The sequence below is a fragment of the Candidatus Zixiibacteriota bacterium genome, assembly GCA_019038695.1.
Lineage (GTDB): Bacteria > Zixibacteria > MSB-5A5 > GN15 > FEB-12 > B120-G9.
Genome location: JAHOYZ010000015.1, coordinates 1 through 57,671 on the forward strand (window position 1 = coordinate 1; position 57,671 = coordinate 57,671).

A 57,671-nucleotide genomic window follows, 5' to 3' on the forward strand; every position below is an offset into this window, starting at 1 on the left:
GCCTGCCCCATACAGCCCGAAGGTGGTAGTAACCGGCTTCAGGATCAGTCAGACATTCAACCACATCTGGAGAGACCAGCATGGGGTCATCGAACTCTTCGTCCGCTTCTGTTTCCGCGATCAAATCCGACTCATCGAACCCAGGATTTTCTGCATTGGCCGTGTATCCACCAAACTCGGAATCAAGATTCAGTTCTCCGTCCGTGACAGGATCTGTGGTGTTATCCGAACATCCTGCAGCCCAGATCAGCAACGTCAGCACCAGGAGAGGAAAGGCTAGTTTGCGAATCATCAGTGTTCTCCTTTCAGTAAATTGTTTCTCAGTTGTGTTTGCTGTCTGGAATAGTATCAACCGCTGTGCCATGATTGCTGTAATCACCATAAGTAACTGTAGTGGCATGTGTTAAGGTGTCGTCGCTGTTTGTGATCGAGCTACTGAAGTGTACCGACAGGTACGAACCACACTTTTACGTTCCGGTCGGTACACACCTCAGATTACGCGAGACACAAAACCATCCCCATCATCAAGTCGCCGCAAAGCCTCTTCGCGAGAACAGCTTAGTTTGTGCATCACAATAGCCGTCTTAACTACCCCGTCGGCTGAAATGAGAAGTTGGTCCGCCTGCTCATAGTCAAGCTCCAGCAAATCCATGAGTATCTTACGCGAGCGAGCGGCCAATTTCTCCGAGCGACACTGAAGATCAACCATCAGGTTACCGAATGTCTTGCCCAGCAACACCATTGCGGTAGTGGAAATCATATTGAGTGTCATTTTCTGAGCTGTCCCGGATTTCATTCGGGTTGAGCCGGTAATCACCTCCGGACCTACCGGTAATGAAATGACAATATCAAGTCCAGCGGGAAGATTGACCGGTTCGTTACAGATTATGAAAGCCGTTCCGGCACCGACTTCTATCGCATACTCAAGGGCAGCCCTGGTATAGGGCGTGCGAACCGAGGCAGCCAGACCGATGACAAAATCAGCCTGAGATAATCCTCGCGCCCTCAATTCAATCACTGGCTCATCGATTCTGTCTTCGGCTCCCTCCAGCGATAACACCAGAGTTTCGTGACCGCCCGATATGAGCCCTACAATCTGCTTGGGGTCAGTGCCAAAAGTAGGCGGACACTCGGCGGCATCGAGTACGCCCAAACGGCCGGATGTGCCAGCCCCGACATAGAACACTCGTCCGCCCTTCTTCAGAGTTGCGGCAAATATCTCAGCCGCTTCGGAAATCCGGGGAATCGCCTGCTTCACAATTGCAGCAACTTTGCTGTCTTCCCGATTGATTTTGTGAGCGATATCCTGTGCGCTCAGGCGGTCGATATCGGTTGTGTCCGGATTGGTCTGCTCAGTTGAGAGCCGAGCCAGTTCTCTGACCAGTTTCTCTCGATCTTTCATAATGGGAGTGTAGACCGGACACCCGAGGCGGACAACAAAAAAGGGAGCATTGCTCCCTTCTTAAGGTCTAATAGGCGAAGACCTGCTTAGTTGGCCAGGACCTCTATTGTCGCGAAGCCAGTGGTCACAATGCTGCACTTGGTGCCGGACATGTTCTGCTCTGCGATGTTATCATCGAGCTGATCGGGTACCGGCGTCGGTAGCAGGGTAGCAAGCAAGGTGCTATCTGGTACTCCGTGATATGCATACACATAGATGTAGTATATACCCGGATCTGGTTCTCCGCCCTGAAGTGACGTTTTCGTGAAAGCACTGTCGTTGATTCCGATATAAGTTGCCTGTGATGTCACCCACTGGCTGTAGCCGATCCCCATATAGGCCGAGTCCTTCTTGACCGCCGCGATGATATATCCTTCCGCATCAGCAGCACCAGTCCAGCTTACCGATACCAGATCGGCTGGTCCCTTTTCCGTCGGTGCAATCGACGTGATTGACAGTTGGCCGGGCATCGTAAACCCCAACGTATCATTCAATCGAGAGGCGTCTTTCACGACCATATCCACCGGACCGGCCGGCAGACTGTCGGCCGGACCGACCGCAAAAGTGTATCTGTCGGCTGAAGCAACAAGTGTGTCGCCGCCCACGACGAAAACAGCCCCGGTTACAAGGGTATCATTGCGTTCCAACCGAGCCGCAGCATAGGCCACGTTACGGTTGTAGTCCTTTACCAGGACACCTCCAAAGCAATATTCGTAGTCATCATTGAAGGGGTCGGTCGGTCCCGAGGAGCCGTCACAACCAACTATTAGTGCCGTCGCCACAGCGACCAAAAGGCCGAGGGCCAGCAGACAGACATAAGTATTACGTAGTCTCATATATCATTATATCGACGCCGAGGCTGTTTGGATTTACGAAAAAATGCGCTTCCGAATCCTTCTTTATGGTAGTCAAATAGTCCAACGGGAGGGGCCAACATACAAAATAGATCATTTTTATCTATTTCGGGAACTATTCTTTTCCAGCCTGTGTTCTTTGGGTGGGTAAGAGAATTACTGGTCAGACTTTTTGACCGACCTCTGCGATTCCAGTTGCGCTCCGTGTTGTTCCCTCCCCCTCGCACGGAGCGCACTTCTCTTATCCAATTTATTCTGACAGTCTGGTAGGGCAGAAGTCCTGTGCTCCTGCCAGAGAATAGGCGATGCCGGAAGACAGGCAATGCCTGCTACCCCTGGGCCAACTTGACAAACTCATCAACATCGGCCAGGGAACGAGCAACAGCATCTTCCCAGAAACTTCTTGTCGACAGGTCAACCCCCAGATGTTTCTGTGCCAGATCCTCAGTCATCATACTACCCGTATCAACCAGCAACGAGCGGTACTTGTCAGTAAAGACCGACCCTTCCTTGCAAGCCCGATCATACACCCCACCCGAGAAAAGATAGCCGAACACATACGGGAAATGATAGAATGGTTGGCCGGTCAGATAGAAATGCAACTTAGAACACCAGAACAACGGATGGTGCCCGGATTCGTCAAGCAGTTCGCCGTACGCCTTTTTCTGTGCCTCAACCATCATTTCGCAGAGCCGGTCTTTCTGAACAATTCCTTTTCCCCGTTCGGCGTAGAAGGAGCGGTCAAATATATACCGGCAGTGCAGGTCGGTAAACATCCCATAAGCTGCTTGCAACCTTTGATCGAGCAGCATAAGTTTTTCCTGCGGGTCCGTAGCCTGTTTCAGGGCGGCATCGACTACAAGCGTTTCGGCAAAAATCGAAGCTGTCTCGGCCAGAGGCATCGGGTACTGTTGCGAGAGGTAGGGCCGTTCCTTCAGGACCCACTGATGAAACGCGTGACCGAGTTCATGGGCCAGGGTCAGCAGGTTCTCAAAGGTCCCGGCATAGGTCATGAATATTCGCGACTGCTTGATTGGTCCAAATCCGGTGCAGAATCCACCACCGCGCTTGCCGCCACGATCTTCAGCCTCCACCCAGTGTTTCTCCAGCGCCATCTCCGCGAAATCGGCCAGATTGGTCGAGAACGTACGGAAATTATCGACAATGAACTTTCCGGCTTCGTCAAACGGAATAGCCGCGTCGGATTTGCCGCAGGGAGCAAACTGATCGTACCAACTGAACTTGTCGATACCGAGCAGTTTTTTCTTCGCTTCAACATAAGGTTTGAGTTTGTGGGCTTCATCGGCGACAACACTCCACATGGCGTCAAGGGTCGACTCCTTCAAGCGGGCCATTGTCAACGGCTCGTGCAGCACCGAATCCCATTTGCGATTGCTGTATAACGACAGGCGGAATCCTCCCTGCGCGTTGAGAGCCATTGCGGCCAGATCGGCGCGTGTTCCCCATGCTGAATACATCGCCTCAAAAGCGCGCTTGCGCACATCACGGTCAGGGCTGGACATCTTGGTAGCCAGCTGCCCCATCGAAAGTGATTTTGTTTCCCCGTCCTCTTCAAAATCAGCGCGAAGATCACCGGCCATCTTGTCATACAAACGGTTCCAGGCGTGGTAGCCGTTGACGGCCAGTTCGAGGGCGAGCGATTCCTGCTCAAGCGGCATTTTGCTCTTGGCAATCTCGCGCATCTCATTCAGCGGAAAAGCTAACTTGTCGAGAGCGGGAGCTTGGATCAGCAAGTCCCACTGATCATCGGATATCTTGAGCGTACGCGCTTCGAGACCGGCATTGAGTTTTTCCCACTCGGACAGGTACTCGTCACCTTTGCCTTCAATGGCGGCGGCCACGTCGTCCTTGACATCCTGCGACGTCAGACATCCGCTAAGCGCCAGCACAAGTTCGATGTCTGCCAGGATCGCTTGATACTGGAGAACAAAATCAACCCACTGGCTCAGCGAGGCATCGTCAATCTTTTCGGGCAGCGCTTCGAGATTGGCGGCGGCTGACTTGAGGGATGCTTCGACTTTATCGCGATGTTTTTTGAACTGGGGCGATTTGCTTCCGCCGGGTATTATCGTTTCGAGGTCCCATTTTGGTGCGGGGGGGATTTTTGTGTCAGGCATGTCATTTACTCCTGAGGTCGGGGTCTTGTTCTATCTTTGCGGGACATTATAGGGGAAAATGTGGGAGAGGGCAAGCCATGTAGGTCAAGCCGCTTGTCGGCTTGACAATGATAACTCACAACCTGTCACCCTCGCACGGGTGCCCGGCTTAAACTTATTTGGGCCGGATTTCCGTGCGCGGCAGACGTCCCCGTCTGCCCGGGATCACACGTCTATTGGCTGGTGTGGATTTGATTGAGTGGGTTGAAACTGTCTTCAGTTTCGACATCAGAAGGCACTCCCCAGAAAGAAAGTTGTTGACTGGTCGAACCATTTGACGCACTTTGTAGGTGAAATGCGCTCATAGTGTAAACTTGAGCGAAGTCACTGTAGGGTAACCTTGGTGGCGTAAGAGAATAAAATTCTTATAATGAGGAGGTTTGCCATGAAAGCGAACCAGCCAATGACCTTCCGATTCCCCGTTCAAGATTTCAAACGCCTTGAGACGCCGCTGGATGATCGCGGATTTCGCGATTTCTTGTGCACTGTCGATGTGCAGGCTCTACCCGACTTAAGCGAGTGGGGTAAATCGAACCTGCGTGATCCGAAAGATCGCGGCAAGGTTCCTCAGATGATTAGGGCCGCCTTGCATGAGGAAGAGTTGTTTGTCTATTTGAACAGAGGCATTGTAATAATCGCGGATAACGTCAAGTTCGACAACAAATCGATGGAAGTTTCAGTAACGTTCACCGAGCGTGATATACACGGCCTGATTGATGGCGGGCACACGCATCTTATTATTCAGAAAGAGCGGGGGAGTCTTAAGAAAACCGAGGAGGACACGGGCCATCAGCGGCAGAGATCTGTCAAGCTAGAAATCCTCAAGGGATTCGACCTGGGTCAGATCAAGGATATCGCCGGAGCTAGGAATACTTCGAATCAGGTAAAGGATGAAAGCCTGCTGCAGCTTGAGGGCCGATTCGATGCGCTTAAAAAGCTATTGCAGTATGAACCATACGCCGACGAGATTGCCTTCAAGGAATACGAAACTCACGCCAATGGAACTCAGAAGTCCATCGACATTCGGGATATAATCTCAATCCTGTATATGTTCGATGTAGAACTGTTTACCGGCTCGCGTCATCCGGTGAATGGATACCGGTCCAAGATGGTCTGTCTCAAGGAGTTCGATCAGAAGACGTCTCCAAGCACTGGGTCAACCCAATCGATATATGAAAGGCTTTACCCTCTGGTGCCCGATTTTCTTCGACTTCACGATGAGATCCATCTGAACTTACCACGCTTATACAATACTGCTCGACAGGAATTTGGAGAGGATGTAACTAGGGGTGCCTTTGGTAAGCTCACCGGGGTAGCGATGCGCAACGTGCAATTGCCATTTTCAGGCCGAGCTTCCAAGTTTAGGGTTCCGGCCGGATTCGTTTATCCAATACTTGGTGCCTTTAGGGCACTGCTGGAGGAAAAAGGAGGACGTTTCTGCTGGGCGAAAGGGTGCAATCCCGCCAAACTGCTTTCGGGCGATATGGGGCTTCAGATGGCGGATGCCGTTGGCGCTACCGCACGCCGCGACCAGAACCCAAGTAAGACAGGTAAGGATCTGTCTCTTTGGCAAAGTTGCTATCAGGCTGCAGTAATAGCAAGGCAGAGCATTGAGATAGCTCGATTACGGAAGCAAAAGTAGTTTCTGAACCGATGCTTGACCGGCTCAAACATGTTTGGGCCGGTCGATGTTTTTCCTTCCCCCTACACTTTTCCCACAACATCTCTGCTGATACCTGCACCAGCCCATTCTACATGAGCCAACTCCGAACAGAAGACCAAAAACCGACACAGAATCACCATAGAAAACGAACGAATTCTCTACATTTTCAGTGGTTGAAACCACAAGCGAATTCGCCTTACGCAACTAAGTACAAGGAGTTACACCAAAACGCAAAAAGTGAATTTGCGAATCAAACCCATTTTGCGAAGAGAAGACTGGATTCCCGCCTGCGCGGGAATGACAGATCAACTTACGCCATCCACGGGGATGACATGTGGGCCACCCATGAAACAGGCAATGCCTGCTGGACCCCCGCGTCCGCGAGGGTGACAATGTGGCCTGCTACTCTCCCCAGGCTTCCTTCAGCGAAATCAAACCGTACGCCACCAGATACAACACCGCCGCGATTAGTAACGAAACCGCGTAGCCGAAATTGAAAGCGATCAACATCACCAGCGTGGCACCAATCACCGAAGCTGCCCCGTTGACGGCAAAACCCCAGTCGACCAGTTCGCCCACCCGTAAGGCTGCTTTCGGGAACGGCATGCCCATAAAGAATCCCAGTGGGAAGATCAGCAATATCGACACCAGCATCCTCGGTACCGGCGTTAGCCCTCCCAGCGCGTTGGTCAGACTTCCGAACACGAGGACATCAAGTATCAGCCAGATGAAGATTCCCCCGAACGCCACCCGGTTGCTGACCTCTTTCGAGAAACGACTACCGATACCGCCCCCAAGCAACAACGCCAGCAACACCGTTATGATGGCGTAGATGGAGGTGCCTATAAACAGTGTATATTTCTGAATCAGGATTATCTCGACCATCATGAAGGCCAAACCGATGACGAAGAAATACAGCCACGGGGCGATTTTCAAATGTGGCCCTTTGACAACATACGGCAATAGATTCAAAGGCAGGATCAGGATTCCGACCACTAACAAAATGACGATTATTATCAACTTGGCTAATGGAAACCCGAAGAACTCATACGGAAGAATCCGGTCCAGCCCTTCGAACTGGAAATTCTTCATTAGACCCATCTGCGCCACAAACGGTCGATCATCGGTGGCAGGAGAGAGATCAATCGGCCTGTCCTCGGAGACGGTCTGCCATCCTTCCAGCACGATGCGATTGATAAGACTGTCCTGGAGCGAGTCGGGCGCCGGATACAATAGATGCCGTTGGTCATACACTTCCGGCGTCAACGCCCCAAAGGCATAGTAGCGGATCGAATCGGTGAGCGGGCGTTTCGAAATGAACATTATATTACGTCGCATTTGTGGAAGATTGTAGACAGCGAAATGAGATAGGGGGTCATTGACCCCTAAATTCTCCAACGCGTCTTTTACTTCGGAGACAATACGCGGCATATAGAACTGGTGCTCCATCATCATGAAACCGCTGTCGGAGAGCGACTCCCAGTAGTCCATAAATGCCTCGGTCGTGAACAGGTAACTCTCGGCCAAAGCAAACGAACCGGAGGCAAGCGCCGCCCAGGTGTTGGAACTGAGGGAGTATATTACATCAAACTTGTTCTTGTGTCGCCGCGTATAGGCCCGAGCATCTTCGCTTACAACCGTAATACGTGGATCATGATAGAGCCGGCTCGTGAATTCGGATAGCGTCACTATTGGCAACGGAACGCTGTAGTCAATCGTATCGGTTTCGACGGAATCAACCTCTGCGACTTCGACAACAGCTGAGTCGGTCTCAGTCGTATCAGTAGACGCGCTATCTGCGACAGCGATCTCTTCGGTCGCAGTATCTTTCTGAGGATACTGAAGGATATAGCCACACGAATCGCCATAGAGCATCATGTGGTTGATAAACGGGTTGACTTCGACGGCGTGAACTTCGGTAGCTCCGGCCATTAGTGCCTGTAAAGCATCGGTCCCGCCTCCAGACCCAAGCGAAAGAAATATACACGAATCAAATTGCTCAATCAGGTAGGACACGTCGATACCGAACTCGTATTTTTCGGAATCAGGTCGGTTCCAGTTACCATCAAAGGCATACACCGGCGAGTTGGCAACATTGTCGATTTCAAGTCCGCGTGCGTATGGCCCGTAATCGAAAATCTTGATCTTGGACATAGCGTCCCAGTGTTTGTAGATAACCGGGGCGCGTTCCGGTCGTTCTCTCTCCAACATTGAAGCAGCCGAACCAAGCGTCATGAACATAACACCGCCCAGTATCACGGGGATGATTTTGACCCATCTCCGGCAGGCAATCATCGCTGCCACCAGTACTGGAAGAGCACATAAAAATGACGCCTTCGGCGTTCCGAAACCGTTCATGGCCATAATAATGATAGGAACGGCCAGCCCGGCACCAATAAGATCGGCCATGTATAGTTTGGGTATTTGCTGGTGGTGTTTTCTGAAAATTGAGGCCAGGGCAATCCCGCCAAAGAAGAAAGCCGACCCCAGCAACATTATTGCCACTGCGAGTTTACCTACCATTGCCCAACTGCTTAACAAAGCCGAGAATTTCAAACCCAGCTTGAATACCGCCGGGGGACCAATCAGGGTCATCAGTCCGGTCAGCGACAGTGTGAGACCGAGTTTCTCTGTCTTTCCCAGTGACGGGAATAATCGAAGCGCGAGAGCACCAAGCCCAAGACCGAGAATTGCAATTGAGAGAATGAGAAATGCAAAAGTGTAGAAGAACTCAGCTGAGAATATCCGAGTCCAGGCCAGTTCCAGAGCAATGAGACTAATCGATAACAACGCTACGATCGCCAGTTCACGATTTTTCATATAACCTTCCAGTCCGCCGGTTTCATCTCACGGGATTTCAACCGGTTGTGAATTTGCATTGAATATAAATACGGAGGGTCCTGGATGTTGTTCAAGAAAAAATAGAAGGGAGCCTCTAGCGGGCTCGGTGTTGATGAGACCAGGCGGCATTGAGGCCGAAGAGAATCGCCAGAATGTACCCGGTCTGGCCCCAGGTCCAGGTCCGCATATAGAACATCGTGATGAAACAGACCAGGGCAGCCATGAACAACGCGACCGATACCGGGGCGTTAATCTGATCAAGTTTCAACCTCAGGTTTGTTCGTCCGATACGCAGGCCTCTCCAGAATAGCAACATCAACGCGCTGGTGCCAACCAGTCCGGTTTCGGCCAAGTAGTGCAACAACACGTTGTGAGCCGACATTCCTTTCACATATGCCCAAAGGGGGATTAGTTTCACCTCCGGTACCACCTCGTGAATGATCTTCATATTTCCAATCCCGATTCCAATAATCGGACTACTGAGGAAGCCTTTGATGGCAGAGGTCCACAGGATGAGTCGGGTTGACACCGTGCCCTCAGGATTTTGTAGCGAGGCAATCAGGCTGGTCACTCGCGTGAGGATTCCTCCGAACAGTGTCTCGCCTAGAACGACTACAGTTACACCTAGCAGAGCTATGGGAATCAACACCAGCTTGACGGCTCGGGCGGCACGTTGAGCGTTCTCCCGTCTGGCCTTTCGATAAGCAACGAAAAGCAAGATTGGTACCGCCACCACGACAGCCAATAACGGAGCTCGAGACTGGGTGGCGAATATGCCCAAACCGGTCACTACACAGATCAATCCATAACCGAAACGGGAGGCTGGTGACCGGGTCCAGATAAGGAAGGCTAAAGCCATCGGCAGGGTGGTCATAGCGAAATACTGGAGCGCCAATCCAGCCGGTCCGAACGATCGGAAGCTACCGCCGGCCAAGACAAAGGGAATAAAGGCCAGGGCCGACAGAACGGCCGTCTGGATCATAAAAAACAGTAACAGCTTCCTAACCCCGATTTCTAGGGCATACTTGAATACAAATCGGAAAGTTAAATACACAGTCACAATCCGTATCGACGACACCACTGACTCACGCATATCATAAGCGAACAAGGCCGACAACCAGGTAGCCATAATTAGCAATATGAATGGTGTATCCAGAGGCGTAGGGCGAATCTCAGCTCCCGAGCGCAGGAGGTGGTTTAGAATGAATGCTAATGCGGCCAATGCGAAGGCGATGTCATAGGGATGAATAGCAATGAAATCGAGAAGATAGGGCATTTTAACAGAGATCGAAACCAGGAATAGAACGAATGAAAGTCGTGGGTTTACCAACAGTACCAAGGCAGCCAGCCCCGCCAGGTAGCCAGTGGCAATGATTGGCCGGATGTCGATCACGTAAAGGATCAGCGGAGAAAGAACCAGCAACGCCCCGACCGCAACAACGCGGTTTGATATCGAGCAGGGGAATGACCCTGCCCCTGCTGGATGGGAAATCGACTGCGACATAACGTCAAGATACAATCTCTCCGCGATGAGGCAACTGTTTTGAAGGTAACCTTACTGCCCCTACATTTGCGAAATAGCCCTGATTGTCTCGCGGGCTAGAACGCCATCCCAATCTTGAAAGAGAAGTCGTTGGTATTGTAGTCCGACAACTGCCACGTAAAGAACGTTCGCAAAAACAGCGGTGGCAGGCGCCCGAACCCAAAACCGATTTCCGAGTACGGTCTGACTGCAGTAACAGGGTGCTCACCTTCCAAAATGATCGATTCATCCTGGAAATCGCACCAGAACGAACCACCATAGACAAAAAGCGAGAATGGCGTTTTCTTCAGCAACGGCAGCTTCAGGCGCCGAAACAAGATACTGCCGAAGTCGTGAGCGGCATAGACCGAAAGTACCCGATCACCCGCGAAGTTGACTGTTCCCTGGGTCTTGAAATCGGTCAACTGTTTATTGTCAATGTCTCCGAAATCCATAGTGAAATAGCGCTGTGGCGGCAAGAACCGGTTGGACATTCCGGCGTAAGTTGAGAACCGGAATAAACCCAGCCCAGGCAGAGTTCTTATATGTCGCAGCCTGATATAGCCACGGTGAAACTTAAAGTCACTGTCGATGAATTTCGGCCACGAGGATTCACCGCCGATCTCGAATATCGTCAGGGGCAGGGCGAACCCTTTTGACTCCTTCCCCTTGATCTTCATCAGGGGGCGACTGTCCCAACGCAACGAAGCACTTACCGACCTGAGCTTGCCGTTGAGAATGCCAGGGTTGGGTCGATGCTCCTTGTCTTTAGCCCAGATGAGACTGTAGTCGGTGGCATTACCGATCGAGTATTGATCAACATCGTGATATTCTAACTTCAGATTGACTTTGGGTAGCAGGCGGGTCTGCAAATAGACTTCAAAGCCTTCTTCCTGATAGTAGTCAGACGGATCAATCTTCTGAAACAGGGCTGGTATGGTTGGATTGTAGCCGGGATTACCCGCCAGGGGTCGCCGCCGAATTTGGTTATGATATTCTGCGCCAATCAAGGTCTGCATTTGTTCCCAGAACATGTAGTCGGCCGCATACCGATGCTGCCAGTATTCGCTTTCGAACGCGTACCCGCTTTGCAAATGCAGCTTCACTCTGGGAATCAGATCTTCAATCGGCAGTGCCAGACCCAAATAAGCGCCATCCACACGGTTGAAATGAACGAAGTTATACTGTGTAGCTAAGGTGAAGTAAGGCGCAATCAGAGCCTTGGTGATAATTTCCTTAACCGACGGTGGAAGGTTCTCGAGTGAGTCAATATGGGCATAGCCGGCTGTTTCTTCGGCGGTCAGTGGCACCAGTTGACCCTCATTCCAGGCGACCGAGTCTATATCATCCGCAGTTTCTGCCACTTCGAGCACATACTGGTCGAAGATACCATCAGGAATCCCCTCGTTTATTGTGAAACGATGCAGCGCGGCCACGTAGTCGAAAGCGAGAGCGGGGATGATCGGACCCGGTATATCAAACCGACCGGAGAAGCGGACTTCAATCGGCATCCACAGGTTGTCATCGAAAGCCGCATATGTCTGACGGTAGGTTAGATCGCTGATATAGGGAGCATCAAAACCATTGCTGAAGCCGACTTCAACACCCACCACATCGTAGGTGGAATCGGCAATAAGGATTTCTCCGACAAGCAAGGGATGAGTGTTGCCCCGGGGCTCGATTTCGAGCTTAAAGACTGGTTTTCCGTCCAACAGGATGGTGTCCAGCAAGTAGTAATTGTAATAGTCCAGGGCGTCATCGGCTGTTGGTGACACTACTTGTTGCCGCCCGAAGTCCAGACGATTACTGTTGAGGTTGAATATCTCGCCTACTGAGATGAGATTTTGCTCGGCAGTCATGTTGGCTGTCTGCCTCCGGGCGGTGATAATTTCCTTGTAGCGACCGGGCTGCTCCCAGTAACCCGCGAGTTGCGATTCCACTATTAGGTAGACCCTGGTGCTGTCCTCACTCTCAATCTTGCGTACAACTAATTTTGTATAGGCATCAAACCAGTAATCGCGAATTTTCCTTAGTAGCTCTTCCTTATGGGCGATAGCTCGAACGATAATTTCCTGTGCGGGATCATAGGCTCGATTGTAAACCGTGGTTCCCTTCAGTTCGATAATCGCTGGACGAAGGCTGACGTCCATAGCAACAGCCGTGTCGGTCACAACGATGTCAACAGTCTCCGAGTAATGAGATACATGACTGAATTTGATACAATACTGCCCCGGGTCCAGCAGCAACCGAAACTGTCCGTCATCATTGGAGGCCATAGCATGACCCGTACCTTCGACGCGTATTGTTACAACCGGAATCGGCTCTTTCGTGTCGGAGTCAAACACAGTGCCGCGCAATACGGAAGCGGACAATGGTTGCATCATAGATGTCGTGAAGAAGATCAAGAACAAGAATATGAACGCGGGAACGGTGCGACAGTTCTTTGCAATCACGGATATACCTTTCGTGGTCTTTCGAATGCTGTTTATTGCGATACGCAGCACGATACGTGCAGCTACCCACGTTGTCAACCGATGGAAGTATTTGATAATTTCATCTACCGGGTCAGATTGCAAACGCTAGCCACGCCATATTTGCCAGGGAGCACCGGGTTACGAAAACGGACAGGAGCGTAATGTTCTTGCCCGTTTCATTAAACTTGAAGACCGATCAAGGGACTGTGTCCCTGGCGCCTACTCACAAATCGGGTCGGGACCACCGGTAAATAGATAGGCAACCAAGTAAGTAAGATCGCCGACCACAACGCCCGGCTCGCCATCGATACTCGCCGCTTCCATTACCGGCGGAACTGGACCACCCGTGAAGAGATAGGCCACCAAGTAAGTCAGGTCTGATATGACCGGCCCACCGCCGTCGCCGTCTATATCTCCGCAGATGTATTCGCAGACATCACCGACATTGTTGCCGTTGGCGTCAGCTTGATCGGGGTTGGGTACGTCGGGACAGTTATCACATACGTCGCCGACATCGTCCGAGTCCGCATCCTCCTGGGTGGGATTGTGCGTCATCGGACAGTTGTCGTCGTTGTTGACAACGCCATCGTCATCAATGTCGCTATCTAAGTCGGGGAACACAATGTAGTCCACCCAGCCGCAATCACTGCCACTGGAAATTAAACCATCTTTGTAATAAGTCCATCTGAAGGCATGTGAGCCGGAAGTTACTGCGAAGGTAGCTTCGGTCCAATCGACCTCACCTGCCCACTGACCCTTCTGCTGATCATCAACGTAGAAACGCAGGTAATCATAATTCGATTCCGAGGAGACTTTGTACTGAAACGATATATTACCAGCATCTAGGTTGTCGAGAGTTACCGACATACTTGATGTCTGGTTATGGGTGATACTCCCTGATCGCGAGCTGTAGACGCCTTCGTAGACATCACTGCCAACGAGTTGCCAGTCCTCATTGCCGGTCATCTGCCATGGATACATCGTGAAATCGCCGGACTCGAAATCTTCAATTACTTTTCCAATCGTAAGCGAGAACATAATGCTATCCGAGTAGCCGCCGTTGGCAGTGAGGTGCTCGACAAATTGCACAGAATAATCCATAGGTGTAGTCGGGTCGATATCGAACTGGTAGGCCGTGATAGATGTGCCCGTGCCGCCCAGAGCAGTGATGGTCGGATAGGTCGTCGTGTTCTGTGTGATAGTAATGTAGCCATCCGAACAACTTAGCGTCCCAGCTACCCCAATACCATCACCGGCGCCATTGTTCTCAAGAGTCACTTTCATAGATACGGCATCGCCGGGATCGACAGAACCAGCATTATGTCCGACAAAGACCAGAACCGGCTCATTGGAGAGCGGCTGCAACTGAACATCGACGGTCTGGACCGTACGATCTACCGTCGTGATTCCAAAAACTGTGTCTGGGTAGTAACCGGGAGAAGCAAACACAAGGTTCCAGGTACCGGCCTCAATCATGCGATGGTAGTCGCCCACATCGGGATCGGTGTAGATTTGAGAACTGTCGATATCGTGCCCCAGAACTGTTACCATTGCAAAAAGTGGCAGGGATGTACTGGCATCGGTGATGACACCCTTGATACCGAAATTGGCCTGGCGCAACCAGTCAAAAAGCGACTGGCGGTTGTATACCCAGAGGGAAGGTAGCTGGCTCGCCGGGAGGAATTTCACACCCGACAATTCAAGTGTGACTTCCCGACAATGATGCCAGTAGTTCATATAGTCCTGGCGGCCACCGGCGATGGAATACCAGTCGTAGCCGTTGGTGATTCCGTTGTTCTGATAGGTCATATACCCCGAAGGGCTGTAATGCTGAGCTGAGTCAGCGTACATGCGGGAAATATCAATCCACCAGGCATCATCGGCGTGGCGCGTAGACCATGTATCCCAGGGATAGTTAATTACTTCCGCACCGCCATGATGATTGGCTGAGATGACTAAGGTGTGAGCAGAGGCAAAGTTCATAAAATGAACTGTTTCCGTTTGCCAGGAATTGCCATCGGGGTGTGGCCCATCTTCGGGGTCGGGATAATTACGGTTAAGGTCAACACTGTTGGAGTTATAGCGAGTGGGATTGGAGAGGACATTCGGATCTCCGCTACCATAGCTGCCGTCGGGATTGGCAAACGGGTTGATCCATATTTCCATATGGTCCACCATCGCGGTGATTTCAGAATCGGTACCGTAGGCACTCAGCAGGGAATCAATCATCCGCAGCATAAGTACCGCGCCGGTTGTTTCGTCGCCGTGCATGCTTGAGGTATACATGACTTCCGGTTCGTTTTCTTCAACGCTGACATTATCGGATATGCGAGCAAACAGGATAGGGCGACCGTTAACACTATTGCCAATGTCAACAATCTCACACAGACTGGGATGGTCGATCTCGAACTGAGCCATCATAGCTTGATAGCCACTGAAAGTTGGGTAAACATCCCAGGCGCGAAGATCCTTGAGGTTTGACGAAGATTCCACTTTGTAGAGAGTGCCGGGGTGGGGCAACTCGGTCCAGTCATAACCCAGGCGTTCAAACTCAGCCATCTCGCGGTCATTGGCATAGGCCCAGACTTCACCGTCGCGGACATTATCAATCGAAATAACTCGGGTGAGTTTCTGCAATTCTTCGCGTGAGTCGATTTTGAACTTAAAGTAATACTCGGTTGCCATTGCTGTGGTCGCCATGGATAGCAAAACCATCAACGTCAATACGACTACTACCGCAGTTCTCTTCATTATGTTTGTCCTCAATCCTGTTGGGTCGGGTCTCTGTATGTATAATCGAACCTTACCCTCACAATATATAGAAGAAACCGGATCGACAAAGGAATTTCTATCGATCCGGTTCAAGCGGCAAGTTAGCCAAAAAGTATATAAAGGCCCGATGGGCGCCTAATTTTCGATGAGAAGTCGCTCCATCTCATCTACCAGTTCACCAAACAGTTTGATAGTCCGGTCGACCGGTTCGGTTGAAGTGACATCCACTCCGGCTTCGAGTAGAATATCAACGGGATAATTGGAAGTTCCGGTCGAAAGGAAACGCATATAGGTCTCCATGTAGTCCGGATCTTCAAGAATTCGTTGCGACACCATCTGGGCCGCCGCATAGCTGGTGGCATACTTGTAGACATAGAACTGACGATAGAAATGACCGATCCGCAGACAACCCATATCGTTGATCGAATCTATTACGAGGTCCGGTCCCCAATATTTCTGGTATATACCGCGATAGGTCTTGCGCATCTGGTCGGCCGATAATGCGCCGCCTTCTTCGACAACCTTGTGTATCGCAATCTCGAACTCGGAGAACATAACCTGGGTATAGAATGTCCCCATGATCTGCTCAATATAATAGTTGATCAGGGCCAGTTTCTCCTCTTTGTCGGTGACGGTTTCCAAAATGTACTTCATCAACACCGCTTCGTTACAGGTTGAGGCTACCTCGGCCAGGAATATTGGGTTGTTGCTGTACACAAACGGTTCGTTCTTGTTGGTATAGAAAGCGTGCATGGCGTGACCCATTTCATGAGCCAGCGTGAAAACACCGTCCAGCGTGTTGTTGTGATTAAGCAGAACGAAGGGATGAGTGTCGTAGCTACCCCACTGATAAGCACCGGAGCCTTTGCCCTGAGTCTCAAAGACGTCAATCCAGCCGGAGTTCAGACCTTTCTCAAATTCCGCCATGTAGCCCTTACCAAGAGGCTTCAAACCCTTGAGAACAATCTCCTTGGCCTCTTCCCAGGGGTACTCGCGTTTGGAATCGCCCACCAGCGGAACGGACAGGTCATAAGTGTACAGTGTGTCGTAGCCGAGCATCTTCTTGCGCAAAGCAGTCAGTTTGTGGAGCGGGGCAAGATTGTTGTTTACGGCCTCAATCAGGCTGTGGAATACCGGCTCGGGAACATTATCTTTTTTGAGCGACATTTCCAAACAACTGTTATAGCCGCGTGCCTGGCGGTAGAAGTTATCCTTTTTGACAGAAGCGGATAGAGTTGCCGCCAAAGTATTGATATACTTCATGTAGGCTTGATTGTAAGTCTGGTTGGCTTCACGGCGCAGACGACGACTACCGGTCTCCAAGATACGGTAATAGCGCTGCTTGGTCAATTCTACTTCGTTACCGTCATCGTCGATAACAGTGCCATAGGTGATGTCGGCATCATTGGTCATGGAGAAAATATGTTCTGGAGCATCTGTCACAGGTCCGGCCAACGCCAGTATGGCTTCTTCTTTATCAGACAGAACGTACTCCTTCAGGCGACGCTCATCATCAAGGTAGTGACGATAAATATCCATTTCGGGATTGCTGGCCAGCCACGATTGAATGAGATCTTCGCTGATCGTCAGCAATTCGGGGCTGATATACGATATATGCCCTTTCATTCGAGACCACAACCCCGAAATACGCCCGGTCATTTCCTGATACTCGCTAGCCCGATTGTCTTCATCCAATTTCATGTAAGCATAGACCCACAATTTGTTTTCAATCGACTCCAGACTATCGCGCAGTTGAAACATCGAAAGTAGATTGTCCGGCGAATCGCCAAGGTGACTTTTAAATGATTCGAGTCGGGCGATGTTGGAATCGAGATATGCGAAATCCGTCTCCCAGGCCTCGTCGGTGGCGTAAATGTCTTCCAGTTTCCACTTGTACTGATCCTCGATGTCTGATCGTTGCGGAACGGCGTCGGTCTCCGCAAACACCGCCGATACTGACAGTGTCAGAGCCAGCAGCAACATACCCAGGATCGGTTTACATTTTGAGCAATTCATGAATACTCCCATGATGCTTGAACAATTCAGTTGTCTTTTCCTTCACTTTGGCCGTCAATATAGACATTAGAGAACGTTTGTACACAGGAAATCGTTTAATCCTGAGGTGCCCGCATGTACGAAACAGATATCAGTATTCGGCTCCACCAGACCGATGCCGCCGGAGTGCTGTTCTTCGGCAACTACTTTCATGTCGCCCATGATGTCTATGAACAGTATATGCAATCAATCGGGTTTGACTTTCGTAGCATTATCAACGAGTTACCGTACCTGATCCTTATCGTTCACGCCGAGTGTGATTTCCATAAGCCAGTGTACGTTGCCGATGTTGTTCGGGTTGCAATGTCGGCCTCGAAGATTGGCCACACTTCGTTTGAACTGGTATACCGGATCAAATCATCGGAAACCGGCGGTGAAGCAGAGCTTAAGACTACCCATGTGGCCATTGACAAACAGACAGGACGTCCGACTCGGCTACCGGAGAAACTGAAGGCGGAATTGGGGAAGCTCCAGTAGCCATAAGTGGCGTAAGGCAGAACCCGTCAGTGGTTCCGCTGTTTTCACAATTCTATTACCAATGCACGCAAACATCCTCGTCTGCCGTAACAACGAGTACCTGATTATTCAGTGGGTGGCTTAATCGGCGTCCACTCCCCGAAATTCTCCACCACTATTTTGCACCTGCCCTTTGAGGTCCATCGTTCATTGGCATTGTAGCCCCATTCCAGGTATTCAGAGCCGCCCCCTCCAAGGGTGGTAATCAGGAAACGATTGTTAAGATGGCCAAAAGAATCAGCTCTGACCGAGGGCCACTTGGAGTCTCCTCCCGAAGGATCAACCGGCAGCCAGCCATAGCCGGGCAGGTAGATCTCGACCCAGCGATGAAAGACGTCATCGTACGACGCATCATCACCTCGGACCGTGATAGAACCAGCATAACGAGCAGGAAGACCGGCAGAGCGACACATGGCAATATACACAAAGCTATACTCGGAGCAGGAGCCATTACCTCGGTCAAGAATGGCCGGGGCGATATTCCACCCACCGGCCAATTCGTACTCGATATGTTCAATGACGTAATTGAATATCTTTCGTCCTATCCAGTACGGATTTGTCTCATCACCGACCGCCTTTTTCACCGCTTCTCGGACAATCGCATCCTCAAGCGAGAACTTGGTATCGTCCGAAAGGTATTTTTCCAGTATCGGCTTGGGAATGTCATTTAGCTTGCCTACTTTGTCCGGGAAAATGAAATACCGGGTTTCATACAGCTTGGCCGATACGAACATGGTTACGGTTGTAAAACAGGTTGGGGCAAGATCAGTGAAATGAAAATGAGCCACCTTCTGTCCCCATTTATCAACCAGCACATCGGTCGGTTGGGGACTAAACTCAACCGCACCGATCAATTCCTGGTTGTCCAGATCCTGAGGGATAGCAAGGTACACATCAAGCGTAAGAACTGAATCCGGGCCGAAGTTGCGGACTTGATGAATGAACTCAATCTGCTGCGTTTTCTGGTCCAGGCGTGTGAAGACAGTCCCATCATCAACGACCAGCTTATAGATCAGATCAGTCTGGTAGTCAACATTCCACAGATGCGAACCATCCCAGGCCAGTCCCCAGGAATGGGGACCGGGAGAGTCAAAACATGCGATGACATCACCATTATCCGGCGCGACCATATAGATCATGTTCTTGTACCGGTCGGAAACCCACAAGTAGGTACCATCAAAGGTCAACCCGCAGGCATGGGAAGTAGGTGCCGGTATGGATACGATAGTAGTCCCGTCCTCAATGCTAATCTGGCTTATTCTGTCATTACGGTCGGCGGCAATCCACAAGTAGGTGCCATCCCAGGCCAAACCGGTTGGACGTGATACGGGACAGTAGATTGTCTTTTCAACAATCCCGGTTTTCGGGTCAATGGCAAAGATCAGTTCTTCGTCGTTATCAACACACCATAACCTCTTGCCGTCCCAGGCCAGTCCACGAGGGACATAACCGGGAGTAGGAATTGAGTCACTAACCGACCCGTCGCCGGGGTCAATCCGGTATATCATGTCGCTCTTCCTGTCTACATTCCAGAGATACTTGCCATCAAAAGCAAGCCCCTGAGGGCAATCAAAAGGCGTCGAGAACGATTTCACCGTGTCGCCGGGAACAGCGGCAACCGGCTGCCACATAAAGAGGACAGCCATCAGCATCAATCCGAAATTGCGTGCCTGGAACATTGGGACCTCCTGGATTGGTATGGTAAGGGTGCACTGCTTGTCACATTATGTCGCCTGCGAAGTATACAATCTCTGTGCCAGTTTCGTCAGGTACTGACGGTCCGGTTTAAGACCTCCCTCTTCGGCGCTGTCAGGCCAGGAGTAGAAGACAACGGGTACCATATATCCCGGCAGACTGTCGCGGAGGCTAAGCCTCAGTTCATCCGCATCCATATCTACGCCGGACAACATCCTCACAAATGCCACCGGACGGAAACCAAATTCTGCGTCTGGTAATGCTACTACAACGCATTCGTCTATCCCGCCCAGTGATCCTATCGCCGCTTCAATGGATTCCGGGTGGATATTCTCCCCGCCTGACACAAACATATTGTCTCGCCGTCCAGCTACGGTCAGATTACCTTCATCATCAAGCACCCCCAAATCACCAGTATGAAACCAGCCATTTTCGTCAAGAGGTAGACGAATTCTGTCGCCCTCGATGTAACCCAGAAACAATGTGTCCCCTTTGACGAGGATTTCACCCTCGGAAGAAATTGCAAGCTCGCGATGAGGAAGCACCGCACCGGACGTGAGCGATGAGGAAAGTGAGGTTCTCGGCCACGATGTGGTTACTTGTGACGCCATCTCGGTCAGACCGTAAGTTGTGAACAGAGGCAGGCGGAGCCTGTAAGCTCTGGCAACGAGATCTGCTGGGATCGACGAGCCGCCAACCAGAACAGCCTTTGGCTGTTGGATTGCTTTTGAAAGAGATTGGTCGTTGATTAGGCGCTGCAACTGTGTTGCCACCACCGACAAATGCGACACGGAGTGTCTATTTATGAGAGTGACGAGATCGTCATCACAGGAGTGAAACACAACTGCTGCTCCAGTCAATGCAGTCCGAAACAGAATCGCCAGTCCGCCGACATGATACAATGGTAAGGCCAGTAGCCAGCGGTCGCCGGGGGCAAGAACTATGTTCTCGTTCGACCCGAGCGCATTGAAGTAATGATTGCCAAATGAATGAAGAACAGCTTTGGGGTTGGCAGATGTCCCCGAGGTAGCGATTATCGTCGCATCCTGATCCGTACTCAATGTGATATTTGATGAGATAGTATCACGTTCGACCTCAGACATGACTATAGCATCAAGGGTCTGAATATCTAGAGATTCTCTTGCGGGCTGTCGTCCTGAGTGGAGTCGAAGGGCGAAAGATTTCTCAACTACCAGGTGTAAACACCCAATCCGAGTCAGATACGATGAAACCATCTCTGATGGCCAGCGGGGGCTAATCGGGCAGGCAACTGCTCCAAGGCGGAAAATGGACCAAAGCAATACCGCATACTCGACACTGTTGTCTGCCAGTATCGCCACCCTATCCAAAGGTCGTATTCCTTTTTGTTCAAGCATGCTGGTAGTCGCATTGACCAACTGGTTGTATTGTCTGTAAGTGATTTTCTCCTTGTCGGAGACGAGAGCGAGCTGATCACCGAACTCGGCAGCGGCTTGATCGAGCGGGCATCGAATATCAGGCATCACTTACTTCCTCAAGCAACTCAAGCCGCGGCTGCGGATTACTAACTGGCTTGTCAGTCAGATCAATTCGGCCTCTCACGATTTTCAGTGGTATGTGGGCAATGTCATAAGCCAACGAGTTGGCTGTATCCAGCCCAACAGGAACCATTGGTCCTTCTTTTAATCCTGCCGCAAGTTCGACCAGTGTATGAAGACCAATCCCGGATTCAAACGACGAACTCATTACTGCTTTCATCCCCAATTCCGCTGCTCTTCGCGCCAACTGCACCGAACGCTCAAGACCCAGAAGAGTTGGTTTGAGAACAATCGCCTCAACGCCCGGAAGAGGATCAAGGGTCGTGATTGAACCAAGGCTTTCATCGAGAGCGATTGGAATTGATTTACTGGCACGATTACACAGCTGGAGAATACCAAGAAAATCCTCTGCCGGTTCTTCGATGTATTCGATGTTGCAGTCTTGTACGCGATCCATGAAAGTTGTCGCCTGCTCGACCTTCCAAGCACGGTTGGCATCCAGCCGTAGCGCCATCCGTTTACCAATTTGCTTCCTGACATTGTGGACCAGTTCGACGTCGGCTTCAATATCCTGCCGCCCGATTTTAAGTTTGACCGCCTTGAAGCCACTGGCTCTAATCATTCCAGCCTTCTCAAGAATCTCTTCGTTCGTTCCCGACAACAGCGCACACACCAGAACCTTGTCGGTCGTCTTCGTCGATATCAGACTCCTCAGGGGAACTTGCCTCTCACACGCCAGCAATCGCAGTATTGCGGTCTCAATCCCAAACCTTACTGATGGAAAGAGTTGATAGCTCCCCAACCACGCCTCAAAGGCGCCATTTAATTGCACGAGTTCGTCTGTGTTAGGGAGGGGATTGTCCTGAACGACAGCGCGCAACGACAGGAGTTGGGCTTTGGTCTCGCCAAGAGACTCATAACTGAAACCTGGCAATGGAGCGACTTCCCCCCAGGACGTAAGCGTCTCTTTTTCCCCCGTGAGACGTATTAACGCACCCTCACGAACTTTGTGTTCTAGTCCTCCCATTATCACAGGCGTGCGAAACGGTAATTGATATTTAAAGATTGAGCAATCTTTGATTGTCACAGCAACCACCCAACCGAAAACAACAGGCTGTATAAAAGGAGCATCATCCCGGTTATGGCAAGGACATCGTTTAGCTTCCGCCCATCGGTGAACGTGAAGACTGCCATTATCGGTCGAACGGCCGCTGCCAGAGACGCCAGTGCGATCATTGAGTAGGGATTATGGCCCAATCTCAACCAGAGCCCAATCGGCAGCAGCACTGCTGCCACGATAGCCAGCGTGTATTCATAACGGGCAAAAGTATCGCCGAACCTTACTGCCAGCGTTCGTTTGCCCGCGCGTCTATCATTGGTAATGTCACGCAGATTATTCACGGCAAGAATCGCCACCGAGAACAGTCCCGGTGCCAAACCGGCGATCAGGACGATACTGTTGATCTCAAGCGTTTGGACATAGTATGTCCCCCCGACTGCTACCGGACCGAAATAGATCAGAACAAACAGTTCCCCCAGCCCATTGTACCCGAGGGGGTAGGGTCCACCAGTATATAAAATGCCGAACAGTACCGATGATAATCCGATGACCACAATCGGCCATCCACCCCGCCAGACAAGATAGACTCCTACAAGAATTGCCAGAGCAAAGACAATAACCATCGCTCGACGCATCGCCTCCGGATTCACTAATCCGGCCTGCGTGGCGCGGGTTGGTCCGAGGCGCTCACCCTCGTCGGCTCCCTTTTTGAAATCGTAGTAGTCATTGGCGAAATTGGTACCAATCTGAATCAGCAGTGCCCCAACCAGAGCCGCCAGACAGGATATGAGATGAAACCCGCCAACATCGACAGCCATAGCCGTGCCGATAACAACCGGAGCAGCCGCAGCTGGAAGGGTTTTTGGCCGTGAAGCCATAATCCATGTACTAATCGAAGAGGAGGACAAAATGATAACTCCGCTTCACATCTTACTCACATATCGATAACGATCGCGCCTACGGCTGTCGCGGAAACTTCGAGAAGTCCGGCTTCCGTTTTTCGACAAAAGCGTTGCGACCTTCCTGGCCTTCTTCGGTCATGTAAAACAGCATTGTGGCGTTGCCGGCCAACTCCTGTAGTCCGGCCTGACCATCGCAGTCGGCGTTCAGGGCCGCCTTGAGACATCGAATTGCAACCGGCGAATTGGCCAGAATCTCGCGACACCAGGTAACTGTCTCTTCTTCCAATTTCGCAAGGGGCACTACTGTATTCACCAACCCCATTTCCTGCGCTTGTTCGGCATTATACTGACGGCAGAGGAACCATATTTCACGAGCTTTCTTCTGTCCCACAATGCGGGCCATATAGCTGGCTCCATAGCCGCCATCGAAGGAACCCACTTTGGGCCCTGTCTGACCAAAGATAGCATTGTCTGCCGCTATAGTCAGATCACACATCAGGTGCAATACATGACCACCGCCGATGGCATACCCCGCCACCATTGCCACAATCGGCTTGGGGCAGGTTCGTATCTGTCGTTGAAAATCGAGCACATTGAGGCGGTTCACGCCGGTGCTGTCAGTGTAACCTGAATCGCCGCGTATCTTCTGGTCACCACCAGAGCAGAACGCTTTGTCGCCCTGACCGGTCAGGATCACCACGCCGATCTCAGGATCCTCCCGGGCATCAGCCAGGGCCTGGCTCAATTCCTGAACCGTTTGCGGCCGGAAGGCATTACGCACCTGCGGACGATTGATCGTGATCCTGGCTATTCCCTCCGCCTTGTGGTAGAGAATATCCTCGTATTGTCCGGCCTCGACCCATTTGATATTTCCCATACTTACCTCTTGATATTCACGTCAGATACTGCCTGACTTGCTCCACAAAAGCCACCGGTTGTTCAAGGTGAACATTGTGTCCGGCACCAGCTACTACGGCCACCGTCGTGCCGAGAATCTCCTCGGCCATCTCTTTCGCTATCTCCTGAAACTTAGCATCCTTTTCCCCAACAATCAACCGCAGGGAGGCCTTTACTTCATTCAATCGTGGCCACAGGGATGCCTGTTGGCCAGTGCCCATCATAGCCAATGATTTCGCCCAACCGGCCATATCTGCCCGAGAACGATCTTTTAGAAGTCCCTCCAGTTTGTCCGGATATTGCCTGAGCGAATCAAACAGCGGTTGGTCATACCATTCCCGCATGAATTCCTCCACCGGCATTGTTTGCAACTTCTTAGTGATAAGGGCATCATGTGCGCGACGAACCGCGCGTTCTTCCTCGGTCTTGAGACCAGGAGAGGATGACTCCAAAACGATCCTGTCGAACCGATCGGAATAGTTGATAGCCAAATACAAACCCAACCGACCACCCATCGAATATGCTACCAGATGACACTTCTCAATGGACAACTCATCGAGCCATCTAACAAGACCGCATGCGACGCGGTCCATGTGGAATTCCTCATCCGAGCCATCAACAATCGTCTGGCCATGACCGGGTAAATCCGGCAAGAGGCAATGAAAGCTGTCTGACAATCCGTCAACGACACCTCTCCAGTCGTGACCGCAACCGGTGAAACCATGCAGAAACACAATCGGCGGCAGGCTCGGAGAGCCTTTCTGCGTGTAATGAAGCCGGTAAGTAGAGGTCACGGGCTCAACCTCGGTTGAGTTCGGCTGTGACTGCGCGGATAAGCTTCTCATGCAATCGGGCGTTGGCTTCGCGGTCGGTTCGAATTTCTATTAGGACCGAAGCGCCTTTCGTTTGTGAGGCTCTGTATATTTCCTCAAACTCGGGTAATGTGGAAGGGCACTTATAGGCGAGATCGAACTGTCGGGCGGCATGCTTGAAATCCATGTTGTGCGGTGTGCCCCAGAACGACTCGAATATGTCATTGCGCTCGGCGATTGGTAGAAAAGAGAAAATCCCGCCGCCGTTGTTATTGATAACGATGACCGTCATAGAATGTTCGAGTTGCCGCAACAAAGCCAGGGAGTTCATGTCGTGCAGCAAAGCAAGGTCGCCCAACAGCAACGTAACCGGCTTGTTCATTCCCAGTCCGAATCCGACCGCAGTGGCTATGCTACCGTCGATTCCGCTCGCGCCACGATTGCAACCAACTGCGACGGCGGGGCCGGTCGGATCGGCAAAGGAATCCATGTCGCGGATCGGCATACTGTTGCCGAGAAAGAGGCAGGCCTCTGGATGGATATGCTTAGAGATCAGACGGGCTACAGCCGGTTCGGCGAGATCGTCGCCATGGAATTGACCGGCGATCAAATAGTCGACTTTTGATGATGCTTCAACGAAGGAAGTTGCCCACTCGGTTGTATCACCACGAGTGGCATCACCACGAGTGGCAGCGCCACTGTTTTTAAGACAAGGTCCGATGGCTTGGGAAAAAGCGACCACACCACAGTCGAAATGGTTCGTCGTCAGACGATCTGCGTCCTGACGGAAAGGATGATCCGTCACGGTCAGGTAATGTTGAGGACGAGACGCTTTCAGCCATTGGGCGAGGCGCTTTGAAATTGTTCTTCCCCCCAGATGAATCACAGCCTTTGGCTGATGCTGATTGGTCCACGATTGGCTGGCGAGTATCATGTCGTAATAGGAAACAACCAAACCATTGAAATCGTCGTTGGCACTACCAGCTGAAGTTATGTCGGGCAGTAATGGCCAGCCAAGTTGTCGCGAAAGGGTAAATGCTGCTCGTCGGTCGGCTTCATCCCGAAGTGACCCGACAATAATAACACCGCGCTCTATTTTGTTTATCCATTTCGCTATTGGTTCGAGATCAGCCGCGATTGGTTCCGGCTTCAATATCCGGCAGCGCGTGTGGGGCTGGTCGGATTGCAACCAATCTGACAAGGGTGCGAGATATTCTGTAAAATCCTGATCATCCCCTATCGGAGCCAGTGGCTCACGGAACATACAATTGATATGTACCGGTCCGACCGGCGATCCTTTGGCTCGACACACCGCCTGGTCCACCGTTGCGAGAGGATATGTCGGTTCCATGACATCATTGGGGCATGGCATATCGCAGAACCACCGTACATAAATCCCAAACAAACCAACTTGTTGGATAGTCTGGTTGGCATTCGTGTGGCGTAACTCCGGCGGTCGATCGGCTGTCAATACAATCAGAGGAATATGTTCTTGCGAGGCATCGATTATGGCCGGGAAGTAATTGGCTGTTGCTGTTCCGGAGGTACATATCAAAGCCGCCGGCTCTCCGGTTGCTTTGCTGTAGCCAAGAGCCGCATAGGCTGCTCCGCGTTCATCGAAATGCACCAGCGAGCTGGCTCTCTTGTTCAGGGCTACGGCCGCCGTCAAAGGCGTATTTCTTGATCCCGGCGAGATGAAAAAACAGCTCACTCCACAGCGCACTAACTCTTCCACCAAAAGCGCAGCCCACACGGAGTTTATATTGGTGTAATTTTCATTCATATCATGAGAAAAGGGCTAGGAACTGGCTCATTTTGTTTTCGCTCTCATCCCATTCCTGTTTCGGATCGGAACCTTCGACAATCCCGGCCCCGGCGTAGAGAGTCAACCGCTTCCCTTGCGCCAGAGCGGAACGGATAGCCACGGCAAATTCGGCCCGGTCACCACTACCCAACCAACCGACCGGACCCGAGTACCAGCCCCGGTCGAATGATTCCAGAGTGGTAAGACGATCACAGGCCTGATCAATCGGATAACCTGCTACCGCAGGAGTCGGGTGTAGAAAATCCAGTATCTCGCGGTTGCTTACTCCGTCCCGAAGCTTGCCTTTGAAACTCGCCAATAAATGTTGAAGTCGAGGCAGTTTCATGATAGTGATGTCATTACCGCCTCGCACTTTATCGCAAATCATGGAGAGCGCTTCACGGATAGCCTCGGTCACAAACGAGTGCTCACGTCCATCTTTGTCGCTGCCCAACAATTCCCGGCCCAGCCGGTTGTCTTCTGCCACCGTCTTACCGCGGGGTCGGGTTCCCGCCAACGCCTCGCATTCGATATGGCGTCCATCGCGTCGATAAAGCCGTTCCGGAGAAATTGAGACAAACGCCATACCCGGTGAACTTTCCCAAAAGAAACGATAGCACCCAGGAGTATCAAGACGCTGTAGCATTGACAGAGGATCAATCTCACGGTCGAACTGAAGTTCTATCCGGCGAGCCAGGACTATCTTCCGTAAGACCCCTCCGTGCAGATCATCGAGCACCTGGCTGATTCTCGTTTCCCATTCAGTCTGAGCAGGAGCGTCCAGACGCTCAAGCAAGTGAGGCATTGAAGAGATATCCTGATCAATAGTAGTTGTCAGCTTCTCAAGTTGGCGGATAATACCATCCAGGTCAACTGAGCTTTCCATCCCAACCAGATTGCAGACAAAGTCTGTCTCGCCATGGCATCTAACCAATTCAAAGCGCGGGATCACGAATGAGGCTGCTCCGAAATCCGACCACCTTGCCCCGCGAGTAGCCTGACCGTCGAAACGCATACCGCCATAGTAGCGCATATCAGAGCTACCCACTATAAGGAGATCGGAACGTTTCGGTAATCTTCCATCCAATCGATGGGCGATTCCACAACCGGCAATCTCAGCCATACCGAGTCGATCCGACCAATACATACGCGGACAAACAGCCTGAGCCTTCAGCCACTGGAGCGGATTAATATCGTTTACTCTTACGGTCAACCGAATAGCATCTGATTCTGCACGACGAGGTTGCGATACCAACATTGCCCGGAGTTGCTCCGCCATCTCACCGTAGGCCGCAGTCATGTCGCTGGATATTGTCTGTTGAGATATACTGGTCATACCGCCTCAATTATCCCTCATACCGGTATACAATGTCGCCACGCCAAAAGTCAGCGGCATCGCCACGGTCTGATTAAACCCAGCTGTACGCATCAATAAACGGAACTCTTCGCCGAAAGGGAAAGTCTCTACAGTAGCATCAAGATACCGATAGGCACCGGCATCGCCGGATATAATCCCCCCCAGGCGAGGCAGGATGTGTCGGAAGTAAACCAGGTAGATATTCCTGACCAACCAATTGGGCGGGAGTGAAAACTCCAAAATGACTGCCTTGCCGCCGGGCTTCAATACACGCTGCATTTCGCTGAGTGCCTTGGGAACATCAGGTACATTACGAATACCGAATGCAATCGTGACAGCGTCAAAACAACCATCAGGAAACGGCAGAAACAACGCATCACCTCGAACCAGCGAAGTCCGGTTGTCCTGACCAGCATCGCAGATTTTCTTCTGCGCCAGTGAGAGCATCTCTCCGGCCGGATCAAGACCTACCACGTGGGAGATATTGTCTCTTCTATTAAGAATAGTCAGGATGACGTCGCCGGTTCCGGTGGCCAAATCCAGGATGTCGAGATTAGGCTTAGTCGGAAGAACGGCGGCGAGTCGCCGTCTCCAGACAACATCACGACGGCCCGACAGTAATCGATTTAGCAGATCGTAGCGCGGAGCAATCCGGTCAAACATCCGAGGGACATCGCCCCGAGGGACATCATCCCGTGGGACATCGCCCCGAGGTATGCTATCCGATCCTGTCTGGTCCTCTTGCAACTGGGAATCGGACCCGGTACTGTCGGTCATTGTTTCTGTAGTTCTGTTATCCAACACCTTATCTCCATGACGCCAGTCCTGTAGGGCAGGTCTACCACCTGCTTCTGCTCCAGTCGGTAATATAGTGAATCCGTCGCCAAACACAAGACCACCCACCTTGTGGTTGTTTCTGTAACATTATTTCACCTCAATATTCAGGTCTCTTTCAAATATCTACACTCATTTGCTTCTACAAACGGACCCCACACTGTGGGTATTTCTGAATCATTTACCGTCGATTGAAGGGTTCTGCCATACAAGATTATCAGGTTGGCAAGTAATCCAATCTACAATACTTGAATAGACACGCCATGCGTGTTGATTTTGGGGATCGGTTGTTGTACCTTGAGTGCGGTTTGAAAACTATGGATAGGGAATGTCAATGAAGTACCGCCGAGTGGGTCGCAGTGGCTTGAAGATATCGGAGATCGCGCTGGGGGGGTGGCTCACATATGGTGGCACAGTAGCAGAACAGACCGCCGGGCCTATCATTCGTGCCGCTATCGAGGCCGGAGTCAATTATATTGACCTTGCTGATATCTACTCCAAAGGAGCCGCCGAAACAATTGTCGGCCACGTCATCAAAGACTTCCAACGCTCGGATCTGGTTATCTCCAGCAAGCTTTTTTGGCCGATGTCGGAAAACATCAATGATCGCGGTCTCAGTCGCAAGCATATTATGGAGTCGGTCGAGGCTACACTGAAACGACTCAACACCGACTATCTCGACATATATTTCTGCCATCGTTTCGATGACCAAACCGAGGTGACCGAAACGGTACGGGCTATGGATGACCTTGTACATCAGGGGAAAATCCTCTACTGGGGAACTTCGGTCTTTGAAGCAGCTCAGATAGAAGAAGCCGTCAGCGAAGCTCGTGCTCACCGTGCCTATCTTCCGATAGTGGAGCAACCTCGCTATCATATGCTGGATCGTCATATCGAAACTGAAATTATGCCCCTTTGTGCCCGTCACGGGATGGGATTGACAGTCTGGTCGCCGCTCGGGCAGGGGCTTTTGACCGGCAAGTACAACGATGGTATTCCCAAGAGTAGTCGTGGCGGCAGTAGCATTTGGCTCAAGCCCGACCTCACCGAGGAGAACTTTGCCACCGTGAGGAAGCTCTCGCAACTAGCTGTCGAGCTCGACATTAGCACAGCCCAACTCGCCCTGGCCTGGGTTCTGCGACGGGAGGAAATCAGTTGTGCAATTACCGGCGCCACTAACCCCGAACAATTGCAGGAAAATCTTGGTGCCTCTGATGTTGAATTGACGCCTGATACGATAGAGCAGATAGAGATCATCCTGGACAATGACCCCAACAGCCGGAGGTTGATTTAGATTCTCGGGGTGCTTTGATTGGAAATAGAGTAACGTAACATACTTTGAGGTAGATCATGTACTCGACAATTGCAGAATTCATTGCGGAGTGGAAGACAGAAGCTTCATCCACAGCCAAAACGCTCGCGGTTCTGACCGATGAGTCCCTATCACAGAAAGTCTCCGATGGCCACCGTAATCTGGGGCGCATCGCCTGGCATACAGTCACAACCATTCCGGAGATGATGGGTTATACCGGTCTGAAACTGGATGAGTTGCTCAAGCCGGATTCGCCGGTTCCTACCTCCTCAACCGCGATCAGTGACGCTTACAAAGCAGTCTCGGTGGCGCTATTGGAGAAGATCGAAAAGGAATGGAACGACGAAACGCTTATGATCGAAGATGAAATGTACGGTGAGACGTGGCCTCGCAGAGTTACGCTCAACGCTCTGGTGCAGCATCAAATTCATCATCGTGGGCAGATAACCATTCTCATGCGTCAAGCCGGGATCAAGGTGCCATCAATCTACGGCCCTGCCAAAGAAGATTGGCATGAGTTCGGCATGGACGCTCCGGAAATCTAAGGCGCGCCGCTGTGAGTCGGGAGAATACACCGTATAGCGAGCCCTCGGTCCTTCGCGAATGTGTTTGTTGTCCCCGCAACTGTAAAGCCGATCGTTCGACAAATATACTTGGCTACTGCAAATCCGGAGTCGAAGTATCACTCGGTTCGATCTGCGCCCATCGGGGCGAAGAGCCGGTAATATCCGGTCGTCAAGGTATCTGCAATATCTTCTTCACGCATTGCAATATGCAGTGCGTGTATTGCCAGAATTACGACATCAGCCGTAACACAAAATCGACGACAAGGTCACAAGTCGAGTTTAGTCTGTTGGTAGATCGAATTGAATCTCAGCTTGACCAGGGATGTAGGTCGGTCGGCTTTGTCTCTCCTTCGCATTATTACCCTCAAATGCTACAGATCATCAATCTGCTCCACCAGCGCGGTCGACAACCAGTACTCGTCTACAACACTAATGGTTACGACCGGGTGGAGGTGATCCGAGAACTTGACGGCGTGATTGATGTCTATCTACCTGATTTCAAGTACATGGATGAAAAACTGGGACGGCGCCTGTCGGACACGCCGCATTATCCCGAAACTGCCGCTGCTGCTGTCGCCGAGATGTTTCGCCAGAAAGGGGCTGACATTGAATTGGACGAGAACGACCTGATAACATCAGGTTTGATAATCCGCCACCTCGTGCTGCCGGGATATATCGACAATAGTAAAGCGGTACTGCGGCAAATAGCGGAGAATCTCTCGCCGGATATTCATATCTCGCTGATGTCGCAATACTACCCGACTCCGGCGGTAGTGGCTCACCCGGAATTGTGTCGCAGACTCAAACCCGAAGAATATGACGAAGTATTGGATGAGTTTGATAGCCTTGGGTTTCATCGCGGATGGGTTCAGCAGATGGACAGTGCGGATCATTACCGACCCGACTTCGCCCGCGATCATCCATTTGAGGAATGATGGAGCATCGCCCCTTTTATTAGACCGGCTACGGAGCCGCAAAATGTAGAAACTAGTGGGATCGAGAGAAGGTGAATACGTTTCGGCAAGAAAACAGGCGATGCCTGTTTGAAGCTGGCGTTCACGATGGGAAAAGTCGAAATTGAAAACAGCAGGCGTAGCCTGTTCTTGGTAGGGCAGGAGCCCTGTGCTCCTGCCAAGATTATTAGTACCACCCTTCGACTCCGCTCAGGGTGACTGAAGACAGTTTCGACCTGCACTGATGGCGGAACCACTAAGGGGTTCCGCCCTACGAGACTGCCATTGTTGAATGTCATCCTGAGCGGAGTCGAAGGATGAACAAAGGAACTATGACCATGATCTCTGCCCTGTTCGGATTGCTAATGCTCACCGCATCTTGCGATGAAACGGTTATCATCGACTCGGTGGAGTACGCCGTCCCAGAACAATGGTGCGGACAGAGCCTGGACTCGATCCTTATCGCAGACCCCACTACATTGGTACGACTGCCCGATGAATTCTGTTATGCGGATTATCGCATTTACCTTGATCGTGCGACGCGGGATGCTCTGGTAGAACTGGCTCACGCGGCAAGAAAAGACTCCGTTGAAATCATTGTCGATTCGGGTTATCGGTCAGCATCGTTTCAGAAACGGATTATCAAACGCCGGATGGCCGAGGGGGAGAGCTTTGAGCGCGTGGCACGCTTTGTCGCTCCGCCGGGGTACTCCCAACACGAGACGGGTCGCGCTGTTGATCTGGTCCCCAGCGAGGTCCTGTTTCTAAAGACCAACATCTATGTCTGGATGAAAGACCATGCTGGTCGATTTGGCTTTGTCGAAACCTATCCCCCCGACTCAACTTCGAGTTTTCGCGCTGAATCCTGGCACTGGTATTTCAAAGGGAAAACGGATTCGGAGTAGCAGGCATCGCCTGTTTTTTGTTAGGTTGGCGAGTAACTATTACCTACGAGTCTGAGTAGGTCTAAACTGTCTTCAGTTTCGACAATTATCTGGATCCCTGCTTTCGCAGCGACATCGTCGCGCAGTTTGTAGGCCAGTGTTCCGAGTGAGTTCGACCAATTATGTTGGACTACGTACACGGCAGACATCCTCGTCTGCCGTGAAAACTTATCAATCCAGCTTCACCGTGATTTCATCCAGCACCCGCCAGCGATCCTTGTTAGGAACAGCGCAGATAAAAAAGGGCGAAGCGTGAGATTCAAAAGAATCCTCTATTAGCCGGAAGTTGTCATCAACTCGGATCGTCTCCACCAAATCAAAGATACGGGGACTCTCATTTGATGGTGTGAAGCGATGTAACAACGGTATACTGTTGGGAGCATTGGTGCTGATCGTTTCTCCTTCTGAAGATGCCAGAATGAGTCCAAAATGCTCGTAGGATTCGTATTCGGTGTCATAGCAGGGGAGATCAAAATCTGCCTGTTGTGATGGATCAAGCGACGAACGTATCGGCTCCACCACGAGCAGACTGTATAGCGTATCACAAACACGGGACCAGTCATCGTATCCGATCAGATCTTCATCCAGAATCCGCGCCGCCTGTAACGATGGAATCAACGCGTTGAGTGCTTGCCGGTAATTTAACACCAGCTCACTTACAGTCGTCTGTTGAGTAGATGTCACTTACGGATTAGTCCTTCTTGCGCCATAGGAGAAACGCGGCTTTGTCCTTTTCTGAACCGTCCTTGTCTCGTACGCGCAGGTGAAAATCGAGCGTGTCCTTATGCGGGAAAACCGCCTCGACGCGGTAGCCTTTCTTCTTGTACAGACGGTCAGCTCGAAGGGCACCATCGGAAATCACACCCCAGTAGATAGCGTGTTTACCCCAGCTATCCCAGATTTCCCACGAAACGGAATCGGTCTCCGGGTAGTATTGCAAATACCCCGAGTCGGAGTAATTGATAAACAGTTTGGAGCCACTCATCGCCGTCCGCAGACGCTGACGAGTTGAATCATAGATAAACGTCCCCGACCCTTCAATCTCCACTTCGATGCCAGTCACCGGAATAAGAAAAAAACCCTCCCCTTCCCACTCGCCGACCAGACTCATAATATCAAAGTCAGGCGGCGGTATGGGCGCTTTCTGTGACAGGGCACAGGAAGTGGCCAGTATGAACAACAGGGTAACTATAGTCAGCACACGAAACAACATCAGTACTCCTCTCATTTTGACAAGAATACGCTTTGTCCCTTGTACCCGGCAAGATAGAAATGGTTGTTTACTGGGTGCGACCGCTGTTGAGGTCGACAGCGCCTCCTGTGTCGGGAGTGGTCTTGTACCATCCCGGCTTCAGAATCTGCTTGCGGACAATCGCCATTTTAAGAAGGACCGCAGCTATCAGGATTGACAGCCCAATAGCAAACCACGAAGCCTCAATACCGAAACTCCCGCCAGTGAGCCAATCCGGCCCCTCAATGCTGCAATTGATCCAACTCTTAAGAGAGGTAATGCCGGAATTGGGCATTCCGAACACGCCATCCTGCAAGTAGTTCCAGCCCCAATGAATCCCCCAGACGAACCATATTCTACGCGTCAACATGTAGGCAGCGGTTAGAAAAACATCGGCCGCAATCAGTGCCAGTGAAGTCCATATGGTGGCATTTTCGTTACCCAGATGCACCGCCCCAAATATCAGGGCCACTACCACCAGTGCCGCCCAGCTTCCCATCAACTCCTCAAGATTCCGAAACACAATGCCCCGAAAAAACATCTCCTGCAGGAAAGCCCCAATTCCAAAAGTGAAAAAAGCATACAACAACACAGTCACCGAACCAATACTCTCCACTCGATAGTAAGAGAGTGCTGCCATCAGTGCTACTTGGATAGTAACTAGCCCTGCCCCAAGGGCTAATCCGTATGCCGTCTCACGGGCGCTTCCGGCCGGCGAGATTTCGTGTGCGCGCCGTTTCTCAATGTGCCTGGTATAGAGACGGTATGCATACAGAATCAAGAAAAACAAGAGTATGGTTTCAATCACAAGTATCCTGGATAACCATGGCTCTGGTATTTTCTCAAAGCCAAAGATCATCGACAAGTTGTGAATAGCCACGGGGACGCCAATGAACAGCAGGGCAAGTATCATTCTGACAAGAGGAAACTGAGCTATTCTGCCAAGCGTGGTTACCGGTACCGCCTCTGAACGTAATTTTTGTGCTTCAACCATTATACTATCAACTCCCGTTGCTACTGTTCGAGGTTCCAATATCGAGTCATTAACATCGGATTGTCAGTTGCATTAGACCGGCCTGATCGAACAATGTTGCGCGGAATTACGACAGAGCAAGTTGCTTCGCTGCTTTGGAACTGTAGTCTGGTAGAGCCGACCATACAGTCGGTTAAAAAAACCGGCTACGCCGGTTAGCGACCTTTGATTTCCCCTCGAAGAAGCATCTTCAATCCCTCGAACGATCCTTTCCAAACGGCGTCCTCACCAGCCATTATGGCGACGATTGGCTTATCTTCGAGACTGATTTCCATCACCAGTTCTTCGCCGTTGATATTGAACACCGCCTCGCCCCATTGTTTGGCGGGGATATCGGTGAACTCCTGGTTCATATCAGTCCTGATTTCGCCGGTCATTCCTGTTTCGCTCATCTTTTTCCTCCAATGTATCCGTTTTTATCAAGAAGGGGCAAATACGCCCACAGGTCAAGGGCACATGCTACCTGTTAACATTGCAACTCAGGTCACACACCCCTCGAAAAGTGATACCCAAACATGCTTTCCTCTTGAATGGAGGGAACCTTGGGTGTATATTGCGGGTTGACTCAAAATAGGATTGACCGTGACCAACAATAGCAATCGCAACAAACGGAACCAGCAGCACCTTCTCATCAAAGGTGCGCGCGAACATAATCTCAAGAATATTGACGTCAAAATCCCGCGCAATACCCTGACAGTCATTACTGGCCTCTCCGGATCGGGCAAGAGTTCGCTGGCTTTTGATACTATCTACGCCGAAGGCCAGCGCCGTTATGTCGAGTCGTTATCCGCCTATGCCCGGCAATTTCTCGGGCTGATGGAAAAGCCTGATGTTGACTTCATCGAAGGCCTCTCCCCAGCCATTTCAATCGAACAGCGCGGCGCGGCCAAAAACCCCCGCTCGACTGTCGGTACTGTTACTGAAATTTATGACTACCTGCGCCTTCTGTTTGCCCGTATCGGTGTGCCGCATTGTGTCCAGTGTGGTCAGCCTATCACCCAGCAAACGGTCCAGCAGATCGTCGATTCGGTGCTGAGTTTCGAGGAAGGTTCGCGCTTGATGGTTCTCGCTCCACTGGTACGCGGCAAAAAGGGGGAACACAAGGAGATCATCGATGGCGCTCGTCAGGAGGGGTTTATCCGCCTGCGTATTGATGGCGAGGTGGTCGAGACCGAGACTGATATTGAGTTGGACAAAAATAAGAAACACACTATCGAGGCGGTCGTCGATCGGCTGGTTGTGAAAGCCAAATCCAAAGGCCGTCTGGCTGACTCGGTCGAGACGGCACTCAAAGCCGGACAGGGCACGGTCCTCATTAATATCAAGAAGCAGGACTTGCTCTACTCCGAACAGTTTGCCTGTCTTAATTGCAACATCAGCTACGAAGAACCGAGCCCGAGGCTCTTTTCCTTTAATTCGCCGTTCGGAGCTTGCCAGACGTGTGACGGGTTGGGACAGAAAATGGAAATCGACCCGGCCCTGGTGGTTCCCGACTGGAAGAAATCAATCAGCGGTGGAGCTATCCGTCCCTGGGGTGGGGCTGATATGCCCAACTGGTATCGCTACATGCTCAAGGGCGTGGCGGCGCACTACGATTTCAAATTCTCCACACCGCTTAACCGACTATCAGAGAAGATTCGTAATGTCATCCTGTATGGTTCCGGCGATGAAGAGATTGCCTTTGAATACGAGCACGCTTCCGGTAAAGGACGTGCCTCAGGCGTCTATCAGTCATCCTTTGAGGGCGTAATCCGCCATCTCGAACGTCGCTATCGACAAACCGAATCGGCCGGAGTGCGACAGTGGATCGAGACTTATATGACAATCAGCGACTGTCCTGCCTGCCATGGAACACGGCTGCGTCCTGAGGCGCTGGCGGTAATTCTCGACCGGGAGACAATTGATACGGTTGTGGCTATGTCGATCAAGCAGGTCTCGCGGTTCTTCAAGAAAATCAAACTGACCAAACGCCAACAACTAATCGCCCGTCAGATTCTCAAGGAAATCAGAGAGCGCCTAAGTTTCCTCTGCGATGTGGGCCTGGATTACCTTACTATCGATCGCGCCGCTGCATCGCTTTCGGGTGGAGAAGCACAACGCATTCGCCTCGCTACTCAGATAGGCTCCCGGCTCGTTGGCGTGCTGTATATTCTCGATGAACCTTCTATCGGTCTGCATCAACGCGACAACCGTAAACTGCTTCGAACACTGACCGAACTTCGCGATATTGGCAACACTGTTCTTGTCGTGGAACATGATCGGGAAACAATCGAATCCGCTGATTACGTTCTTGATCTCGGCCCGGGAGCCGGCGTGCATGGGGGCGAAATAGTGGCCAAAGGAAAGCCTGCTGATATTCGTCGGTGTAAGAAATCCATCACCGGACAATATCTTTCCGGCAGTCGCAAGATCGAAATCCCTGCCGTACAGAGGAAAGGGACCGGTTCAAAGATAGAGCTGCGCGGTGCCACCGGCAATAATCTTAAGAAGGTCGATATCGATATCCCTCTGGGTACGTTCACCGCCATAACCGGTGTTTCCGGATCGGGTAAATCGACTTTAATTAATGAGACTCTTTATCCAATCCTGGCCCGCCATCTCTATAGCAGCCGGAAAGCGCCGCTACCATACAAGAAGATCAACGGGCTGGAGCATATTGACAAAGTCATCGATATCGACCAATCCCCGATTGGCCGCACGCCACGATCTAACCCGGCGACGTACACCGGCGTCTTCACCCACATCCGAGACCTTTTCTCAGGTCTCAATGAGGCCAAAGCTCGCGGCTACATGCCGGGACGGTTTTCGTTCAACGTCAAAGGAGGGCGCTGCGAAGCATGTCGGGGGGACGGCATTATTAAGATCGAGATGCATTTCCTGCCCGATGTGTATGTGCCGTGCGAAGTGTGCCAGGGAAAACGTTACAATCGCGAAACGCTGGAGATCGCCTTCAAGGGCAAGAACATCGCCGACGTTCTGGATATGACCGTGGAAGAAGCGCTTCTCTTTTTCGAAAATGTCCCTCGCATCAAGAAGAAGCTAATGACCCTCTACAGTGTCGGCCTCGGCTACATCCGACTGGGGCAACAGGCCACGACACTCTCGGGGGGAGAAGCTCAACGAGTCAAACTATCGGCCGAATTGTCTAAGCTGGCGACAGGACGAACGGTATATATCCTTGATGAACCTACGACCGGCCTTCATTTCGAAGATATTCAAATGCTTCTGAAAGTGCTCAACGAACTGGCCGACCGCGGTAACACCGTGATTGTCATCGAGCATAACCTGGACGTAATCAAATCCGCCGACTGGGTTATCGATATCGGGCCGGAAGGGGGGGAAGATGGCGGCCGGATCATCGCCACCGGTACGCCCAAGGACCTGACCCAGGTAGTTCGTTCCTACACCGGGCAGTTTCTCAAGAAAGTACTCAACGGTCATGATCTTTAATCGTAGCCTGTCCGAGCCAATGATGCAGAACCATGCCGGAACTTCCTGAAGTCGAAACAGTCGTACGCGGCCTGCGCCGCACCGTGCTGGGCAAAACGATAGCAAAAGTTCAATCAAGTGCACCACCGAAATCGATACAATTGTCTGACCGTTTTGGACGCACCAGTTTCGCCGACACCCTGCGGGGAAGACGAATTGAACATATCAACCGTCGCGGCAAGAATATCCTGATGGCACTCAGCGGTGACATAACCCTCTGGGTCCATTTGAAAATGACCGGTCGGTTTCTTTTCGTCGAACGATCTTATCCCGTTCACAAGCACGATCTGGTTGTTATTGATTTTATGCGATCTCGTGATAATGATAACAGGTTTCACCTGAGGTTCAATGATTACCGTCGTTTCGGGAGGTTGCACCTCTTTTCCGACGATGAGCTATGGCTTCAAAAGGGGCTTGCATCCCTGGGACCAGAACCGTTGCAGCTATCAGCTGATGAATTCGTCGGGATGTGTCGCACCCGGCATAGGATGATAAAGTCAGCTCTTTTGGATCAAACTTTCCTGGCCGGGTTGGGGAATATCTATGCCGATGAAGTTTTGTTCGCATCACGTATCCACCCCGAACGGATTCTTTCTTCGATCTCAGAGAAGAAGCTTCGCGAGCTTCACGGCCACATTCAACGATTGCTGAAAAAGGCAATTCGCCTGATGGGAACCACCGTGGACAGCTTTGCCGGACTCAACGGCCGGACAGGACGGTTCCAGCGCTACCTGCTGGCGTACGGTCGTGAAGGCGCTCCCTGCACCCGATGTGGTACAAAGATTATCAGGAAGAAAATAGGCTCGCGGTCGGCACATTTCTGTGGTCGCTGCCAACTCCGGCGTTGAGCAAGTGATTTCATCACTTACTAATTTTCAATAGGACAACAACTGTTATTGGGAGGGGCTTAGTACGCGCCGTGGCAATCTCGCACCAAACGTCTAGCGCTACTAGATCGCCACGACCTTTGGAGCCGGTCTCGTGATGATAGTGATAATATGTGAACCGCCCGATTGGAAACATAGAAAAACCCGCCGGCACTAAGCCGGCGGGTTGATTTATTCAGCAAAGAATAGACTTACTGATGCACAGGGTCGGAACCACCGTTGAACAGGTACGCAACCAGATGCGTCAGGTCAGCGATATTAGGATCGCCACCACTCGCGTTGACGTCGGCCGCCTGCATCGGTTGCGGGTCCGGACCACTAGTGAACAAGTAGGCCACCATGTAGGTCAAGTCAGCAATGTTGATAGCACCATCAAGATTGAGGTCCCCAGGAGTATGTCCGCGCATCGCGACAAAACCGCTGAACGGACCACCTTCGTTGAAGGTCACATCGAAGAATGAGTCAATATGACCCCAAACAAGGCCACCTTGAACCGTTTCCTCAGCAATGACAAGGTCCATTTGGTCATAGGTCACCTTGAGAGCATCGCCGGTCAACGGGTAAGGAGCCGTAACCACTTCGCTTGTGATAGTCAGAGCGGTAGCGCCAACATTCATAGCAACACCAGTGATAGTGTTGACATCAATGCCACCAACAGCGTCGGTTGTTATATAGATTGCACCAGCAACTGGTTCAAGAGTGAACTTCACTGCTGTGAAGACCGTATCGGGGTCGGCTATCCAGGTAGGTGGAGGATCGCCAAGGGTGATGCAATAGTCCTCAACTTCACCGTATGTGTATACGCCACACGGACCCGGATCGGTGTTCCAGGCCACACGGACACGCATGCGGGTAGTACCTGGTGCAGCATCGACAGGAACATCTATTATACCAGCGTACGGACCTTCGCCGGCGCCAGGATTCAGCGCCGCCATTTCACCAGGATCGTCAAAGTCGAAGTCCTGATTCCAGTCAACGTAGACAGCACCTGTATCGGAACTGTAAGAGTTGCCGATTGTAATACTGATCGGGTAGCTGCCGCCGGCTTCCATCGTGGCGCACAGGGCAGTGTAGTCACCATAGTAATCACAACCCGTAGTGTTGTTGATCTCACCAACAGTGACATTCTCAATGTACTCATCGCAACCACCACTGGCTTCGCAGTAGGTCGGTCCAACCGGGGTGCACTCAAGGTTCATCCAGTACTCGAAGCCCGGGCAATCCAGGCCGTTGTATACGGTCGCACCGGCGAACACAGCGTACTCACCAGCACTCAGGTTGGCCGCGATAACGATGGTGTCTTCACATCCATCACCAACGGCGTAAGGAGCGATGGAGCCGGTAAAGTTACCACAATCAAGACCACCACCCGGGACAAACTGCTCAAGGAAACCACTGACAAACGGGAAGTTACCCGAGAAGGTCAGGGTGCAGGCACAGGAAGTGTCGAGAGTAAAGGAATACCAGTCGGTATCGCGGTACTCAAGACCAGTGTACAGGTAGGTGTTGACCGTGCCGCACACCGTCTCACCACATTCGATTGAGCCAAAGACTGGCGGTACGGAGTTACAACCACCGTTGGTGACATCTTCGCCGTCGTCGGCAATACAAGGCTCGCCTTCAGGAGTGGATCCCGGAGGGCACTCAAAGATGCATTCATCTTCAACCCAGATGCTCAGAACGCCAGGTCCTGTGCTGGAACTGTAACCACCAACCTCGATGAGGTAGGAGTTACCAGCAACGACCGGAGTCACAACTGTTGACTGCAAAGCTTTGAATTCACAATCCGAGTCGTCGTTGCAACCAAGCTCCGCTCCAATGGGATCACACGAGCAGCCATCATAAACGGCCATCTTAGTGTCATAATCGGAACCGCACAGTGTGATAGTAGCATCACCAGTCTCAGTCGCTGTGTAGCAGTACCATATGTTCGGAGCATACTGACATCCCTCAGGACCGTCCACGGTCGCTTCCTCGGTCGAGAACGCCAGGTCCATCACCTCGCCAATCGCAATGGCGTCAGCGCAGTCATCGTTCTCAAGTTCACCACCACCATCACAGGTCGTATCTGTAATAAACAGATCAAACTCGGGAATGCAGTCCGGCGACGGCCAGGTATCGACCATCAGGTAGTAGACACCCGGATCAAGACTCACACAGTTGAAGCCATGCGGGCTGCTGCCACCTTCGGTGCTCTCATACAAACACGGATCGGCACCGGGACAATCGGTGGAAAGAGCCATGCCAGTATACGTGGTCCCGAGCGGGTCGAGTAAGAAGTTTACGGTCACAGCTGAAATGACTGTGATCTCATAAATGATGTCCTCACCACCGTCATAGCTGCCCAAGCAAGTGGCATCATAGTCGTCAAGCATACCACAGGTAGTCTGACCAATATCAGACCACTTCCCACCCGGGAGGTCGACCTTGATCGGATTCGCACAGTTGGCACCTTCAGGTACTTCACCCATTGGCTCAATAATAATATCGAGGTCGGGGATACAGTCAGGTGACGGCCAGGTATCTACGATGATATAGTAGGTTCCTGCCACCAGGCTAAGAGAATTTATAGTGTGCGGATCGGAGCCGCTATTGGTGCTGGAACCAATACAAGTACCACCGTCATCCGGGCAACCATTAGAAATGGCAATACCGGAATAGGTCGTACCCTTAGGATCGAGGGTGATTTTGACATCCATGGCGTCGGCCACGTTAAGCTCAACGATCAGGTCTTCACCACCATCGTAGTAATCCAGGCAGGTCGCATCGTAGTTATTCGACCGGCCACAGGTGTACTGATTAGCGATGGTGTAAGGCAGATCGCCAGACCCAATACTGACCACGAACGGGTCGTTGCAGTTGTCGCCAGGCTCGGGTGGCGGGCATTCTGAGACATCCAGTGTGAACTGGAAAGGGCTCCCGATAGAGTTGCAATCGGCGTCACCAATGAAAACAGGGATATAGTAGGTTGCCGGACCAGGCAAATTATCCCAATAAAGCTTCGGCTGGGTCACTCCTTCACAGTCGAGCCACTCAATGTTATCCCTTAGGATATAGTTCTCGCAGTCGCCACAGGCAGTGTAGACAATCGCGCCAATACACTGTATCTCATATGGACTTCCGCAATAGTCGATCACGACGTCATTGCACTCATTTGGAGCATCGAACTTGTACCAGACGGCATTCCAGTCCAGAACACCCGGGCAGTCAATAGTCGCCCCTTCAGTTGTTCCGCTGACCGTAGTCGGGAACGGTGAGGAAATCAACTCAGCGTTGACGCACTCGTCATTATCACCGGCAACTGGACAGGGATCAGCGGTGCAGTCAAGACCTTCGAACCAGCTATATCCACCCAATCCTTCACAATCCAGTTCGGTTACATCTTCGCATGACGGAGCTGACGGGTCGCCGTAGCAGCAACGCCCTACTGGATATTCTTCATCGTCTATAGAAATCATGTCAACTGAAAACTGAGCGCCATCATAGCCGTAATACCTGAAGGCTATCTTCACGGTGCTTTCTGTTGAGTAGGCTGACAGATCAATGGTTTCCTCATACCATGTCCAGTCTACAAACTCGCCGGCATCTTCTTCACACCACAACTTAGTTGTGAAGTTGGCACCACCGTCGGTCGATATCCAGGCTTCCATGTCATAGTTGTCATAGTCGCCGTTAGACCAGTAGTAGCTACCCAACCAGGCAAACTTCAGCTTCCAGTTGGTCTTCCCTGTCAGGTCCATAACCGGGCTGATCAGCCACTCGTCCTGAGTGCTGGTATATGTTTCGTCATAGTAACAGGAAGTGTTGTAGGCGCCTTCGTAGGGGTTGTAGTCGTCGATCTCAAACGTGTAAGGGTTGTTCACAACTGCAGTCCAGTCGGCTGGAGGAACTACCCCACCCTCAAAACCTTCCAATAAAATCTCGTATTTAGGGTTTTGAGCCGGCATTACCGGCTGAATTCTGAACGGATTTACCTTGAGGTTTTCCTGAACCGCAGGTCTGCTGGCTGTCGCCAGCTTTGGTTGGTCGTTCGCAGCATGCTGAGCCTCTTCTTCTTCTGCTGCTGCTTCTTCGGCAGCGATCTTGGCTGCGATTTCTTCTTCTAAAGCCCACTTAGCGGCCACATCAGGGTGAATCGGAGCCTGATCTGCGGTGCTGCGGAGAGCGTTTATTTGAGCCTGAGTTTCAGCTTTCTCCTGTTCCGGAGTACTGTCGCTAAATGCGATCGCTCCCAGGACCAGGACGGAAAGTGCGATTACGAGAATCTGAATCCGCTTTCTCCAAGTTTGCATAACATACCTCTCTCAAAAGTACGGAAAGTTACTTTCTTCAGAAAATATCACAGGTCGTCCCTACTGATATCTTCAACGGACTACCTAAGGCTATCCTCCTTTCTCTTTATTAGACGGTCGTGGATATTGTGGTAAGGCAGAAAAAAATCTTATGGACCATCAACAAATTTTCAAAGAAAATATTTCGACTGCGATAAACCATTGGTCTCCCAGGTGTAACCCAAAACGAGGATGGTTTTTCAGACACGACCGCAACAAGAAAGAGATGTATGCTTGGCTAATAGAAAATAATACTATAATGTAGAGGATGTCAAGGGAAATGTGGAATAGTACGATCCACGATCGGGGGACATCCGACCGATAAAAACGGCTTCACTCCCCGGCTGTGGGTTTGTCGCTGATGATTCCGGACAGTCTCAGCGAGGATTTATTGCTTGTCCACTATTCGGATCAAACAGGAGAGCTTCTTCCCATTCGAGATTCAGTCTGACTTTTGATCCTACCTGAAGTGGTTCATCGATCTTGGAAACGGTCAACCGACAGTCGGCCAGCTCGATCGTAACAATATGTTGATCCCCAAGGTACTCCGATTCGATTACCGTCGCCAGATGTTCTCCTCCGTCCTTCACATTAATAAGATCAGGTCGGATTCCTACCAGCACCTCCGATTGAGTAACCGGCATCGGCAACTTTATTAGTTCGATTCCAAACGGAGCCAGAACAGCGCCATCGACCCGCGCTCGCACGATATTGATCCGTGGAAAGCCGAGAACGGTTGCCACAAAGACATTGATCGGTCGATTGTAAAGTGTCTCGGGACTACCGATCTGCAATAGTTCTCCGTCTTTGAGAACAGCAATCCGGTCGGCCATAGTGAGTGCTTCGGCCTGATCGTGTGTGACATGGATAGTGGTCGTCTTGAGATTTTTCTGAAGGCTGACTATTTCCCGGCGCATTCGACCACGAAGATCGGCATCCAGATTGGACAGGGGTTCATCGAGCATGAACAGGTCCGGCTGTCGAATAATGGCACGCCCCAGAGCAACTCGTTGGCGCTGACCACCTGATAACTCATTTGGTCGCACTTTCAGTTTATCCAACATACCCAGCAGTTCCGCAATTTCCCGTACTTTCTGTTCTATCTCAGCGCGTTTGAGGCCGGCAATCTTCAGCGGGAAAGCCAGATTCTTCTCGACTGTCATGTGTGGATATAGACAGTAATTTTGAAACACCATCGCTACCCCACGATCGCGAGGTTGTAGTTGGTCAATACGTTTGTCACCTACATAGATCGCCCCGCGATCAAGTTCCTCAAGCCCGGCTATCAGGCGCAGCAAAGTCGATTTGCCACACCCCGAAGGACCGAGTACTACCAATAACTCTCCCTCCTCCAACGATAGAGATACATCATGGAGCACTTCCACGTCGCCAAATTTCTTAGATACATTTTCTAATCTGAGCCCAGGCATCTACCCCATCTCCACTATTTCGCCGTTCCGTAATTGGAACCGAGTGCCTTGTCCTCGAATTGCTTCCGGCGGATCCACTGCGGTGGTAAGAAAAAGCTGTCCAAAATCCGTTAATAGCTCCACCAGGGCATTTGTTCGATCCGAGTCAAGCTCGCTGAAGATCTCATCCAACAGAAGTACGGGAACGTCCTGTCTTTTCTGCCGCAGTAGATGATACACTGCTAGTTTCATGGCTATCGCCGCCGTGCGTGACTCCCCCTGCGAGGCATGAGTGCGGGCCGGTTGGTCAGCAATTGTCACGTATAGATCATCACGGTGCGGCCCCACCATAGCAGCTCTCATAATAGTCTCACGCTCGCGGTACTCCTGGAGCCGTGATTCAAAGCGGTTCGATAACTCGTTAGTCTCCATTTCTTCAGGCTGCTTCCCTCCACAGATCGAAGATCGGTATTCAAGCTTCAGTAGTCCGCCACTCGCTATTCGGCTGTAGTAATCGGCTGTCATTTCATCCATTGTACGCAAAAACTGATTGCGGGTCTGGGTAATAACCGCTCCTAACGGCACCAGCAGGACATTGAATGGGCCGGGGTCCTGTTCTTTTCTCAGGGCTGCGTTCTTTTGAGCCAGGACTCGCTGATAGTCAATAAGTCGCGCCAGGTATTCTCGGGAAAGTTGTGAAAGGTAGGTATCTAAAAATGTCCGTCGCACACTCGGAGAACCAGTGATAATCGTTCCGTCTTCTGGTCCGGCTGAGACCACGCAGTGTTTACCAAACAAGTCTGATACTCGCGCGGATGCGTTATTGATCGTGATCTTCTTCCCCGTACCCCGTTGATAGGCTACACTACAGCGATGGGTATCTTCCTCGCGCCGGATAGAGCCCTCTACACGGTAAACATCACTTCGTGTAGATATCATAACTGCATCCTGAGCGCTGCGGTGTGATCGCCCCAGACAAAGCAGGAATATACTCTCAAGAAGATTGGTCTTGCCGGATCCGTTCTGGCCGTACAGAACGTTGATACCGACATCGGGCTGTAGCTTAAGGGAAGAGAAGTTTCTAAACGTGGTTAGTTTCGACGATTCAATAATCATAGATTGGTGTGTAAAAAGTGGCAGATTGTTACATCAGCCATAAATATCCAATCCATAGTCATGCTGTTTGGCGATTGAATAATGTAGCCACTGTCATTGCTTGTTCAACAACTCGCTAGTCCGCCAATCGCAACGGCATCACGAGGCAGAGATAGTTCTCTTTCGTCACTTCAGTATTATAAACCAAACCAGCCGATACGGCTGAGGATAGCTCAAAGACAACATCGCTACTATCAATCTTCCCCAGCACTTCGATTATGTAATTGGCGTTGTATCCAAGCTCAACAGCTTCACCATTATAATCACACTCCAACGTTTCCTTGCCCTCACCTCCCACGTCAGCATTAGTTGTTGAGAGTGTGAGCGTGTTGTTCTTGATACTGAATTTTACCTGGTGCGTCAGGGTGTTGGATAGTATCGAGACCCGCCGAACCGCCGAAGCCAGCTCGTCGCGAGCAATCACCATCTTCTTATCATTGTCTAAAGGAATGACTTGCTCAAAATTAGGATAAGGCCCTTCCAATAACCGTGAGGTTAGAATCATATCGCCAAGATTAAAGATTATATTATTCTCACCGAAGACAATACCAAGTTCCCGAGAATCATCACCAATAAGCTTTGGAATTAGATTAAGAACTTTTGGAGGGATAATGACATCGTCATACATCCCTTTTAATTTGGTATTAGCTGTGGACATTTTAGCCAGGCGGTGACCGTCAGTGGCTACCATCTGCATCCGATCCCCTTTTGTCTGCCAAAGTATACCATTTAGGGCTGGACGAGTTTCATCATCAGAGCAGGCAAATGTTGTCTTTCGAACCATAGCCGCGAAATCAGCGGCATTGATGCCAATTTCTTTCTTTGTATTGATCGCAGGAAGTTTCGGAAAATCCTCAGGTGGGACAGTGGCTATCTTGTAAGACCCATTCGGAACTTTCAGTTCAATGCGCTGGCCACTCGATTCTACTGTAATCTCAGACTCCGGCAACTCTCGGATTATCTCAAAGAGTATTTTTGCTGGTAACGCAATTGAACCCTTCTTGGTAACCTTGGCATCCATTGTGGCGGTAATTGAGATATCGAGGTCAGTAGCTGATATCTTCAGTTTGTTATCAAGTGCTTCAATCAGAATATTCGTTAGAATAGGTAGAGTTGATTTGGCTGGTACTACCTGGAGAATGTTCTGCAGGTAATTTCCGAGTCTTGACTTTGGTAAAGTGAATTTCATCTGTGCGTTCTCTTGTGCTTTAGTTTCCACACACCTTCTATATTATTCATTCATCTATCTATATAAAAACAGTAATAGTAATCTCTGTTAGGATGTTAACAACAACACCTTATTGTCAAATATGGTATAATTATTCATTATCCCGCAATAGTTTAATAGTCTGCAACTGACCCGAAGTTATCCAAATTTTGTCACCAACCAACCAACAAATATGATAACTTCCCCACACTAACAGCACCTTCCACAAACTCCTATCTATTATCCACAACAATTATCCACCTTAATGTTAATACAAAAGGGAGGCGGATATTTTGTCAATTTTCTCTCTCAGGCTGGGGTCAGCCGACATCTTTTTTGAGATAATATCACAAGCATGAATCACTGTAGAATGATCGCGGCCTCCAAAGGCGGCTCCAATCAATTTAAGCGAATTACTGGTCAGTGAACGCGATAAATACATTGCCACATGTCGGGCTATAACCACATCAGAAGTTTTCTTTTTCGCTTTCATGAGTTCGGGATCAAGCCCGAAGATCTCTGCTGATTTCCTTTGAATAGCCTCAATATCAACCTCTTTTTTCTGAGAAACCAGCATATCACTCAATACTCGCTTGGTTAACTCAAGATCGGGAGGCTCATTTTTCAATGAAGCATAAGCCAGCAATCTAATAAGAGCACCCTCAAGTTCACGAATGTTTGTAGAAATCTTGTCGGCTATATACCTCACCGCGTTATCCGGAAGAGTGACGCCATCGGATTCGAGCTTTTTGTACAGAATAGCGGTTCTGTTTTCGAGATCGGGTGCCTGTAGATCAGTTACCAATCCCCAGGAGAATCGCGACAGCAGCCGCTCCTCTAACCCCTTAATATCCCGCGGAGGACGATCAGATGAAAGAATGATCTGTTTTCCCTGGTGATGCAGAGTGTTGAAAGTATGAAAAAACTGTTCCTGAGTCGATTCCTTGCCGGTAAAGAACTGGATATCATCGATAATCAGAACATCGACATCACGGTACGCCTTTGTAAAAGCCGAGATAGAGCGATCTGAAATGGAAGCAATGAAATCTGATGTGAACTTCTCGGAAGTGGCGTACATTACCCGTCGCGATGAAAAGGTATCAATGATTGTATTGCCAATCGCCTGCACGATGTGGGTTTTCCCAAGACCGGTCCCGCCATAAATATAGAGTGGATTATACTTGGTAAGACCAGGTGCTTCTGCAACAGCCATAGCTGCAGCGCAGGCGAAATTGTTGAAATCGCCCACAACCAGGGAATCGAAATCGTATTTCCGGTTGAGATTGTGCCGATGCGTCTGGCTTGGTTGGAGAGTCTTGACGGCTCTCTGGTTGGAGAAATCAAGATCGGTCTGTTTGATATCTGCAGTGCCGATTTCCGAAATAACGTACACGACGTCGTATTCGTGTCCAAGCACTTCCCGAAAGGCTTCATTGATAACGTCGGAGAAATGCCCTTTGACCCAGTCCGCAACGAACTGGTTTGGTACGGTTAATCTAAACTCGCTATTTCCATTGGTCTCACCACGGATCGACTTCATCCATGTGTTGAATGACTGTTCCTTCACACGTCGAGAAATGTAGTGAAGGCAGTCCTGCCATTGCTGTGAGTTCCTCACAGGCTCCTGTTGAATCATACTGATCCCCCTCAGTTATTCACAGTCTATGGTTATCAGAGTCTGTTCTACCTCAGGCATTTGGGTATTCCATATGAACCCGGACGCAGTGTTATCAACAATTTTATCAACACTCTTCGAATGTCCTGAGGTACTATAAACCGGGCTTGGGTAACAACTTTGCATACTACTACTCTGAAGCTACCCACATTTTGTTAACACTTTGTAGTCTTACTGCTCTCATGTTAATAGAAAAGGAATTTTGACCTCGTCGTCAAGCACGCTGGTGTATTAATAACAAAGATATCTGAACTGCTTGTTTGGTGGTCTCTTATGGGGTTACTGCAGACTCTCCATTGGCGGTACATTATGATAGTGCACCGCCAATGGAAAACTCTACAATGCGAAGCCGTATAATGTCAGACGTTTATCGGCCATCCATAGCGGCAATCTGCTCAGCTATAGATTCGAAAAGTGATACTTCAGAGGAATCACCTTCCAGGGCTACCGGATTGCCGTTATCGCATCCTTCACGGATTGATTTCCTGAGCGGGATTTCTGCCAGGAGGGGAACTCCCAATCGATTCGCCAGCTGTTTACCGCCATCTTTTCCGAAGATGTAATCGCGACCACCATCAGTCTCGTAGTAGGCCATATTCTCAACAACGCCAATCACTTTCAGCTTGGTGCGGGTGGCTAGCTTAGCTACTCGTCCAGCCACATGTGTAGCCGTATCCTGCGGTGTGGTTACTACCAGCAGTTCGGCTGAGGGTACAGCCTGGGCGATAGTAAGAGTCACATCACCGGTACCGGGGGGCAGATCCAGGAAGAGATAGTCCAGTTCATCCCAGATCACATCGGTCAGGAATTGAGTGATCGCCTTGTGAAGCAAAGGACCCCGCCAGATGACCGGTTCGTCTTCATCGACAAAGAAACCCATCGAAACTACTTGCAGGTTATCACCCCGACGAAGAGGGACTATATTGTTGTCTATTGCCGTAGGAGTACCCATGACGCCGAGCATACGCGGAATAGAAAAGCCATAAACATCGGCATCCAGAATGCCAACCTTCAATCCCTTGCGAGCCATAGCCGCTGCGAGGTTGGCCGCGACGGTGGATTTCCCTACGCCGCCTTTTCCGGATGAAACCGCGATAAAACGTTTGGCAAATTTTTCAATTGTTGGACCACTCCCGCCAGAAGCGGTTAATTTACCACCGAGCTTCTGACGGAGTTCCTCGCGTTGTTTGGGTCCCATCGAATCAAACTCGACCTTGACCTTTTTCACGCCCTCCAGCGCGCCAACGCCGTTTTCGATGTCATCGCTGATTTTCCTTTTCATGGGACAACCGGGAATGGTCAGGAGGACACCGACCGTCACGATGTCGCCTTCGATTGTGACATAGTCTATCATATCCAATTCGGTCAGAGGGCGACGGAGTTCGGGGTCGTCAATACCACCGAGAACCTTGAGAACATCTTCTTTAGTGGGCATCGCTTTGCTTTCCTTCTACACTGTTCCGAAGCCGGAACCGGTTTTTTTCTTTGGGCCAATATATGCCACGATCCATGTAGGTAGAAGAACAATTTACAGCGGCAGAGGTTCCATTTGAGAATTTAGTACCAGCGCGTTGTTATGGAGTCAGACGGGAGCCAATCTCCCCAACTTTTCCCTTTACAGGTGCCGGGGGCACCCCTTTCTTTGGAAAACGTTCAATATCATTCAACCTTCCAAGGAGGTCCCTATGAAACTCGCCAAAGGGACGAAGTCCCTTCTTTTAATTGCTTTGACTCTACTCATAGCCTCGTCCGTACTGCAGGCTGGACTACACCCGTCATATTCACCAAAGGCTGTGATTGATTCTGTACCTTTCTATACTAACGGTAACTACGACAAATCCATCCCCGAACCAAACTACTATCTCCAGCATCCCCTGGGTACATGGCCAATGCGCTATCATGAGATGGCCGCGTACATCAAGATACTGGTTGAGCGTTCGGATCGCATGACGATGGAAACACACGGGGCCACACACGAAGGTCGCGAGATGTACAATATCTTTGTCTCGTCGCCGGAGAATATCGCAAACTTCCAATCTCATGTAGTCTCGATGGACCGCGTAGCTGATCCTGCGTCTGATCTGACGGGCGTGGCTCTGGATAACGCTGTAGACGGTCTGCCCGCTTTTGCGTGGCTGGGATATTCTATTCATGGTGATGAACTCTCCGGGGTCGATGCGGCGGTGCAATTGCTGTATCATTTGGCCGCAGCCAATGACTCCGCAACGCTTCATCTACTTGAAAATGTCATCATAATCATTGACCCGAATGAAAACCCGGACGGCCGTGAGCGCTACCTGAGTATGTTGCAGACCCACAAAAGCCACGTTCCCAACTGGGACTCGCGCTCGGCTCAGCACAACGGTGTATGGCCCTGGGGGCGGACCAACCACTATTTGTTTGATATGAACCGCGACTGGATGGTGTTGACCCAGCCGGAAACACGAGGACGGGTACAGACTATTGTTAAGTATCATCCGGTAATGTGTGTTGATGCTCACGAGATGGGGTCTAATGCGACTTATTTGTTTTCTCCCCCCCGTGAACCGATCAATTACAACATGCCATCCAATGTAGCGAAATGGTATCCGGTTTTTAGCAAGGATCAGGCGACCGCATTCGACCAACGTGGCTGGCCCTATTATACCGGAGAATGGAATGATCAGTGGTACATTGGCTATGGCTCAGCCTGGCCGACATTCACCGGCGCGGTTGGCATTTTGTATGAACAGGCTGGAGTTGACGGCGCTTTTGTTCGCCAGAGTAACGACTACCTGTTGAGTTATCACGAATCGGTCAACCATCAGTTTTCGTCATCGCTGGCTAACCTTCACACCACCGCTAACAACCGGGTGGAGCTGCTCAAGGATTATCGCCAGGTCCGAAAGGATATTGTCGCTCGGGGCGAAAAAGACCGACTGACATTCCTGATTGCGCCTGATCGCGACGAGCTGAAAATCAACCGCTTTATTGAATCCTTGCTTATGCAGGGAATCGAAGTGCAACAGGCTACCTCGTCGTTTACGGTCTCAAGTGCGGTCGACGTGTATGCCGAAAAACACAGCAACAAAGAATTCCCGACCGGTACCTATATAGTCAGCACTGCTCAGGCTCATGGTGCGTTGGCCAAAACCATCATGGAGTTTGATCTGCATCTGAAAAAGGATTTCCTCGAGGAAGAACGCCGTGAACTGGAAAAACATGGCGATACCAGAATGTACGAAGTGTCTGCATGGTGTGTGCCGATGGCGTACGATCTCGAGGCCTATCAGACCTTTTCTCAATTCAACGCAACGACCAGAGTTGTACAACAGGTGACTTTGTCACCCGGCCAGTTGATTAACCCCGATGCCAGTTATGGTTTCATTGTTGATATGGTCGGAGAGAAAACTTTCCTGGCACTCAATCGCATTTTCCAAGAAGAGCTGATTGTCTATGCCTCGGAAAAAGCCTTCACTATCGAAGGTCACTCCTTCCAATCGGGAGCGTTGGTTCTGCACCGCCGTGGGAACATCCAACACTTGACCGAGGCTCTGACCAAAATAGCCGATGAGATCGGGATTAATATCTACGGTGTCAATACCGGATTTTCAACGAAAGGTTCACATCTCGGCGCACCGACTTTCCGTTTACTCCGACAGCCACGAGTGGGTTTGTGTTTTGGTGCACCGCTTAACTACACCGGCGTGGGATCGCTCTGGCATACTATTGATCGGGAGCTGGAGATTCCGCATTCGTTGTTGTCGATGGAATGGTTCGAAGGTGCCGATCTATCCCCCTACAATGTTCTGATCCTTCCGGCTTCATGGGGTAGTCTGGCCGACCGGCTGGGTAAGTCCGGCAAAGAGAAACTGGCCCGATGGGTTCGTAATGGTGGCACGTTGATTCTTGAGGGCTCCTCGGCGGCATGGGCGGCTGATTCAAATGTGGCTTTGTCGAATGTCCGGCTGAAACGTCAGATGTTGGACAAGCTGGATGTTTATGATCGCGCTCTTGACCGTGAACTGGCGGCGGAGAAACCGGTTGTTGATACAATGGCTCTCTGGCATCCAGAAGAAACTAAGGTGGCCGAGAAAGAAGAAGAGAAGCCCCTTAGAGCTAAACTTGGCAAAGAAGAGGCCGAGGAACTGGATCGATGGAACCGGCGCTTCCGCCCACGAGGTGTGATCATGCGAGCCGATATCGACACCGAATACTGGCTGGCGTTTGGAATGCGAGAGAGAGTGCCGGTGATGGCATGGTCGCGCAATGCCTTCCTGGCCGATCAGTCCGTAACAACTGTTGCGCGCTTCACTTCAGACAAGAACAGGCTACGCCTTTCGGGATTGTTGTGGCCGGAAGCACGTGAACGATGGGCGGGAACGGCCTATGTCACACGCGAGCGCAAAGGGAAAGGGCAGATCATCATGTTTGCTGGTGCGCCCAATTTACGTGCCCACTGGCATGGCACTCGGAAGATGTTCGTTAATGCTGTTCTGTACGGTCCCGGATTTGTGAGCGCTTTCTCACCGTACGGCGAATAGATTTGATGCTGTATATGAAACGGGTCAGGCGTCGTGTGACGCCTGACCCGTTTGTTGTTTGTGTGGTGCACAGCGGGCTACTTCAGAAGCAGCATCTTCGCTACGGCCTGCTGTTCTCCTACTACCAGGCGACAGAAATACACACCGCTTGCGACGCTCTCTCCGCCAGAAGTCATCCCGTCCCACGTAAGAACGTGATTTCCAGCCCGCAACCGCGAGTTTGCCAGCGATCGGACTCTCTGACCAGTCACATTGTAGATGATCAGGCTAACATGAGAGGCGCTGGGAAGATCAAATGAAATGTTCGTACTCGGGTTGAAAGGATTGGGATAGTTCTGGCTGAGACCGAAGCCAAGGTCATCGCCGACGAATTCTACATCAGAGGCGATTATAGAAACACCTTGCTCCTTCTGAAAGCACGAAGAATGGAAGTCGTTGGCGGTAGCCCCGAGTGTGTCGAGGAATTCGAACTCCACTTCCTCCGTTACTTCTACCGATCCCGATGGGCAGTCGATAGCTGTCGCCGGCCCTGAAGCCGCTGTAAAAAACGTCAGCACCATCAAGTGAATTAGCTGTTTTCATCACTGCTCTTGCACAGTATACGTTAAAACAACCAAAACGTCGTGCGCTGGATGGATGAAAAACCCGCGACTTGGTCATATTTCTGAGCATGAAATCACTTTCAACGAGAGATTGACTTCGCCAGGAGCAGCAATCACCAATCCTAATCCCCCCCAAGAAAAATAGCTCCCCTCAGCCGATCGACCTTGAATTTTCCTTGCCTTTTGATATATTTACGGACCGTTACGAAATGGGTCGTAACGCTTGCGGAAAGGAGTATCTATGTCTGTTATTCGTCCCTTCAAGGGTCTTCGCCCTCGCCCCGACATGGCCGCCGTTGTTGCCTCACCTCCCTATGATGTGCTCAATAGCGATGAAGCACGAGCATTAGTCAAAGACAACCCCAATTCCTTTCTGCGTGTCAACAAGCCGGAAGTTGATTTCAAACCGGGTGTCTCAATGTACAGCGATGAAGTCTACCTTCGTGGCAAAGAAAACCTCCAGCGTCTGGCTGATGACAATATCATGCTGCGCGATCAGAAGCCCTGTTTCTATCTGTACCGTCTCACCTGGAAAGGCCAGAGCCAAACCGGGCTGGTGACACTCACCTCGTGCGAAGAATACGAGCAGGGCACAATAAAGAAGCACGAGCATACTCGCCCTGTCAAAGTCAACGACCGGGCGGATCATATCCAAAAAGTCGCCGCCCAGGTAGGGCCGGTTTTCTCCATTTTCCGTGACAATCCGGACATCAAAGCAATCTTTGCCGGTATTTCTGCCGCACCTCCCGAATACGATTTCACCACCGAGGACGATGTGCGCCACGAGATGTGGGTTATCAATGACTCTGGAGCCATAAACGTGTTGGTTGCAGCATTTGGGAAACTGGATGCTATCTATATCGCCGACGGCCATCATCGTTCGGCCGCCGCTTCTGAAGTTGCCCGCCGTATGAAAGAACAGAATCCAAACCATACCGGCAACGAGTACTACAACTTCTTTCTCAATGTGATTTTCCCCGACAGCGAACTTCGTATCCTGCCCTACAACCGGGTCGTCAAAGGTCTGAACGGTATGACGGCTGACGCGTTTGTGGCACGTTTGAAGGATGCATTTGATGTCACCCCCCTGCAGGAACCGCTTGAGCCAAAGAACCCATACTGTTTTGGCACACTATGCCAGGGGAACTGGTTCCGTCTGACCGCCAAACCGGGCACGTTCGACGCTAACCATCCGGCCGACTCGATTGATGCGGCGGTGCTGACGTCCAATTTGTTGGGTCCCGTACTTGGTATTGAAGACATCCGCACCGACAAAAACATTGATTTCATAGGCGGTATCCGGGGAGTAGCCGAGCTTGAGAAGCTTGTCAATTCCGGTGATTTCGATCTCGCTTTTTCGTTGTACCCGGTCACGGTGACTCAATTGCTGGCGGTAGCTGATGCCGGGCAAGTGATGCCGCCCAAATCGACTTGGTTCGAACCGAAGCTGCGTAGTGGCATGGTAGTTAATCTCCTTGACGAATAAACTGTGAGGGTTCAAAAAATGCTGGTTCTAATCTCTGATGCTTTTGACGACTCGCTGCCGGGAATTCTCTCCCAATATGGCGAAGTAACCGACGACAAGGGCCGCGTGGCCGAGGCTAACATTGTTCTCATTCGCAGCAAGACCAAGGTGACCAAAGAGTACATCGACGCTGCACCAAACCTTAAGATGGTCATTCGGGGTGGCGTGGGGCTGGACAATGTTGATCTGGTTTATGCCAAAGAGAAGGGTGTCGCCGTTCACAATACCCCCGAGGCCTCATCGGCGGCAGTGGCTGAAATGGCTTTTGCTCTGATGATCGCGTTGCCGAATCACATCACCAAAGGTGATGCCTCCATGCGCGAAGGCAAGTGGATCAAGAAAGAACTGAAGCGAACCGAACTGTCCGACAAGACGCTTGGAATCCTTGGCCTCGGTCGGATCGGACTGGCACTCGCTAAACGTGCCAAGATGTTCGGAATGCGAACTATTGGCTGGCACCCCGATGTCTATTTTACCGACTGGGCTGAGATTATTCCCACGATGGAAGAGACCATTGCCCAATCAGATTTTGTTTCCATGCACATGCCTCTGCTGCCACAGACAAAAGGTATCATCAACAAAGATATGTTGGCCAAGTTCAAGGATGGTGCGTATCTGATCAACACTGGTCGCGGTAAGTGTGTGGTTGAAGAAGATATCGTCGCGGCTCTCAAGAGCGGCAAACTGGCCGGGTTCGCCACCGATGTCTGGTACAGCGATCCCCCGGAGAATTCACCGTTGATGGATGCCCCGAATACGATTTTCGCACCCCATATTGGTGCTTCGACGAAAGAGAATATGAAGCGTATCGGTGTTATCATTGAACGACTGGTCAGCGATTTCGCGGCTAAGAATTAGAAATAAACCAGGAGCAAAACGCTCCAGGAACGAGGCATAAAGATGGCAAACAGAGTTTTCAATTTCAATCCCGGACCGTCCACGCTGCCGCTGGAAGTTCTCAAGATCATCCAGGACGAACTGCTGGACTATCGGGATACAGGTATGTCGATTATCGAGAGTTCTCATCGCTCTCCGGAGTTTGACGAGGTCAACGAAGCGGCGATCTCACTGGCGCGGGAAGTTTTTGGTCTGGACGACAAGTATCATGTAGTTTTCCTCACCGGCGGCGCATCACAGCAGTTCTTCCAGATACCCATGAATTTCCTGGCGGGCGGTAAAACCGGCGCCTATGCCGATACCGGCACCTGGTCAACCAAGGCGATCAAGGAAGCCAACATCGTCTCCAGGGCATATGTCGCCTTCGACGGCAAGGCGGTCGATTATAAACACATCCCTTCCCAGAACGAATTGGATATTCCGGCCGATTCGGCTTATCTGCATATCACTACCAATAACACTATCAAAGGCACTCAGTATCATTACCTCCCCGAGACAAATGGCCTGCCGCTCATTGCTGATATGTCGTCCGATATCGCCTCGCGCCGTCTGGACTACAGCAAGTTCGCCATGTTCTATGCCGGATCGCAAAAGAACCTGGGTGCATCGGGGACAACCCTGGTGGTGATGCGCGACGATCTGTTGCAGAAGTCTAACGACGAATTACCGACTCTGCTCAACTATAAAACCCAGGCCGCTAAAAAATCGTTGTCCAACACGCCGCCGTCATTTTCGATCT

The 57,671-nt window shown here is 51.0% G+C and carries 42 protein-coding genes (1 of these 42 running past the window's edge); 13 read left to right on the forward strand and 29 right to left on the reverse strand.

What is annotated here, in order from left to right; translation table 11 throughout:
- The 4 genes from KOO62_06335 to KOO62_06350 form a co-directional block, all read right to left on the reverse strand.
- Positions 1–292, reverse strand: a 292-nt coding sequence (locus tag KOO62_06335) for a hypothetical protein (GenBank protein MBU8933607.1), incomplete at its 3' end; no start/stop codon positions are given.
- 198 nt (positions 293–490) lie between these two features.
- Positions 491–1,402, reverse strand: a complete 912-nt coding sequence (murQ, locus tag KOO62_06340) for an N-acetylmuramic acid 6-phosphate etherase (GenBank protein MBU8933608.1) — start codon at positions 1,400–1,402, stop codon at positions 491–493.
- Between the two features lie 86 nt (positions 1,403–1,488).
- Entirely contained in the window at positions 1,489–2,277 is a 789-nt protein-coding gene (locus KOO62_06345; protein ID MBU8933609.1) for a hypothetical protein, read from the reverse strand.
- A gap of 347 nt (positions 2,278–2,624) precedes the next feature.
- Positions 2,625–4,433: a M3 family oligoendopeptidase gene (locus tag KOO62_06350; GenBank protein MBU8933610.1), complete on the reverse strand. Its 1,809-nt coding sequence runs from the start codon at positions 4,431–4,433 to the stop codon at positions 2,625–2,627.
- Between the two features lie 424 nt (positions 4,434–4,857).
- Between KOO62_06350 and KOO62_06355 the strand changes: the two genes are divergently transcribed.
- Positions 4,858–6,114, forward strand: a complete 1,257-nt coding sequence (locus KOO62_06355; GenBank protein MBU8933611.1) for an AIPR family protein — start codon at positions 4,858–4,860, stop codon at positions 6,112–6,114.
- Positions 6,115–6,537: 423 nt separating this feature from the next.
- Here the strand turns inward: KOO62_06355 and KOO62_06360 are convergent, their stop codons facing one another.
- From KOO62_06360 to KOO62_06370, 3 genes are all read right to left on the reverse strand, one after another.
- Positions 6,538–8,955: a hypothetical protein gene (locus KOO62_06360; GenBank protein MBU8933612.1), complete on the reverse strand. Its 2,418-nt coding sequence runs from the start codon at positions 8,953–8,955 to the stop codon at positions 6,538–6,540.
- Positions 8,956–9,070: 115 nt separating this feature from the next.
- Entirely contained in the window at positions 9,071–10,480 is a 1,410-nt protein-coding gene (locus KOO62_06365) for an O-antigen ligase family protein (GenBank protein MBU8933613.1), read from the reverse strand.
- A gap of 95 nt (positions 10,481–10,575) precedes the next feature.
- Positions 10,576–12,843 (reverse strand): DUF5686 and carboxypeptidase regulatory-like domain-containing protein, encoded by a 2,268-nt coding sequence (locus KOO62_06370; GenBank protein ID MBU8933614.1) that lies wholly within the window; start codon positions 12,841–12,843, stop codon positions 10,576–10,578.
- Between the two features lies 1 nt (position 12,844).
- On the opposite strand from KOO62_06370, the gene KOO62_06375 reads away from it, so the two are divergent.
- Positions 12,845–13,081: a hypothetical protein gene (locus KOO62_06375; protein MBU8933615.1), complete on the forward strand. Its 237-nt coding sequence runs from the start codon at positions 12,845–12,847 to the stop codon at positions 13,079–13,081.
- Between the two features lie 110 nt (positions 13,082–13,191).
- Here KOO62_06375 and KOO62_06380 read toward each other — a convergent pair whose 3' ends face one another.
- A complete protein-coding gene (locus KOO62_06380) occupies positions 13,192–15,723 on the reverse strand; it encodes a thrombospondin type 3 repeat-containing protein (protein MBU8933616.1) in 2,532 nt (843 codons plus the stop codon).
- 156 nt (positions 15,724–15,879) lie between these two features.
- Entirely contained in the window at positions 15,880–17,760 is a 1,881-nt protein-coding gene (pepF, locus tag KOO62_06385) for an oligoendopeptidase F (GenBank protein MBU8933617.1), read from the reverse strand.
- A gap of 114 nt (positions 17,761–17,874) precedes the next feature.
- Between pepF and KOO62_06390 the strand changes: the two genes are divergently transcribed.
- The gene (locus KOO62_06390; protein MBU8933618.1) at positions 17,875–18,276 is read left to right on the forward strand and encodes an acyl-CoA thioesterase; all 402 of its coding nucleotides are present in this window, start codon (positions 17,875–17,877) and stop codon (positions 18,274–18,276) included.
- Between the two features lie 104 nt (positions 18,277–18,380).
- On the opposite strand, the gene KOO62_06395 is transcribed toward KOO62_06390, so the two are convergent.
- The 9 genes from KOO62_06395 to ubiE all read right to left on the reverse strand — a co-directional run bounded on the left by KOO62_06395 (position 18,381) and on the right by ubiE (position 29,022).
- Positions 18,381–19,994 (reverse strand): transglutaminase, encoded by a 1,614-nt coding sequence (locus KOO62_06395; GenBank protein ID MBU8933619.1) that lies wholly within the window; start codon positions 19,992–19,994, stop codon positions 18,381–18,383.
- A 45-nt stretch (positions 19,995–20,039) separates the two neighbouring features.
- A complete protein-coding gene (gene menE, locus KOO62_06400; GenBank protein MBU8933620.1) occupies positions 20,040–21,512 on the reverse strand; it encodes an o-succinylbenzoate--CoA ligase in 1,473 nt (490 codons plus the stop codon).
- The gene (gene menC / locus KOO62_06405) at positions 21,505–22,554 is read right to left on the reverse strand and encodes an o-succinylbenzoate synthase (protein ID MBU8933621.1); all 1,050 of its coding nucleotides are present in this window, start codon (positions 22,552–22,554) and stop codon (positions 21,505–21,507) included. Before menC ends, menE begins: the two co-directional genes overlap by 8 nt.
- 56 nt (positions 22,555–22,610) lie before the next feature.
- On the reverse strand, positions 22,611–23,480 hold the full coding sequence (locus KOO62_06410) for a 1,4-dihydroxy-2-naphthoate polyprenyltransferase (GenBank protein ID MBU8933622.1): 870 nt from the start codon (positions 23,478–23,480) through the stop codon (positions 22,611–22,613).
- A gap of 64 nt (positions 23,481–23,544) precedes the next feature.
- Positions 23,545–24,366, reverse strand: a complete 822-nt coding sequence (gene menB, locus KOO62_06415; protein ID MBU8933623.1) for a 1,4-dihydroxy-2-naphthoyl-CoA synthase — start codon at positions 24,364–24,366, stop codon at positions 23,545–23,547.
- Between the two features lie 16 nt (positions 24,367–24,382).
- Positions 24,383–25,180, reverse strand: coding sequence for a 2-succinyl-6-hydroxy-2,4-cyclohexadiene-1-carboxylate synthase (menH, locus tag KOO62_06420; protein ID MBU8933624.1), 798 nt, complete (start codon positions 25,178–25,180; stop codon positions 24,383–24,385).
- 4 nt (positions 25,181–25,184) lie between these two features.
- On the reverse strand, positions 25,185–26,981 hold the full coding sequence (menD, locus tag KOO62_06425) for a 2-succinyl-5-enolpyruvyl-6-hydroxy-3-cyclohexene-1-carboxylic-acid synthase (protein MBU8933625.1): 1,797 nt from the start codon (positions 26,979–26,981) through the stop codon (positions 25,185–25,187).
- A gap of 1 nt (position 26,982) precedes the next feature.
- On the reverse strand, positions 26,983–28,338 hold the full coding sequence (locus tag KOO62_06430) for an isochorismate synthase (protein MBU8933626.1): 1,356 nt from the start codon (positions 28,336–28,338) through the stop codon (positions 26,983–26,985).
- A 6-nt stretch (positions 28,339–28,344) separates the two neighbouring features.
- The gene (ubiE, locus tag KOO62_06435) at positions 28,345–29,022 is read right to left on the reverse strand and encodes a bifunctional demethylmenaquinone methyltransferase/2-methoxy-6-polyprenyl-1,4-benzoquinol methylase UbiE (protein MBU8933627.1); all 678 of its coding nucleotides are present in this window, start codon (positions 29,020–29,022) and stop codon (positions 28,345–28,347) included.
- Positions 29,023–29,527: 505 nt separating this feature from the next.
- On the opposite strand from ubiE, the gene KOO62_06440 reads away from it, so the two are divergent.
- The 4 genes from KOO62_06440 to KOO62_06455 all read left to right on the forward strand — a co-directional run bounded on the left by KOO62_06440 (position 29,528) and on the right by KOO62_06455 (position 32,929).
- Positions 29,528–30,487: an aldo/keto reductase family protein gene (locus KOO62_06440; GenBank protein MBU8933628.1), complete on the forward strand. Its 960-nt coding sequence runs from the start codon at positions 29,528–29,530 to the stop codon at positions 30,485–30,487.
- A gap of 56 nt (positions 30,488–30,543) precedes the next feature.
- Positions 30,544–31,050: a DinB family protein gene (locus tag KOO62_06445; GenBank protein MBU8933629.1), complete on the forward strand. Its 507-nt coding sequence runs from the start codon at positions 30,544–30,546 to the stop codon at positions 31,048–31,050.
- Positions 31,051–31,061: 11 nt separating this feature from the next.
- Complete coding sequence (locus tag KOO62_06450; GenBank protein MBU8933630.1) at positions 31,062–32,006, forward strand: radical SAM protein; 945 nt, start codon at positions 31,062–31,064, stop codon at positions 32,004–32,006.
- 335 nt (positions 32,007–32,341) lie between these two features.
- The gene (locus KOO62_06455; GenBank protein ID MBU8933631.1) at positions 32,342–32,929 is read left to right on the forward strand and encodes a M15 family metallopeptidase; all 588 of its coding nucleotides are present in this window, start codon (positions 32,342–32,344) and stop codon (positions 32,927–32,929) included.
- A gap of 210 nt (positions 32,930–33,139) precedes the next feature.
- On the opposite strand, the gene KOO62_06460 is transcribed toward KOO62_06455, so the two are convergent.
- The 4 genes from KOO62_06460 to KOO62_06475 all read right to left on the reverse strand — a co-directional run bounded on the left by KOO62_06460 (position 33,140) and on the right by KOO62_06475 (position 35,624).
- Positions 33,140–33,652, reverse strand: a complete 513-nt coding sequence (locus KOO62_06460) for a hypothetical protein (protein MBU8933632.1) — start codon at positions 33,650–33,652, stop codon at positions 33,140–33,142.
- A 7-nt stretch (positions 33,653–33,659) separates the two neighbouring features.
- Positions 33,660–34,181: a hypothetical protein gene (locus tag KOO62_06465; protein ID MBU8933633.1), complete on the reverse strand. Its 522-nt coding sequence runs from the start codon at positions 34,179–34,181 to the stop codon at positions 33,660–33,662.
- A 67-nt stretch (positions 34,182–34,248) separates the two neighbouring features.
- The gene (locus KOO62_06470) at positions 34,249–35,193 is read right to left on the reverse strand and encodes a CPBP family intramembrane metalloprotease (GenBank protein ID MBU8933634.1); all 945 of its coding nucleotides are present in this window, start codon (positions 35,191–35,193) and stop codon (positions 34,249–34,251) included.
- Between the two features lie 194 nt (positions 35,194–35,387).
- Positions 35,388–35,624: a hypothetical protein gene (locus KOO62_06475; protein MBU8933635.1), complete on the reverse strand. Its 237-nt coding sequence runs from the start codon at positions 35,622–35,624 to the stop codon at positions 35,388–35,390.
- 190 nt (positions 35,625–35,814) lie between these two features.
- Here KOO62_06475 and uvrA point away from each other — a divergent pair, with 190 nt between their 5' ends.
- Both uvrA and mutM read left to right on the forward strand, forming a co-directional pair.
- Positions 35,815–38,682 carry an excinuclease ABC subunit UvrA gene (uvrA, locus tag KOO62_06480; GenBank protein MBU8933636.1) on the forward strand — a complete coding sequence of 956 codons (2,868 nt, stop codon included), beginning with the start codon at positions 35,815–35,817 and terminating at the stop codon, positions 38,680–38,682.
- 32 nt (positions 38,683–38,714) lie between these two features.
- The gene (mutM, locus tag KOO62_06485) at positions 38,715–39,569 is read left to right on the forward strand and encodes a bifunctional DNA-formamidopyrimidine glycosylase/DNA-(apurinic or apyrimidinic site) lyase (protein ID MBU8933637.1); all 855 of its coding nucleotides are present in this window, start codon (positions 38,715–38,717) and stop codon (positions 39,567–39,569) included.
- A 230-nt stretch (positions 39,570–39,799) separates the two neighbouring features.
- Here the strand turns inward: mutM and KOO62_06490 are convergent, their stop codons facing one another.
- From KOO62_06490 to KOO62_06515, 6 genes are all read right to left on the reverse strand, one after another.
- Complete coding sequence (locus KOO62_06490) at positions 39,800–43,900, reverse strand: dockerin type I repeat-containing protein (protein MBU8933638.1); 4,101 nt, start codon at positions 43,898–43,900, stop codon at positions 39,800–39,802.
- Between the two features lie 416 nt (positions 43,901–44,316).
- Positions 44,317–45,369 carry an ABC transporter ATP-binding protein gene (locus KOO62_06495; GenBank protein MBU8933639.1) on the reverse strand — a complete coding sequence of 351 codons (1,053 nt, stop codon included), beginning with the start codon at positions 45,367–45,369 and terminating at the stop codon, positions 44,317–44,319.
- Positions 45,370–46,464 carry a DNA replication/repair protein RecF gene (locus KOO62_06500; GenBank protein MBU8933640.1) on the reverse strand — a complete coding sequence of 365 codons (1,095 nt, stop codon included), beginning with the start codon at positions 46,462–46,464 and terminating at the stop codon, positions 45,370–45,372. It lies immediately after the preceding gene.
- Positions 46,465–46,579: 115 nt separating this feature from the next.
- A complete protein-coding gene (dnaN, locus tag KOO62_06505) occupies positions 46,580–47,692 on the reverse strand; it encodes a DNA polymerase III subunit beta (protein MBU8933641.1) in 1,113 nt (370 codons plus the stop codon).
- A gap of 286 nt (positions 47,693–47,978) precedes the next feature.
- Positions 47,979–49,346 carry a chromosomal replication initiator protein DnaA gene (dnaA, locus tag KOO62_06510; GenBank protein MBU8933642.1) on the reverse strand — a complete coding sequence of 456 codons (1,368 nt, stop codon included), beginning with the start codon at positions 49,344–49,346 and terminating at the stop codon, positions 47,979–47,981.
- A 406-nt stretch (positions 49,347–49,752) separates the two neighbouring features.
- Positions 49,753–50,820: an Mrp/NBP35 family ATP-binding protein gene (locus KOO62_06515; protein ID MBU8933643.1), complete on the reverse strand. Its 1,068-nt coding sequence runs from the start codon at positions 50,818–50,820 to the stop codon at positions 49,753–49,755.
- A gap of 250 nt (positions 50,821–51,070) precedes the next feature.
- On the opposite strand from KOO62_06515, the gene KOO62_06520 reads away from it, so the two are divergent.
- Entirely contained in the window at positions 51,071–53,908 is a 2,838-nt protein-coding gene (locus tag KOO62_06520) for a hypothetical protein (protein ID MBU8933644.1), read from the forward strand.
- Positions 53,909–53,985: 77 nt separating this feature from the next.
- Here KOO62_06520 and KOO62_06525 read toward each other — a convergent pair whose 3' ends face one another.
- Positions 53,986–54,468, reverse strand: a complete 483-nt coding sequence (locus tag KOO62_06525; GenBank protein ID MBU8933645.1) for a T9SS type A sorting domain-containing protein — start codon at positions 54,466–54,468, stop codon at positions 53,986–53,988.
- A gap of 283 nt (positions 54,469–54,751) precedes the next feature.
- Here KOO62_06525 and KOO62_06530 point away from each other — a divergent pair, with 283 nt between their 5' ends.
- The 3 genes in view from KOO62_06530 to serC are tightly spaced (at most 42 nt apart) and all read left to right on the forward strand, a layout consistent with a single transcriptional unit that may run on beyond the window.
- A complete protein-coding gene (locus KOO62_06530; protein ID MBU8933646.1) occupies positions 54,752–55,996 on the forward strand; it encodes a DUF1015 family protein in 1,245 nt (414 codons plus the stop codon).
- 18 nt (positions 55,997–56,014) lie between these two features.
- Positions 56,015–56,893: a hydroxyacid dehydrogenase gene (locus tag KOO62_06535; GenBank protein MBU8933647.1), complete on the forward strand. Its 879-nt coding sequence runs from the start codon at positions 56,015–56,017 to the stop codon at positions 56,891–56,893.
- A gap of 42 nt (positions 56,894–56,935) precedes the next feature.
- Positions 56,936–57,671, forward strand: partial view of a 3-phosphoserine/phosphohydroxythreonine transaminase gene (serC, locus tag KOO62_06540; protein ID MBU8933648.1) — the 5' portion only. The gene runs 350 nt beyond the window's last position; only the first 736 of its 1,086 coding nucleotides appear in the window; its start codon is at positions 56,936–56,938; its stop codon lies off the right edge, out of view.

Coding starts and splice junctions, on each gene's coding strand:
- murQ (MBU8933608.1), bottom strand. CDS start 1,402: ATGAAAGATCGAGAGAAACTGGTCAGAGAACTGGCTCGGCTCTCAACT.
- KOO62_06345 (MBU8933609.1), bottom strand. CDS start 2,277: ATGAGACTACGTAATACTTATGTCTGTCTGCTGGCCCTCGGCCTTTTG.
- KOO62_06350 (MBU8933610.1), bottom strand. CDS start 4,433: ATGCCTGACACAAAAATCCCCCCCGCACCAAAATGGGACCTCGAAACG.
- KOO62_06355 (MBU8933611.1), top strand. CDS start 4,858: ATGAAAGCGAACCAGCCAATGACCTTCCGATTCCCCGTTCAAGATTTC.
- KOO62_06360 (MBU8933612.1), bottom strand. CDS start 8,955: ATGAAAAATCGTGAACTGGCGATCGTAGCGTTGTTATCGATTAGTCTC.
- KOO62_06365 (MBU8933613.1), bottom strand. CDS start 10,480: ATGTCGCAGTCGATTTCCCATCCAGCAGGGGCAGGGTCATTCCCCTGC.
- KOO62_06380 (MBU8933616.1), bottom strand. CDS start 15,723: ATGAAGAGAACTGCGGTAGTAGTCGTATTGACGTTGATGGTTTTGCTA.
- pepF (MBU8933617.1), bottom strand. CDS start 17,760: ATGAATTGCTCAAAATGTAAACCGATCCTGGGTATGTTGCTGCTGGCT.
- KOO62_06390 (MBU8933618.1), top strand. CDS start 17,875: ATGTACGAAACAGATATCAGTATTCGGCTCCACCAGACCGATGCCGCC.
- KOO62_06395 (MBU8933619.1), bottom strand. CDS start 19,994: ATGTTCCAGGCACGCAATTTCGGATTGATGCTGATGGCTGTCCTCTTT.
- menE (MBU8933620.1), bottom strand. CDS start 21,512: ATGCCTGATATTCGATGCCCGCTCGATCAAGCCGCTGCCGAGTTCGGT.
- menC (MBU8933621.1), bottom strand. CDS start 22,554: ATGGGAGGACTAGAACACAAAGTTCGTGAGGGTGCGTTAATACGTCTC.
- menB (MBU8933623.1), bottom strand. CDS start 24,366: ATGGGAAATATCAAATGGGTCGAGGCCGGACAATACGAGGATATTCTC.
- menD (MBU8933625.1), bottom strand. CDS start 26,981: ATGAATGAAAATTACACCAATATAAACTCCGTGTGGGCTGCGCTTTTG.
- KOO62_06430 (MBU8933626.1), bottom strand. CDS start 28,338: ATGACCAGTATATCTCAACAGACAATATCCAGCGACATGACTGCGGCC.
- ubiE (MBU8933627.1), bottom strand. CDS start 29,022: ATGTTTGACCGGATTGCTCCGCGCTACGATCTGCTAAATCGATTACTG.
- KOO62_06440 (MBU8933628.1), top strand. CDS start 29,528: ATGAAGTACCGCCGAGTGGGTCGCAGTGGCTTGAAGATATCGGAGATC.
- KOO62_06445 (MBU8933629.1), top strand. CDS start 30,544: ATGTACTCGACAATTGCAGAATTCATTGCGGAGTGGAAGACAGAAGCT.
- KOO62_06455 (MBU8933631.1), top strand. CDS start 32,342: ATGAACAAAGGAACTATGACCATGATCTCTGCCCTGTTCGGATTGCTA.
- KOO62_06465 (MBU8933633.1), bottom strand. CDS start 34,181: ATGTTGTTTCGTGTGCTGACTATAGTTACCCTGTTGTTCATACTGGCC.
- KOO62_06470 (MBU8933634.1), bottom strand. CDS start 35,193: ATGGTTGAAGCACAAAAATTACGTTCAGAGGCGGTACCGGTAACCACG.
- KOO62_06475 (MBU8933635.1), bottom strand. CDS start 35,624: ATGAGCGAAACAGGAATGACCGGCGAAATCAGGACTGATATGAACCAG.
- mutM (MBU8933637.1), top strand. CDS start 38,715: ATGCCGGAACTTCCTGAAGTCGAAACAGTCGTACGCGGCCTGCGCCGC.
- KOO62_06490 (MBU8933638.1), bottom strand. CDS start 43,900: ATGCAAACTTGGAGAAAGCGGATTCAGATTCTCGTAATCGCACTTTCC.
- KOO62_06495 (MBU8933639.1), bottom strand. CDS start 45,369: ATGCCTGGGCTCAGATTAGAAAATGTATCTAAGAAATTTGGCGACGTG.
- KOO62_06500 (MBU8933640.1), bottom strand. CDS start 46,464: ATGATTATTGAATCGTCGAAACTAACCACGTTTAGAAACTTCTCTTCC.
- dnaN (MBU8933641.1), bottom strand. CDS start 47,692: ATGAAATTCACTTTACCAAAGTCAAGACTCGGAAATTACCTGCAGAAC.
- dnaA (MBU8933642.1), bottom strand. CDS start 49,346: ATGATTCAACAGGAGCCTGTGAGGAACTCACAGCAATGGCAGGACTGC.
- KOO62_06515 (MBU8933643.1), bottom strand. CDS start 50,820: ATGCCCACTAAAGAAGATGTTCTCAAGGTTCTCGGTGGTATTGACGAC.
- KOO62_06520 (MBU8933644.1), top strand. CDS start 51,071: ATGAAACTCGCCAAAGGGACGAAGTCCCTTCTTTTAATTGCTTTGACT.
- KOO62_06525 (MBU8933645.1), bottom strand. CDS start 54,468: ATGGTGCTGACGTTTTTTACAGCGGCTTCAGGGCCGGCGACAGCTATC.
- KOO62_06530 (MBU8933646.1), top strand. CDS start 54,752: ATGTCTGTTATTCGTCCCTTCAAGGGTCTTCGCCCTCGCCCCGACATG.
- KOO62_06535 (MBU8933647.1), top strand. CDS start 56,015: ATGCTGGTTCTAATCTCTGATGCTTTTGACGACTCGCTGCCGGGAATT.